The organism is Maritimibacter sp. HL-12 (assembly GCF_900177545.1).
Classification (GTDB): Bacteria; Pseudomonadota; Alphaproteobacteria; order Rhodobacterales; family Rhodobacteraceae; genus Sinisalibacter.
Map to the genome: position 1 here is coordinate 773,671 of NZ_FXBQ01000001.1, position 56,629 is coordinate 830,299.

Here is a 56,629-nt window from a genome sequence, read left to right on the forward strand (position 1 = left end):
GCAAGCACCTTAGCCCCATGCGCTCCCAAGTCGCAGACGGAAGCGCGCAACCGTTGCGACCGTGACCGGCACCAGAACCCGCGCTGCAAGCCGCCTGCTCGCGGCAGTTGCCCGGCACGGTCGTCACGGCACGTCCTGGATTGGCCCCGGGCGGCGCTCTTCGCTCAGAAGCACGTTGGCCTCCACCTCGCCCGCCCCCGGCAGCGTCATGATCCGGCGGCGCAGGATGCGTTCGAAATCGGCGAGGTCGCGCGCCACCACGCGCAGACGGTAATCATAGTGACCGAGCACGTGATGGACGAGTTGCACTTCGGGGATCGCCCGCACCGCGCGCTCGAAATCCTCAAGCGAAACACGTCCCTTCGCGGCCAGCTTGACGCCGAGAAACACCGTCACCCCAAAGCCCAGCGCCTCGCGGTCGAGGTCGAGGCGGCGTCGCCGGATAGCGCCCTCGTCGTGCAAACGCCTGACCCGGCGCCAGGCCGCCGGTTGACTCAGGCCAAAGCGCCGCCCGAGGGCACCGGCCGACAGCGTGGCGTCCTCGGCCAGCGCGCGCAGGATCGCGCGGTCGATCTCGTCAAGCCGGATCATAGTGGCAACGCCTCGCCCTCGGCGATCACCGCCACCTGCATCAATGCCTCGATATCGGCGATATGCGGCAGGGTGAGGATCTTTTCGCGGTAGATCTGCTGGTAATGGCCCATGTCGCGGGCGATCACGTGCAGACGCACATCGACGCGGCCGAGGAAGGTCTGGATTTCCGTCACCTCCGGCACCGCGCGGGCAGCGGCGAGAAACTCGTCGAAGGCGCGCGGGTTGGTCTTGTCGAGCGTGAAACGAAGCGACACTTCTACCTCGTAGCCGAGACTGCCCCAGTCGATCACCGCATGTTGGCCGCGGATCACGCCCGCCCGGGTGAGCTTTTCGATCCGGCGCGAACAGGTCGCGGGGGTGACGCCCGCCAGTTCGGCCAACTCGCCGGTGCTCAGCCCGGGATTGGCCTGCAGGCGGCGCAGGAGGCGGCGGTCTGTATCGTCGATCTGCATGATTTTCTCGTACTACGGCTCAGGTGCGAATTGATTACACCGAAAATCACGGAAAGTACGCCATTTTGCAAACCGTATTCCGCACCAATCGCTAGGATGCCCGGCGAAACATCCACCAAGGGAGCCACACCATGCGCGTCTATTATGATCGTGACTGCGATATCAACCTCATCAAGGACAAGAAGGTGGCCATTCTCGGCTACGGCAGCCAGGGCCACGCGCACGCGCTGAACCTGCGCGATTCGGGCGCGAAGAACGTTGTGGTCGCCCTGCGCGAAGGGTCGGCGTCGGCGAAGAAGGCCGAAGCCGAAGGCCTCAAGGTGATGGGCATCGCCGAGGCCGCCGCCTGGTGCGACCTGATCATGTTCACCATGCCCGACGAACTTCAGGCCGAGACCTACAAGAAATACGTCCACGACAACCTGAAGGAAGGCGCCGCGATTGCCTTCGCCCACGGCCTCAACGTGCATTTCGGCCTGATCGAGCCCAAGCCCGGCGTTGACGTGATCATGATGGCGCCGAAGGGCCCCGGCCACACCGTGCGCGGCGAATACGTCAAGGGCGGCGGCGTGCCCTGCCTCGTCGCGGTGCACAACGACGCCTCCGGCAAGGCGCTCGACATCGGCCTGTCCTATTGCTCGGCCATCGGCGGCGGGCGCTCGGGGATCATCGAAACCAACTTCCGCGAGGAATGCGAGACCGACCTGTTCGGCGAGCAGGCCGTGCTGTGCGGCGGCCTCGTCGAGCTGATCCGCGCCGGGTTCGAGACCCTCGTGGAAGGCGGCTACGCCCCCGAGATGGCCTATTTCGAGACCCTGCACGAGGTCAAGCTGATCGTCGACCTGATCTACGAAGGCGGCATCGCCAACATGAACTACTCGATCTCCAACACCGCGGAGTATGGCGAGTATGTCTCGGGGCCGCGCATCCTGCCCAAGGAGCAGACCAAGAAAGCGATGAAGGAGATCCTGACCGACATCCAGACCGGCAAATTCGTGCGCGATTTCATGCAGGAAAACGCCGTCGGCCAGCCCTACTTCAAGGCCACCCGTCGGATCAACGACGAGCACCAGATCGAAGCGACCGGCGAGAAGCTGCGCGCGATGATGCCCTGGATCTCGGCCGGCAAGATGGTCGACAAGGAAAAGAACTGAGCCCGGCACGTCCCGCGGCAGGAAAGGGCTCCCGGATGGGGGCCCTTTTTCATTGCAGATCAGATATTTAAGTGGCACAGGATCGGCATGACCACACTCGAGATCACGCCCCGAAGCTGGGCCATGCTGATTGTCCTTGGCCTTGTCTGGGGCGCCACCTTCCTGGTGATCGAAATCGCGCTGAGGGGGATCACGCCGTTCTGGCTGGCCGCTGCGCGGATCGGCTTTGCCGCCGTGCTGCTCGCGGCGATCTGGCTGGTCCGGGGGTCGCGGCTGTTCCATGCAAGCCCCAGCTTAGCCGACTGGGCCTGGCTCGGTTTCATCGGCGTGTTCTCCACCGCGGTGCCGTTCATGCTGCTGTCGTGGGGGCAGCAGACGGTAACCTCCGGCTTTGCCGGGATCTCGATGGCCACCGTAGCGATCATGATCCTGCCGCTGGCGCACCTGCTGGTGCCCGGCGAGCGGATGACCCTGCGCAAGCTTGCAGGTTTCGCGATCGGCTTCGGCGGGGTTGTGGCGCTGATCGGGCCGGGTGCCTTCGTCTCGACCGGTCTTGAAGGCGAGGTCGCCGGGCGGCTGGCCTGCCTCGCCGCCGCGGCCTGCTACGCGGTGAGCGCGGTGCAGATGCAGCGCCTGCCGCCGGTAGACCCGATCGGACTGGCCGCCGTGCAACTGCTGTTCGGCACCGCCCTCGTGGTCCCCACCGCCTTCGTGGTGGAAGGGCCGCCGCCCCTGCCCGATCCGGCCACGCTGACGGCACTCGCGGTGCTCGGGCTGTTGCCCACGGCCGCGGCCACGCTCCTGCGGGTGGCGATCATCCGCAGCGCGGGCTCCACCTTCATGAGCCTTGTGAACTACATCGTGCCGGTGGTTTCGGTCGCGCTCGGGGCGGTATTTCTCGGCGAGGCGGTGCCGCCCACCTTCCTTGTCGCGCTCATGCTCGTTCTTGCAGGTATGGCGCTGAGCCAATGGGCCGCGCTGCGTCGGCTGGTGCGGCGCTAGCCGGCTACCCGGGCAACCTCGGCCACGATGCGTTCGACGACGTCTTCCATCAGAACCTCGTCCTCGCATTCCGCCATCACCCGGATCAGCGGCTCGGTGCCGCTGGCCCGGATCAGGAGCCGACCCTTGCCTTGCAGGGCAATCTCGCTGGACTCGATCACTTTTCGAACCTCGCTGCTCTCCAGTGGCCGGTTGCCGTTCACATAGCGCACGTTTTTCAACATCTGCGGCACGGTCTCGAACACCTGCGTCAACTCCGACGCACGCTTTCCGGTAGACACCATCTCGGCAAGGAAGTGCAGCGCGGCAAGCAATCCGTCGCCGGTGGTGGCGAAATCGGTCATCACGATGTGGCCCGATTGCTCGCCGCCGAGGTTGTAGCCGCCGGCCCGCATCGCCTCGACAACGTAGCGATCGCCCACCCCGGTGCGCAGAAGCTTGAGCCCGCCGTCTTCAAGGTAGCGCTCCAGCCCGAGGTTCGACATCACCGTGGCGACGAGCGTGCCGTGCCTGAGCCGCCCCTCGTCGGCCCAGGTCCGGGCAAAGAGCCCCATGAGCTGATCGCCATCGGCCACCCGCCCGTTTTCGTCGATCAGCATCACGCGGTCGGCATCGCCATCGAGGCAGATCCCGAGATCCGCTCCCGATTGCAGCACCGTCTCCTGCGCGAGCGCCGTCGCCGTCGAGCCGACACCGTCGTTGATGTTGCGCCCGTTGGGCGAAACCCCGATCGGCACCACCTCGGCCCCAAGCTCCCACAAGGCCTCCGGCGCGGCGCGGTAGGCAGCGCCGTTGGCGCAGTCGATCACCACCTTGAGCCCGTCGAGCCGGTGCCCGGACGGGAACGTCGTCTTGATGAACTCGACGTAGCGCTGGCGGCCCTCGTCGATCCGCTTGGCGCGGCCGATATTCTCCGGTTTCGAAGGTTCGATCTCGCCTTCGAGGATCGCCTCGATCGCCAGTTCGTCCTCGTCGGAGAGCTTGAACCCGTCGGGGCCGAACAGCTTGATGCCGTTGTCGTGGTAGGGGTTGTGCGAGGCCGAGATCATGATCCCGAGATCGGCGCGCATCGAATGGGTAAGGTGGCCCACGGCGGGCGTCGGCACCGGGCCGAGCAGCAGAACGTTCATGCCTGTCGAGGTCAGCCCCGCGGTGAGCGCACTTTCCAGCATGTAGCCTGAAAGCCGGGTGTCCTTGCCGATCACCACGCGGTGCTTGTTGTCACCGTTGCGGCGGAAGAAACGGCCCGCCGCCGCGCCAAGGCGCAGCGCGGTTTCCGCCGTCATCGGGTGGCTGTTGGCAAGGCCCCGCACACCATCGGTGCCAAAGAATTTCCGGCTCATCGCGTCACTCTGCCTCGTTGATCGCCGCGAAGAGCCGCAGCGCCTGTGTTGTCTCGTATGTATCATGCACACGCAGGATGTGCACCCCTTCCGCAGCCCCGTGTAGCGCAACGGCCAGCGACCCCGCCATGCGGTCTTTCGCCTCCTTCGCGCCACCGATCTCGCCGATGAACCGCTTGCGCGAGACCCCGAGCAGAACCGGCAGGCCAAGATCGTGGAACGCGGCGAGGTTGCGCAAGAGGGTCATGTTGTGGGTGGTGGTCTTGCCAAAGCCGATCCCCGGGTCGGTGACGATGTTCTCGCGCGCGATGCCCTGCCCTACCGCGTAGTCGATCCGCTCTTCGAGGAAGTCGAGCACCTCGGCCAGCACGTCGTCATAGGCCGGGGCCTTCTGCATGTCGGCCGGCGTGCCCTTGGCGTGCATCAGGCAGACCGGCACGCCGCGTTCGGCGCAGAGTGCAGCCAGTTCGGGATCGTAGCCGAAGGCGGCCACGTCGTTGACCATGTCGGCACCCGCATCGAGCGCGGCATCGGCGACAGCGGCCTTGCGGGTGTCAATCGAGATCGGGGTGGTCACCCCCGCCTCGCGAATCCCGGTGATCACCGGCACGATGCGGGCGATCTCCTGCGTTGTGCTCACGTCGGCCGCGCCCGGCCGGGTGCTCTCGCCGCCGATATCGATGATGTCGGCCTCTTCGGCCATGCGGATCGCGCGGGCCACGGCGGTGCTGATCTCGGCGTGATCGCCGCCATCGGAGAAGCTGTCGGGGGTGACGTTGAGCACGCCCATCACCCGCGGCCGGTCGAGGCTGAGGCCACAGATCGCGGGGCGCTCGGCGCTGAGCCGGGCACGGCTTTCGGCGTTCAGCCCGCCGGGCGAGATCGTCTTGAGGCTGCCGTCCTCGGCGCGCCGTTCCACGGCGTTGAACCAGGCGCTGCGGCTGCCCGCGAGCGGCAGACTGCCGCCATGACCGCCGGAGCGCGGGCCGAGGCGGGGGATCGGGCGGTAACGGGACGTCATGGTTTTTCTCCGCGGTCAAGACTGCGCACCGGCACGGCGGACTCGGGGGCCTCGACGCCGAAGCAAACCAGCTCGGTGGCGTGCATCAGCCCCGCGAACCAGGCGCTGAGCGCGGCCGCATCGCGGGGGCTGGCGGAAGGGCCGTCAACCGCATCGAGCACGATCTTCGACGGCGCCCAGACACTGATCTGGCCATGTTTCATCGCCCAATCCAATTCGGTGCGGGTGGCGACGACGACGCAGCGATCATCGCGCGCGGCGAGCACCCAGGCATTCTGCTCGATCGCGAGCAGGTCGATCCGGCGCTGGGTCATCGCGTGGCCGGTTTGCGGCGCGGGCAGATCGCTCGGGCCGACACACAGGATCGCCGGGCGCGGATCGGCGGCAAGCGCGTCGAGCAGGGCGGGCAGGCTTTCATCGGCAATCGCCGCGTTGGCAAGGTGCACCACAACCGGATGCGGCACCTCGTCGTCATCCGGTGCGGTGGGCGGGGTCTGGCCGCGTGCGCGCACGATTTCGACCCCCAGCGCGCCGGGCCCCCGGTCGAGCTTCTCGATCCGCACGAAAACCCGCATCGCTTGCGGCGCATGGAGGATCCGGTCGGCGATCTTTTCGGCCAGTGTTTCGAGCAGGTTGAGCCGCTCCGCGGCCAGTTCATGGCCTATCGCCTCGGTGATCGTGTCGTAGGACAGGATCCTGTCGACATCGTCGTCGAGCGGTGCCTTTGGCGGCGCCACCTCGACCACGACGCTGAAATTGAGGCGCTGACGCTTGCCACGCTCAAGCTGGAAGGCGCCGATATCGGCCTCGACAACGTGATCGCGCAGCGAAATGCGGTCATGCGGGCGGCTTGGCTGGCCGGTGGCCTCGGCCCGGGCCAGCGGCGGCTCGAAGGCGAGGCGGGTATCGGATGTCATGGTGGCGGTCTCCTTCCGGGCGGCACCATGGGGCAAGTCAGCAGATCTTTCCAGCCCGGCCGCGACACGCGGCTGACCTTCGCCGACGCACCGGGCGCGCTCAGCGGTAGAAGTGATGCACCCCGATCGAGGCCGTCCGGTCAAACTTGCGCGACCAACTCGGCGCAACCGCGTCGGTGTGGTAGAACAGCGCCCCATTGGTCAGGTTGCGCGGCGCGCCATCGAGCATCACCCGGGCCACCTTGCCCACCCGCGCAAAGGCGTCGGGGTTGGAGACATGTTCGGGCCGACCGTCACAGGTATAGGTGAACTGGCAGGCATAGCGCTTGCCGGTGCCCTGTTGGATCACGCCGCAGACGCTGTCGGGATATTGGGCGGAATCGACCCGGTTCAGGATCACCTCCGCCACCGCAAAGAGCCCCTTCGCATTTTCCCCCCGGGCCTCGAAATAGAGCGCCTCGGCAAGGCAGCGCCATTGATCGCCGCCATTGGCCACCGGCTGGCCGGAGATCCAGGTCTCCGATTGCAGGGCTGCCGCCTTCGACGTGGGATTGACCGATGCGAGCCGGGCGATCCGGGTTGCCCCGACCCCGGCGCGCGCCACGCGTTCGCTGTCGAGAAGCTGCGCAACCAGAGCCTCGGGCGCTCCGCGACCCTCCGCAAGCGCTGATGACGTGAAAATACCCAGCGCAGCAAACGCGCCCAGAACGATCCGTCTCATCTTTCCCCCCCAGTCGGTCCGGAGCGTTTCCCTTGGGCAAGTTTCTACCGCACGGCTGGAAATTAGTCCATAATTTCAGCAACTTATCGCGCTGAAATAGCATGCCCACACTACATGTAGTGGCACCCTGCAAGATCTAGTGGCCTGTTACCGCTATCGCCCGGGGCCTCAATACATCCGCGGCGGGCGCACTGCGCCGCGTTCGGCGATGCTGAGATGCGCCGCAGCGAGCCGCGCCACCGGCACCCGGAACGGCGAGCAGGAGACGTAATCAAACCCCGCCGCGCGGCAGAAGGCGATCGACTCGGGGTTGCCGCCGTGCTCACCGCAGATCGAGAGCGTGATCGCCGGGTTGCCCGCGCGCCCACGCTCGGCACCGATGGTCAGAAGCTCGCCGACGCCCTCCGCATCGAGGACGTGAAACGGGTCTTCCGCGTAGACGCCCTGGCTCACGTACTGGCTCATGAACCGCCCGGCATCGTCACGCGAGAGACCATAGGTCATCTGGGTCAGGTCATTGGTGCCGAAGCTGAGAAAGGCGGTATGCGGCGCGATTTCGCCCGCCCTCAGCGCGGCACGCGGGGTTTCCACCATCACGCCGAGAAGGTAGTCGAACTCCGCTCCGCGCTCGATGCGGACCGCCGCCGCCACGGCGTCGATCCGAGCCTTCACGATTTCCACTTCGCGCCGGGCCGAAACCAGCGGGATCATGATTTCCGGCACCACCACCGCCCCTTCCCGCGCGACCTCGACCACGGCCTCGAAGATTGCCCGCGCCTGCATGTCGTAGATTTCGGGCACCGTCAGGCCGAGCCGTACGCCGCGCATCCCGAGCATCGGGTTGAACTCGGAGAGCGCCTCGGCGCGGCGGGTCACGTCCGAGACCGGCAGATCGAGCGCCTCGGCCAGCTCGCGCAAGCCTTCACGCCCTTGCGGCAGGAATTCGTGCAGCGGCAGATCGAAAAGCCTGATCGTCACCGGCATGTCGGCCATGATCGAGAACAACTCGATGAAGTCGGCGCGCTGCATCGGCAGGATTCGGTCGAGGATCGAACGGCGATCCTCGGCGTCGTCGGCAAAGATCATCTCGCGCATGGCGAGCAGCCGGTCCTCGGCGAAAAACATGTGCTCGGTGCGGGCAAGACCGATCCCCTCGGCCTGGAACATATGTGCCTTGCGGGCGTCTTCCGGCGTATCGGCATTGGCGCGCACACCGATGTCGCGCGCCGCATCAGCCCAGGCCAGCAGGGTGGCGAAGTTTTCGCCCAGCGCGGGGGCCAGCATCGGCGCGGCGCCGGCGAGGGCATGGCCGCGGGTTCCGTCGATGGTGATCACGTCGCCCTCGCGCAGCACCCGGCCGTCGGGCAGCGTCAAGGTGCCCGCCTTGAGATCGAGCGTGATGTCGGAGGCCCCGACGACGCAGGGCAGTCCGAGGCCGCGCGCGATCACCGCGGCGTGGCTCGTCACCCCGCCGCGCTCGGTGAGCACGGCGCGCGCGGCATGCATCCCCCGGATGTCTTCCGGCGTCGTTTCGCGGCGCACAAGGATCGTGTCCTCGTCCTGCGCCGCCATCGCCTGCGCCGCGCGGGAGGAAAACACCACCCGCCCCGTCGCGCCCCCCGGCGAGGCGGGAATGCCCCGCAAGATCACGTCGCGCGCGCCTTCCGGATCGACCTGGCTGTGCAGGAGTTCCGGCAAGGAACGCGGCGGCACGCGCAGCACCGCCTCATCCTCGGAGATGATCCCGTCCTTCGCCAGCGCCACCGCGATCCTCAGGTTGGCGCGCGGATTGCGCGCCACGCGCACGGCGTCGAGGATGAACAGCCGCTCGTTCTCGACGGTGAACTCGATCTGCATTTCCTCGCGCAGCCGGGTGCGGGCGAGATCGCCGTAGCGCAGGAGATCGGCCCAGACCTCGGGCAGAACTTCCTCGATCGAGCCGCCGCGCGGATCGGCGGCGAGATAGAGGATCGCGCCGCCGCCCTCCTTGGCGTTGAGCGCGTCGCGCCCCTGCGCCTGGCACATGTAGCGGCCGCGTATTTCGCGCTGGCCGGTGGTGCCGTTGACGAACTGGATCACGCCCGATCCCGACACCCCGTTGCCGACGCCGAGCGCCATCTTCTGGACAACGAGCCCGAGGCCGGCGTCCGCCGGCGCGCCCTTGGCTTCGCGCAGAAGCCGGGCGGTGGTGCCCTCCCATGCCCGCGCCATCGAGCGCAGAACCTCGCCAAGCTGGCGCTTCGGGTCTTGCGGAAACCGCTCATCGGTTTCGGCCTCGTAGGCCGCGAGCGCGCGCGCCAGCGCCTGCGCCGTGGGGGTGGCGACGGTTTCGAACTCGTCGGCATCCAGCCGGGCGACGTGCACGGCGAAGGACTGGATGAAGCGCAGATAGAGCGCATTGGCCGCCGCCTCGCCGTGGCTCTCGGCCAGCCGGGCGTGCAGCGCATCGTTCATGCCGATGTTGAGAATAGCGCCGGGCCCGCCCCAGTCGGGCACCTGCGACGACGGGCGCACGGAGACCAGAGGATCCGGTCCGAGCCGCGCCAGCATGGCGTCGAGATCGGGCATCTCGCCGGTTGAAAGCGCGTGCACCGCGTCGAAATCGAGCGCCAGCGTGCGCGGCACCGGCATGTCGAGCCGAATCAACCGCTGCAGGCATTTTGCCCGCCCGCCATGCCGCTCGGCACTGATCGCCGCCGTTGGGGTGATCTCGTCGAACCCGGTGGACCCCGATGGACCTTTGTCTTTCTGCACCGCAGCAACTCCTTTGAGCCGAAGATAGCGTTCAACGCCGGTCTGACAAGCCACCAATCCCGGCAAGGATGCGACGGCCTGCGACAAAATTACCCCGGGGCGGACCTGGGGGTGGCGCGGTCAGCCGAGGACCGCGAGCAGGATGTTGAGCGTCACGAAGGCCGCCATGGTCGCGCCAAGCTGGGCGATGGAAGCAAGGCCCTCGTGGCCGACTTCCTGCGCAAAGACCGCGTAGATCGTGAACATCGGCACCGCCGCCGAGACGATCACCGCAAGGCGCAGATCGCCGGTGAGGCCGACGCCGAGCGCGCCGAGCGCGAGCACGGCGAGGAAGGTGAAGGCGGGCTGGACCAGCAGCTTTCCGGCCATGATCTGCCCGGCGAGCGCGCGGTTGCCGCGTATCTCGATCCCTGCGAGCGACCCGCCGATGACAATGAGCGCAAGCGCCGCGGCGGAGGCGGCGAGCAGGCCGACGAGGCGATCGACCGGGCCGGGCAAACTGATGCCCGTGAGCGATACTGCAAGGCCAAGCAGCATCCCGATCACCATCGGGCGGCGGATCACGCCTGTGAGCACACGCCAGACCTTGACCATGGGATGGCCCTGCCCCGCCGGTTTGCCCAGTTCGAGGATCACCAGCGCCAGCGGCACGATCACCACGTTCTCCACCAGCATGTTCATCGCGAGGATCAACCCGGCCTGATCGGGCAGCAGGATCAACATGAGCGGATAGCCGACGAAGCCGGAATTCGGGCAGGACGCACCCATCACCGCCACGCCGCGCCGGGCCGGATCGGTGCTGGCGGAAAACCACAGGAAAGCAACCAGCATCGTCGCCAGTGCCCCGGCGAGATAGACGCTCATGTAGGCGAGGTTGAACACCTCGCGCGCGGGCCGCGAAGCCACCGCGGAGAAGATCAGCGCAGGCAACGCGATGTTCATCACGTAAGCGCCGAAAACGCGCATGTCTGCGGGTTTGAAAACGCCTTTCCAAACCAGCCCGTAACCGAGCACGACCATGGCGAAGATCGGGAAGGTGATCGAGAAAACGGTGAGCATCAGCACCCTTCTTGCGAAACCGCCGCGACGGCGGCCCCCGCAGCCGTCGCCTGCGGGCCGGTGCCCACGCTCTGCGGCGGATAATCAGCCGATCCGGCCACGCGGCCCCTCGCCCACCTGCGCGCGGTGCAGGAGCAGGTGATCGAGCACCACGCAGGCCGCCATAGCCTCGCCCACGGGAACGGCGCGGATGCCGACGCAGGGGTCATGCCGGCCCTTGGTGACGATCTCGGCGGGCTCCCCGGCGCGGGTGATCGTCTTGCGCGGGGTGAGGATCGAGCTTGTTGGCTTCACCGCGAAACGCACCACGATATCCTGCCCGGTGGAGATCCCACCAAGGATGCCGCCTGCGTGGTTCGAGCTGAACACCGGCCCATCCGGACCCATGGCGATCTCGTCGGCGTTCTCCTCGCCGGTCAGCATCGCGGCCTGCATCCCCTCGCCGATCTCCACGCCCTTCACCGCGTTGATACTCATCATCGCGGCGGCAAGGTCGGTATCGAGCTTGGCATAGACCGGTGCGCCGAGCCCGGCGGGCGCACCGCGCACCACCACCTCGATCACCGCGCCGACGGAACTGCCGGCCTTGCGCAGCGCATCGAGGTAGCCCGCCCAGGATTCCGCCGCCTTTTGGTCGGGCGTCCAGAACGGGTTGCGCTCGATCTCGTCCCAGTCAAAGCGCGCCCGGTCGATCTCGTGAATGCCCATACGGGTCATGTAGCCCCGGATCTCGACCTCCGGTGCCAAGGCCTTCAGCACCTCCCGCGCCACGCCGCCCGCGGCCACCCGCGCGGCGGTTTCGCGCGCCGAGGAGCGCCCGCCGCCGCGTGGATCGCGGATGCCGTACTTGAGCCAATAGGTGATGTCGGCATGACCCGGGCGGAACTTCTCGGCGATGTCACCGTAATCCTTCGAGCGCTGATCGGTGTTCTCGATCATGAGCTGGACAGGCGTGCCGGTGGTTTCGCCCTCGTAGACGCCCGACAGGATGCGTACTTCGTCGGCTTCGCGCCGCTGGGTGGTAAACTTGTTCTGACCGGGCTTGCGTCGGTCGAGCCAGTGCTGGAGCATCACAGCATCCAGCTTCACCCCGGGCGGCACGCCATCGACCGTGGCCCCGAGCGCGGGTCCGTGGCTTTCGCCCCATGTGGTCACACGGAAGACATGTCCGAAGCTGTTCATCATGGCCGGGCTCCCTTCGCAAAACCGTGTAGGGGTTTGGCCTTGCAGGGGCAAGCGTTGAGGCATAGGTTTGGTACCACCTCGGGGTGCCGCGAGTTTTCTCGCGGCTGAGATGCGCAAGTGAACCCGTTGAACCTGAACCGGTTAGGACCGGCGGAGGGAAGGTCAGGATCATCCTACCGGAACGCCGCCCGCCCGTATGGAGGATGACATGAAAGCACTCACCATCGCAGCGGGACTATCCACCTTGGCCAGCGTGGCCATGGCGGAAACCCCCGTGCTCACGATCTACACCTACGACAGTTTCGTTGCCGAATGGGGCCCCGGCCCGGCGGTGGAGGCCGCCTTCGAGGAAACCTGCGACTGCGATCTGCAATTCGTCTCGGTCGGCGACGGTGCCGAGATTCTCGCGCGGTTGCGGCTGGAAGGCGCGCGCAGCCCGGCCGATATCGCCCTCGGCCTCGATACCAACCTGACGGCCGCAGCGAGCGAAACCGGGCTGTTTGCGCCCGCCCAGATCGACACGCCCGCGCTCGACCTGCCGATCGCGTGGAACGACGATACCTTCATCCCCTTCGATTGGGGCTGGTTCGCCTTCGTCTACGACAAGGAAAACGTGCCCGAGCCGCCAAGCTCCTTCGAGGATCTCATCGCCTCGGACCACTCGCTGCTGATCCAGGACCCGCGCTCCTCGACCCCCGGCCTCGGGTTGCTGCTCTGGATGAAATCGGTCTACGGCGACGAGGCCGCCGATGCTTGGGCGCGGCTGAACCCGCAGATCGTGACGGTCACCAAGGGCTGGACGGAGGCCTACGGCATGTTCCTCGAAGGCGAGGCCGACATGGTGCTGTCCTACACAACGTCGCCGGCCTATCACCTGATCGCCGAGGACGATGACAGCAAGTCGGCGGCGGCCTTCGACGAAGGCAATTACCTGCAAATCGAGGTGGCGGCGAAGCTCGCCAGCAGCGATCAGCCGGACCTCGCCGACGACTTCCTCGAATTCATGCTGTCGGACGCCTTCCAGGCGCTGATCCCGGAAACCAACTGGATGTATCCGGCGGTGACCCCGGAGGGCGGCTTGCCCGAGGGATTCGAGACGCTGGCAAAGCCCGACACCTCGTTGCTCTACCTCGGCGATGAGGCCCGCGAAATGCGCGACGAAGCCCTGGCGGAATGGCTCGCAGCCTCGGCCCGCTGAGCCGCGCCGACGTCACGGGGGCGGCTGCGCTCGCCCTCGTGCTCGCGCTGGTGCTGGGCACGCTCGTGGCGGTGACGCTGCGGGCAGAAGCGGCCGCCGGCCTCGGCCCCGCCGACTGGGCCGCGATCCGCTTCACGCTGGTGCAGGCCACGCTGTCGGCGGCGCTCTCGGTGGCGCTCGCCGTGCCGGTGGCGCGGGCCTTGGCGCGCCGCCGCTTTCCCGGCCGGAGCGTGTTGATCACGCTGCTCGGCGCGCCCTTCATCCTGCCGGTCATCGTGGCGGTGCTCGGGCTCATCGCGGTGTTCGGCCGCGCCGGGATTTTCAGCACCGCGCTGGGCTGGCTCGGGCTGGAGCCGATCTCGATCTACGGCTTTCACGGCGTGGTCATCGCGCATGTGTTCTTCAACCTGCCGCTCGCCACGCGGCTGATCCTGCAAGGCTGGCTGGCGATGCCCGCCGAACGCTTCCGGCTCGCGGCCTCGCTCGGCTTTGCCCCCGCCGACATCGCCCGCACGCTGGAGCGTCCGATGCTGCGGCAGGTTCTGCCCGGGGCCTTCCTCGTGATCTTCCTGCTGTGTCTCACCAGTTTTGCCGTGGCCCTCACGCTGGGGGGCGGGCCTGGTGCGACAACGATCGAGCTGGCGATCTACCAGGCCTTTCGCTTCGATTTCGATCTCGGCAAGGCGGCGCTTCTGGCGCTGGTGCAGGTCGGCGTGGCGGGTGCCGCCGCGATTATCGCGCTGCGCGTGAGCCTGCCTGAAGGTTCCGGCGCTGGGCTTGACCGGGCGGTAACACGGTGGGACGCCGCCACCCCGCTCCTGCGGATCCAGGACGCCGCGCTGATCGGTCTTGCCGCGCTCTTTCTGATCCTGCCGCTCGCGATGATCGCGCGCGACGGGCTCCCCACGCTTTTGCACCTGCCTGCCTCGGTCGGCTGGGCGGCGCTGCGCTCGCTGGCCGTGGCGCTGGCCTCGGCTGCATTGACGCTCGCGCTCGCCCTGCCGATTGCCGCCCTCGCCCAGCACCGCCGCTCGAAGCTCGCCGAGGGGATCGGCACGCTCACCATCGCCGCTTCGCCGCTGGTGATCGGCACCGGGCTGTTCATCCTGCTGTTTCCCTTCGTCGATCCCTCTCGCCTTGCGCTGCCGGTGACGGCGCTTGTCAACGCGGTGATGGCACTGCCCTTCGCGTTGCGTGCATTGATGCCGGCGCTGAGCCAGGTCGAGGCCGATTTCGGGCAACTCGCGGACGGGCTCGGGATGACCGGGTGGGCGCGGCTGCGCCACCTCTGGCTGCCACGCCTGCGCCGTCCGCTCGGCTTTGCCACTGGCCTTGCGGCCGCGCTCAGCATGGGCGATCTCGGGGTCGTGGCAATGTTTGCCGCGCCCGACGAGGGCACCTTGCCGCTCACGCTCTACCGGCTGATGGCGGCCTACCGGATGGACCTTGCAGCCGGGGCGGCGCTGGTTCTGCTGGCGCTCTCGCTCGCGCTGTTCTGGATCTTCGACCGGGGAGGCCGTCTCGATGCTGACGCTTGACCATGTGCTTGTGCAATGGGGCGACTGGAAACTGCGGGCCGACTTCCGCATCGAGCGCGGCGCGCGGGTTGCCGTGCTCGGCCCTTCCGGGGCAGGGAAATCGACCCTGCTGGCCGCGATTGCCGGGTTTCAACCACTGGCTGCGGGCCGCGTCCTGTGGGACGGCGCCGACATCACGCCGCTGCCCCCGGCGTCGCGGCCGGTTTCGATCCTGTTCCAGGACAACAACCTGTTTCCGCACCTGACCGCCGCCCAGAATGTCGGTCTGGGTTTGCGGCCCGACCTGAGGCTCGACAAGGCGCAGCACATAGCGGTGGAGGAGGCGCTGGACCGGGTTGGGCTGGAGGGCCTCGCGGCGCGCAAGCCCGGTCAGCTTTCCGGCGGACAGGCCGCGCGGGTCGCGCTTGCGCGCGCTCTGTTGCGCCGCAAACCGCTGATGCTGCTCGATGAACCTTTCGGCGCACTGGGCCCGGCCCTGCGGGTCGAAATGCTGGCGCTCGTGGCGGAGATCGTACGCGAAACCGGCGCGACGCTGCTCACCGTCAGCCACGAACCCGCAGACGCAAAGGCGCTGGCCGACGGGGTGATCCTTGTCGCGGATGGCGCGGCGCATCCGCCGGTGCCGACGTCGGAAATATTCGCCGATCCGCCGGAGGCGCTGCGCGACTATCTTGGCCAACCGGGCTGAAACGAAAAGGGCGCTCCGAAGAGCGCCCTTTCCCGATTCTCAAAGCCCGATCAGAGCCGTGCCTGCTTGCCGCCGTGCTTGACCGGATACCACAGCTTCTTGTTGGCGAGATAGAGCAGCGTGGTGAGCAGCACGAGCAGCGTCACCGCCACGATACCGGCCTGCTTGCGCGCCATCATCTTCGGCTCCGCCGTCCACATCAGGAAGGCGGCGACGTCTTTCGCCATCTGTTCTTCGGTCGCCGGGGTGCCGTCGTCGTACTCGACGAGACCTTCGAACAATTGCGGTGCCATCTGCACCCAGCCCGAGGAATAGGCGGTGTTCTCATAGAGGAACTGGCCCGCCACCTCGTCTTCCTCACCGGTGTAGCCGAGGAGGTAGCTGGTGATGTATTCCGCGCCACCAATACCCTTGATGAGCTGGTTGATGCCCAACCCGTAGGGGCCATGGAAGCCCGCGCGGGCCTTCGCCATCAGCGAAAGGTCCGGCCCCATGCCCTCGCCCGACACGGTCGGGAAGTGGTCGGCGGGGGTTGCCGGCCGGTAATCGTCGAGTTCCTCGTCGAACACTTCGAAATACTCGGCCGCAAAGGCGCGCACCTCTGCTTCCGTGTAGGCCGGCCCGCCCGGATCGGCGAGCGTGCGGAGCGGCACGTAGCGCAGACCGTGACAGGCGGAGCAGGCATCGGTGTAGACCTTGAGACCACGCTGAAGCTGCTGCTGGTCATAGGTGCCGAACGGCCCCTCGAAGGAGAAGGCGTAATCGTCGATGTGTCCGCCTTCGCCCGCAGCCAGAGCCGCGCCACCGCCGAAGGCCAGTGACATGGCGGTGATCGCGGTGAGGGTGAGTTTCCTGATCATTTCGTTGATCCTTTCTCTACGCTCACTCAGCCGCCGAGCCGGAGGCTTCGGGGTAGTGGTGGTTGAAGTCTTCCTCGATGGTTGCCGGCGGCGTCTTCGACTTCTCGGTCCAGCCAAGCAGCGGCAGGATCACGAGGAAGTAGGCGAACCAGTAGGCCGAAGCGATCAGCGAGATCGTGGCATAGGGCTCGTCGGTCGATTGCGCGCCAACCCACATCAGAACCATGAAGTCGATTGCCAGCAGCCAGAACCAGAACTTGAACATCGGCCGGTAGGCACCCGAACGGGTTTTCGAGGTGTCGAGCCACGGGGCCAGCGCCATCACCAGGATGGCACCGAACATCGCGAGCACGCCGAAGAACTTCGCATCGACGATACCGCCGGTGACAAAGCTCACCAGTTGCACCGCCCAGACATCCGCGGTGAAGGCCCGCAGGATCGCGTAGAACGGCAGGAAATACCATTCCGGCACGATGTGCGCGGGCGTCGAAAGCGGGTTGGCCTCGATGTAGTTGTCGGGGTGGCCGAGGTAGTTCGGCATGAAGCCGACGATGGCGAAGAACACCAAGAGCACGAGCGCCAGCGCGAACAGGTCCTTGATCACGAAGTAGGGCCAGAACGGCAGGGTGTCCTTCTCGGCTTCCTGCTTCGAGGCCCGCCGCACTTCCACGCCGGTCGGGTTGTTGTTGCCGGTGGTGTGGAAGGCCCAGATGTGCACCGCGACGAGCGCGACGATCACGAAAGGCAGCAGGTAGTGCAGTGAGAAGAAGCGGTTCAGCGAAGCGTTGTCGACCGCCGGGCCGCCGAGCAGCCAGGTCTGGATCGCTTCGCCCACGAAGGGGATCGCGCCGAACAGGCCGGTGATCACCGTGGCACCCCAGAACGACATCTGCCCCCAGGGCAGAACGTAGCCTAGGAAACCGGTTGCCATCATCGCGAGGTAGATAAGCATGCCGATGATCCAGGTCACTTCGCGCGGCGACTTGTAGGAGCCGTAGTAGAGGCCGCGGAAGATGTGGATGTAGACAGCCACGAAGAACAGCGACGCGCCGTTCTGGTGAATGTAGCGCAGCATGTGGCCACCGTTCACATCGCGCATGATGTGTTCGACCGAGGCAAAGGCCAGGTCGACATGCGGGGTGTAGTGCATCACCAGAATGATGCCGGTGACGATCTGCAACACCAGGGTGAAGGCCAGGACGATACCCCAGATCCACCACCAGTTGAGGTTTTTCGGGGTGGGGATCATCAAGGTGTCATAGGCGAGCCCCACAATCGGGAGGCGGTTGTGAAGCCACGTCGCGAACCGTCCCTTCGGCTCGTAGTGGTCGTGCGGAATACCGGACATGTGTTTCCTCCCTTAGCCCAGCTTGATCGTCGTTTCGTCAACGAATTCGGCGACCGGAATGGGCAGGTTTTCAGGCGCGGGGCCTTTGCGAATGCGGCCAGACGCGTCGTAGTGCGAGCCGTGGCAGGGGCAATACCAGCCGTTGTATTCACCGGCACCGTTGCCGAGCGGCACGCAGCCGAGATGGGTGCAGACCCCCATCATCACCAGCCAGCGGCCCTCTTCATCGAGGGTGCGGTTCTCATCGGAGGCATCGAGGCTCGGGTCGGCATTGTCGTTACGCGCGAACTGATCGGGCATGCCCTCGATGTCTTCGCTGCGCGCACGCTCGATTTCATCATCGGTGCGGTGGCGGATGAACACCGGCTTGCCGAGCCATTTCACCGTCAATTGGCTGCCTTCGACCACATCGGCGATATCGACCCGGATCGAGGCCAGGGCGCGCACGTCTGCGGAGGGGTTCATCTGGTTCACCAGCGGCCAGACCGCGGCGCCCGTGGCCACGACACCGGCCCCGGCCGTTGCGTAATAGAGGAAATCCCTGCGGGTTCCTTCGTGATCGTCTGCGTGTGACACGAGATCTTCTCCCTTCTTGAGCCGCAGGCGCGGCCAAAAGACCACGGGCCACAGTTACCCGCAGCCCATTGCGCGGGTGTTTAGCGCGCGAAAATCCGCCAGTCCAGCGGACAATCGCGCGCAGGCCAGCGAATCATGGGCCGGATCGTCGCAGGTTCACTTCGGCTGGACGGGCACCAGATGGCCGAATAGAGTTCCCCACCGGGAGGGACGCAGATGTCTGACTGGCTGAGAAAGTGGCGCAACCTTCTGATTCTGGTGATTTTTGCGGCGGCTTTGGCAACCGTTCCGCCGGTGCCGGAACGTTGGGGCGATCGCATCGCCTGGACCTTGCCCGCCCTGGCCGGCATCTGCTCCATCGCAAATGGCACATGGCCCGAAACCCTGCTGCGCTTCGCGGCGATGGAGGCCACGGTACAGGGCACCAAGTCCGCATTGGCAGATGCCGAGATCAACGCCCGACCCCGCGGAGGCGAACGCGGCTTCCCCTCGGCACACAGCGCCCATGCCGCTTTCGGGGCAAGCGCATTGGTGCATGATTGCATTGCCGCGAACCCGGCGATGCGGGTGGGGCTGATCGTTGCAGCAGGATTCACCGGGGCCAGCCGGGTGGACGCGGGCGCGCACAACGCCTGGCAGGTGCTCGCAGGCTGGATCGTGGGTTTCGGGTTTGAGCGGCTCTGGCGCAATCGCAAGAGACGGGGCTTAGCCTGAGGTCGCGGATTCGTCAGGCCGGGAATGTCGCCTTCATGCTCGCGCGTTCGGAGAAAACCGCAAACCAGTCATCCAGACCGTCGCGATCCTTGCGCCATGGGCGGCCGGGGTGGCGAAAGTCGAGGTAGCCGAGCGCGCAGCCGACCGAGATCACCCCGGCGTCGAGCGGCCCGGCAAGGTGGCTCATCCAGCGCGCGTTGAGCGCATCGAGCGCGTTTTCGATCTTGGCCCATTGCGCATCGAGCCAGCCCTTGTCCTGCTTGTCTTCCGGGCGGCAGCGGCCCTCGTAGACCATCAGCACCGCCGCATCCATGATGCCGTCGCCAGTGGCTTCCAGCGTCAGGGTTTCCCAGACGTGGCTGTCGGGGTAGAGCCGCCCCTCCGCCCGCGCGTCAAGATAGCGGGTGATCACCCGGCTGTCGTAGAGCGTGCAGCCATCCGGGCGGATCAGCGCGGGGATCTTCTTCAGCGCGTGGGCCGCCGAAACCTCGGGCGCGGGCCTGGTCGGCGAGGTGGCAACCTCGACCAGTTCCACCCCCTCGCTCATGTCCAGTTCATGCAGAGCCACCCGGACCTTGCGCACGTAGGGCGAAGCCGATGCGTAGAGCAGTTGCATCATCCTAGACTCTCCGGAACCGGACCCGACCGAGCGCGCTGGCGTCGATCTCGATGCCGGGGCCGCTCGGGCCAAACCGGATCACCCGCCGCAACCGGCCGGTGGCGTTGAGCTGTTCATCCTCGCGCCGCGCGGTCAGCCCCTCGGGGGTTTCATCAAAGGCATCTTCGGCGCGCTGGTCGCGGCGGCCACGCTCGATGCTGCGGGCCACGGCATAGGTGGCCAGGGCGACGGTGCCGTAGCGCAACGCGATGGCGGTGATCGGGGCGAGAGGCAGAGGCATGGCGTTCTCCCAGTGGGCAAACTCGAATCTAGGCAGCGGCACCGGTTCTGTCCACGCCTTTGCGCGTGGCTTCAACCGGTTGGCGCATCGGCGCCGATCAGGCGGGCGCTGTCATGCCCCTCGATCATTGCCGCAACAATCCGCCCTTCGGGCCGGTCGCTGGCAAAGACCACCTCCGCGAAGTGTTCGGTTCGCCCCATGCGCGGGTTTTCCATAAGCACGCTGTGCCGCTGTCCCACCTGCCCCGCCAGGTGCGCGGCAACCCGCGCCTGCCCCGCCTCGCGCAGACGCGCGGCACGGCCGCGGATCGCGCCACCCGCCACCTGCGGCATCCGCGCCGCGGGCGTGCCCGAGCGCGGCGAATAGGGGAAGACGTGCAGCCACGTCAGCCCGCATTCCTCGACCAGCTTGAGAGAATTGGCGAAATGCGCCTCGGTTTCGGTCGGGAACCCGGCGATGATGTCGGCCCCGAAGGTGATGCCGGGGCGCAGGCGGCGGGCCTCCTCGGTGAAGGCGATGGCATCGTCGCGCGAGTGCCGCCGCTTCATCCGCTTCAGGATCAGGTTGTCGCCATGCTGGAGCGAAAGGTGCAGATGCGGCATCAGGCGCGGTTCGGTGGCGATGGCCTGCATCAGGTTGTCATCCGCTTCGATGCTGTCGATCGATGAGATCCGCAATCGAGGCAGATCGGGCACCAGCTTCAGAATGCGCATCACGAGATCGCCAAGCCGTGGCTCGCCAGGCAGATCGGAGCCCCAACTTGTCAAGTCGACCCCGGTGAGCACGACCTCGTTGAAACCGGCACCGGCCAGCCGCTTGATCTGCTCGACCACCACGCCGGCCGGCACCGAGCGCGAATTGCCGCGGCCGAACGGGATGATGCAGAAGGTGCAGCGGTGATCGCAGCCGTTCTGAACCTGCACGTAGGCCCGGCTGCGGGTGCCGAAGCCGTCGATCAGGTGCCCGGCAGTCTCGGTGACCGACATGATATCGTCGACCCGCACCTTCTCGGTGGACGCCATCAGCCCGGCCCAGGTTTCGGGCTGCATCTTCTCGGCATTGCCGATCACCGCGTCGACTTCGCCCATCGCGGCGAAAGTCTCAGGCTCGGTCTGGGCGGCGCAGCCGGTGACGATCAGCCTAGCATCGGGGTTCTCGCGCCTGAGCCGGCGGATCTCCTTGCGCGCCTTGCGCACCGCCTCGGCGGTGACCGCGCAGGTGTTGACCACCACCGCGCCCTCGACGCCCGCCCGCTCCGCGAGCGCCTTCATCGCCTCGGTCTCGTAGGCGTTCAGGCGACAGCCAAGGGTGGCGAAAACCGGGGGTTTGGCAGCCATCAGATGCCCTCCAGGAAATCCCGGGTGAGCACCGCGTCGAACACATGCGCGGTGGGGCCGGTCATCCAGACGCCATCCTCGCGCCAGTCGAGCGCCAGCCAGCCGCCATCGACCTCCATGCGCACCTCGCGCCCGGTCAGCCCGCGCCGCACGGCGGCCACCGCGGTGGCGCAGGCCCCCGAGCCGCAGGCGAGGGTGATCCCGGTGCCCCGCTCCCAAACCCGCATGCGGATCTCGTCCGGGCCGCGTACTTCGGCAAACTCCACGTTGGTGCGCTCGGGAAACAGCGGGTCACGCTCGATGCGTGGCCCGATCCCGGCGACGTCGACCGCCTCGGCGTCATCGACGAAGAACACCGCGTGCGGATTGCCCATGCCCACCGCCACCGGATCGCCGTCGAGCGGCAGATGCGCGGTATCGGCCGCGTGCGCCAGCGGCACCTCGCGCCAGTCGGTCTGGGGGTGGCCCATGTTCACATGCACCGCGCCCTCGATCAGGCGTGCTTCCAGCACGCCGCGTTCGGTGCGCAGCGAGAGGGTCTCGCGGCCCGTCTTGTCGAGCAGGTAGCGTGCAACGCAGCGCGTGGCATTGCCACAGGCCCCGGCGCGGCTGCCATCGGCATTCCAGAAATCGAGGTCGATATCTGCCACGTCGCTGTCGCGCATCTCGGCAAGCTGGTCGAACCCGACACCCCGGTTCCTGTCGCCCAGCGCGCGCGCCAAGGCCTCGGTGACAACAGGCTCCCGCCCGCGTGAATCGATGATCACGAAGTCATTTCCGGCCCCATGCCATTTCATGAAGGCAAGGCCCTGATCCGGGTACGCGCTGTCCATTCCCGCCATATACGCCCGGCAAACCGGATTCGCCAGATCAGAAGGATTTTTCGCTTGACCCCATGGGACCTGCGTTCTAGTCACCGCTCCGCAGTGGGCCGTTAGCTCAGTTGGTAGAGCAACTGACTTTTAATCAGTGGGTCGCAGGTTCGAATCCTGCACGGCTCACCACTGAAGCACCTCGTTTCAAACGAAAACCCCTTCCTGGGCATCGTCCGGGGATTGGTGCATTCAAGGGGTTTGCTGATATTGCCGACCAGCACCCAGGATCGGGCGCGCCCGAGCCACCCTACCCGTTTCGCAACACGTCTTCAGGGTGCTACGGGGATTTCAGGCCGGGGCGGGATGCCGCCCGACCCGCGGTTCTCGCGCATCAGGCGCGGTCCGGTTTCCAAGCGCAGCGGGTGCTTGATTTCGACCGTCAACTCCAATTAGACTTGGAGTCTGGGCAAATGGCAACGATTTTCAATCAGTTCGAGGCTCGCCCGATGTCGACGCAAATCAGTCTGTCAACGCTCTCGCCCGTCATTGTCATCGATGACGACGAGTTCTTTCGTGTCGCCATTGAAACGGTGCTGCGCGACAGGTTCGGGGTTGAGTCAGTCGTCACCTGCGCGACGGCCGGGGATGCGATTGCACAGCTCTCCAACGACTCCCAATTCGGTCTGGGACTCGTCGATCTGAACATGCCCGGGATCGACAATCGAAAATTGCTCGAAACCGTGAAGGCCACACAACCCGATATCCGGCTCGTGGTGCTGTCGGCCTCCAGGGCTCGGGAAGATATCCTGATGGCGCTCTCGGCAAACGCCCATGGCTTCATCAACAAGGGTCTCGGCATCGGCGAAACGGAGACGGCGCTCCAGAAGATTGCCGACGGGGCGGTTTACATCCCGCCGTTCACGCCGGAACTGGAGCCCGAGCAGACCGCGAGGGACCCCGAGACCGATCGTTCCTCCGTCTCGCTCGCCGCGTTGACTCCCCGGCAGTTGGAGGTGCTTCGCCTTCTGGTGGCGGGCCAGTCCAACAAGGGGATCGCGCGGGCGCTTGGCATCAACCCGAGCACTGTCAAGTTTCACATGTCTTTCATCTTCCGCGTCCTCGGAGCATCAAACCGGGTCGAGGCCGCGATGATCGGCGCTCACCTTCTCAGAGACAGCGATTGAACCGGCATCCGGTCCGGCTATTTCAACCCGGCCCCGATGGTCGCTGCATCCGGGTCGATGAAGCGCGACATCCGGGCGGCAAGATCGTGCCGGCGGTAGGGTTTTGGCAACAGCTCGACATCCTGCGGCATATCCCGACCGGCGAACTGCAGCGCAGCGGGATCGCCCGAGGTGAGCAGCACGCGGATATCGGGCCGGATCGCAAGAGCCTGGCGCGCGATCTGCGCGCCCTCCGATCCCACCTTCAGACGCAGATCTATGACCAGAACCCGGATCTGCAGGTTCTCTTCGAGCAAGCGCAGTGCGATCGCGGCATCTGTTTCGGTGGCAGATTCATAGCCGAGCGAAAGCAGCGCGCGCGCTGTGAAATCCAGCATCATCTGATCGTCATCGACGATGAGCACCTGTGAAGCTGCGTTCATCTGACGGCTTCCATTGCGAAAAAAATCGGACCAACCAACGAGCCCGAATGGCCCTGGCACCGTCATCATGCAGGCGGAAACAGCTTCGCGCAAGGGTCTGCCCCGAAGAACCCGCGCCCGGCCACGTCCCCGTCGTTCGGCAAGGACCCTCATCCACGGTCGCCACGGTCACTCCGACGGCATGACGGGAAAACAGGCTTCCACGTCGATCCAGGTTTCAGGCAGGATCGCCAGAACGTCGGTGAAGCGGTGACGGATCTCGATCTTGGCGAAATCGGCCACGCCATGACAGGCCGTGGCCGCCTCGGGTGTGACCGACCCTTCCGGGATCTCGATTGCCCAGGCACCGGCCTGCGCCTGCACAAAGCCGACCGTCCCGCTCGCATCCATGTTTTCCGCCGCAAAGCAGGGCGCGAGGCGCAGGCCGACACAGCGGGCCCCGGTCGACGCCGCATCCTGCAACGCAAGCCGTGTCCAGACATACCGGCTGACTTCGATCGACCCGCCCAACAGAAGCATCAGCGGCAGCGCGATGGCGGCGAACTCGATCGCAACGGCACCACGTGTATTGAACAGAAATGCCCTGATGGCGCGCCTCAAGGTCACGGCATCCTCAGCACGGAACGTGTCTCGACCCGATCGCCGTCGATGAAGGCATAGCCCGGAAAGATCGTGGAATGGCGGGTCGTTGCGGAAACCTGAACGAAGTGCCCGGCGCTGTCGCCAGAGGCGCATGGTGTGCCGCAGTCGGTCGCCTGTCCCCAGGCGATATCGTTCTCCATGAGGGTTGGACAGTAGCACATCGACGCGTCGCCCGGTCGGGAAGCCGTGGTGACCTCGGAACCGTTCCACGCCGCGCTGGCGGCATTGTTGACAACCACTTCGGCGGTTTCGTCTGCACCGCCCCTCAGCAAGTTGACAAGCCTCACGGCCAGATCTTCCGCCGCCGCTTGATCGCCGGGTGTGGTCTGGAGCAACGCGAACTCCGCCGTTGTGGTGACCCTTGCATCGAGCGAGAGCTTGGCATGGGTCGCGCTGCCAATGTCGATCACCCCGGCGAGAATGAACATCAAGACGGGCGCGACGAGGGCAAACTCGACCGCGATACTGCCGCTGTCGTTCTGGCGCAGCCACCGGACCATGCGAACCCCGTTCCGCGTCATCGCAGGAGTGCCACCTGACCGGCGCCTCCGGATTGCGGCAGGTCACATTCCGATGCAACGGATGTGCCGCCTGACATGGTGATTTCGGCCGCGATCAACTGAAGGCACCCCGCGGACCCGGCATTGGCGCTGGCCCCCCCGGTCAAGGTGATCGGATCGTTGGGAAAGTAGAGCGCACCAGACATCTGGCTTCCGCTGGCCCCGGCGGCAAACAAGGCACCGGCGTTGCGCGACGGATCAAGCGGCCCGATCACGGCAAGATCGGTGAAGGGGCCGGATTGCGGCGCGGTGAAACGCACGTTGCTGTATCCGGCAGTGACGCAAAAGGCCTGATCGCGGCAACTCCAGCCGCCGGGCTCAACGCCCGCCGCCGAGATCACGAAAGTGGTGTTTTCGGCCTCGACGCTGATCGTTTCGCCGCCGCACATGGCGCTGCCGCCGCCGTTGCCGCCGAGATGCATGTATCCGTTCACGACATAAAGTCCGGCACCGAAGCGAATCGCACCCGAGGCTACGATCGACCCGTTGATCTCGTGGAGTTCCGCCTCGGGGATCACCAGGCAACTGCCGCCACCACCGCCGTCGATCCACCCGGCGACTTCAAAGACGCCGTCATCGACATCGCCCATGAAGGTCTGCGACCCACCGCCGAGCGCAATGGCATCGCCATCGGAGGATGGGCCGAAACGGAAGCTGTTGCCGGTGCCCGTGCCGAGGGTCAGGACCGAGCCACCACTGTTCCAGACGCCGCTTGGCAGGACAAAATCGCTGGGGCCGTCAAAGACCAATTCACTGGTGTTGCAGATGCTGTAATATGCCCCGCTGCAGTTCTGGGTCGACCGGCCGATGCGATAGGTGCCGGCGCCGAACTCGGTGATCGACCCGCCGCCGGTGTTGATGCCCTCGGCCACGTTGTAGGTGCCGCCGGCAAAGGTCATCCGCGCACCGTTGTTGCGGATGCCGCCCGACAGGTTGTAGATCGTCTCTTGCGACGCGCCCGGGTTGAAGTCCAGCGTCAGACCGCCGCCAAGCGTGATGCGACCGATATTGACGGTGGACAGGCCAGGGCAGGAAAAGGTCCAGATGTTGCCCGAATACGTGAACGACGCGGTGCAGCCAATCGCCTCGGCCTGGGCGATGGTGGCCCCCTGGTTCCAACCGAAGTCGATATCGGGGCCTGTCGCCACGACCGCGAGATCGGGGGCCGAGAGTTCCTCCGTCATCGCGATCTGCTCACTGGCGCGCGTGATCGCATCGGAGCCGGCCAGCGGATCGGAGGTGGGTTGACGCACGATCTGCGTCTCGCCGCCGTCGGGTGTCCTGATGGTCTGGCAGTATTCCGGAAGCGGGTGCGGCCCGGTATTGTAGCTGAGGTCTTCGGTGATGATGCTGGTGCCGCAGGGAGCCTCGACCCCGGCGTTCGATGCAACCGCACAGTCTTGCGACTGAACCGAGGCACCGCCGGAGAGACTGATCCCGCTGCCATCGGGATCGAGGGCCTGAATACAGGCCGGTGCGCCCCCCAGTGCGCCCGCCACCGCCGAGGCCACAACATCGACCGAGGTGTCGCCGCCCACGAGGCGCGGCAACAGGAGCAGCTTCGGCGCGGTGACCGTCGCACGGACGGCCGTCCCGGAGGCCGTCGGGATCGAGGCGTCGAGTTCGACGACGATTTCACCGTCGCTGAAGCCGTTCAGGCGCGCGACCCGGTTGGCAGCATCGACCATCGGGCCGGTGCCGCCGGTGCGAGAATAGGCAACGGCGCCCGCGTGCGCGGCGAGATCGGCGGTGCGCTGCGCCTCGGCGCGCACCACGAGGTGTTGGCCGTATTCCAGCGCCAGCCCGGCAAAGCCGAGCAGCACCGGGATCGCCAGCCCCGCAATGACGGCAACCGCACCGCTTTCGCACTTGGTAAACGCCCCGACGAAGCTGCCTGGCGTTGCGCTTCGCAGCCCCGACGCGCCGGGCGCGAGGCCCTTTGCGACCGACGACAGGGCCGCGTACCTTCCCTTGCATTCCGGCGTCATGATCCTGATCCTGCACTGCTCGAGCCGATCTGGTTGGAATCCTGCATCGAACGGTAAAACGGGACCTTACCGGACCCCGTTGCCGGGCTGTAGCTGTCCACATGGCCCGGACCTATGGACAGTCAGATCTTGCAGCGATTCGTGCTAGCGGAGGAACACCGCCTCGCGCATCCCGTGGTCGAAGTGGTGGAAATCGCACCCTGACGGGGAGTTGCCGGCTTGCCCGAACCGCGTGGGCGAGATTGCCCGGACCGATGCGGGCAAAACCGCCCGCCAGATTGATTTCCCGAAGCTCGAAGGCAGGATCACGGGGGGCCGGATGGCGGTCGGAGGACGGCGGCGGATGGTGTTTTGGAGCCCTGGATGCGGGATGAAATTCAACAGTTTGAGCCCTTTACCGAGGGGGTTGGAAATCTGTCCGGGCAAGAATTCTGCCCTCGGAAACCCCGTGAACAGAAACCATTGGCCGGATCGCACCGCAATGACTAGACTCCTCCACACCTCGAAATGCGCTTGGGAAGCATCCCGGGCGTCACCGCGGGCACGTGATCGCCGAAGCACGACAGATCGCACACGCGCATTCGCAGGTTCAAGCTCGTCGCCACCGAGATTGAACGTCGGCTCTTTGGCCCAATCACCTGGAATTGCCTTCGCGCCGGAGAGAAGGTTGATGCGAAAACCATGAAAGTTGAAAAAATATTGCCGCGCTTCGTCGTGTTGCTATCCGCGTCGCTGGTGCTGGCTATCGCCGTCGCCGCGTATATCAGCGAGCGCCAGATCGCCGGGGAACGGTCGGCACAGCTCCGCAGCCGCGCCGAGGCCGCCTCGGAGGCATTCGCCCGCAGGCTTGATCACATGGCATCGACGGCGTCGATCCTCGCGTCGGCACCTTCCGGGGGCGCGGGCTGCGAAGATGCCCTTGCCTCGGCTCAAGCGGCCTTGGGCGGGGCCGTTTCGTTCATTGGCTTGGCAGGACCGGACGGGCGCGTTGATTGTGTCGCCCCTGCCGAGGCGCTGGCCCGGGATCTTTCAGGCCGGTCATGGTTTGGCGAAATGCGCGAGACCGGCACCACGGCCTACGACGGCCACCAGGTGAACCCGGCGACGGGCGATGCGGTCCTGCTCGTCGCGCGCCCGGTCGATGCGGCCAACGCCGACAGCGGCAATGTCGTCGTCTTGGGGGTCCGGCTGGACGGGATGGCGGACCCCATGCTGGCCGGGGTTGGCGATGGCGCGGCGGGGCTGGTTGTCACCGACCCGTCCGACACCGTCGTTGCCTCCAGCCTCGACGACGTGTCGATCGGCGCGCGGCTCGACGCGCCAGCGGCCAACGAGATCGGCCGGGCCGACCTTGCGGGAACGATCCGCGACGTGGCGGTGCGCAACCTTGCCCTCGGCAACCGAACCTTCCACGTCATCGCGGTGTCGCCGGAGCGCGGCCTGCTGGCGGGGCCGCTCTGGATCTTCGCGGCGCTGGCGCTGCTAACGGTGCTGGTCGGGCTTGCGGCATCGCTCATCGCCGTGCGGCTCGCGCGCCGCGACAAGGATGCCCCGACCGATGACGCAGCCCTTGATGAGGTGAAAGCCCTGCTCAGGGCAAAAACCGTGGCCCTGGATCAGGCCTGTGAACTTGCCGGGCTTGGCACCTGGACGCTCCTTCCCGATAGGGAATCGGTTCGCTCCACTCCGCACATGCGGGCGATCATGGGTTTTCCAGAAGAGCAGGAAATCGTCCGGATCGATGAATTCAGGGAGCGGGTGTTGCCAGAAGATCGGGGTGACTTCGATGCCGCGGTGATGCGCAGCCTGGAGGAACGCCGGACGACCGACGCCGAGTTCCGCGCCATTGGCGCGGACGGAGAGGTGCGCGTTCTGCGTTCCCGGACCGGGCCGAGCGGGGCGGTGCTGGACGACTCGCAAGACGGGATCTCGGGTATCGTGCAAGACGTAACCGACCTCAAGCGCAACGAGATGGCGCTGGCGCGATCCCTGCGGCTCGAACGGCTGGCCGGTGACACCGCGCGCGTCGGCGGTTGGCGCTACGAAATTGCAACGCGCAAACTCAGCGGCACCCGAGACACCGCGAAGCTGATCGGGCCCGAAACCGGCAATACCCTCCTGATCGAAGATGTTGTCGCCCGATTCACCGATGAGGATGAGCGCCTGCGGGTGGAGCGCGGCTTCTGGACCTGCGTCGGGGCGGGCAGCCGCTTTGACGAGATCGGAAGTTTCCGCAGGCTGGACGGCCAGGAAACCTGGCTGCGGGTGATCGGCGAGGCGGAGCGTGACGCATCTGGCAAGATCATCGCGGTCTACGGGGCAACGCAGGATGTGGGGGAGTTGGTCAGGGCCCGGTTTGCTGCCGAAGATATCCGGGCACTGCTGCAAACGATCGTGGACTCTCTGGGCGATGGTTTCATCGTTCTCAAGCAGGACGGCGCGATCCAGTACATGAACAACAGGGCACACAGCATCCTCGGCGTGCACGACCAAAACCTTGTCGGTCAAAACATATGGGAGGATCTGCCGGCAAAGGTCGCCCCGAGGCTGAAATGGTTGGTCACCGATGCGTTGGAAACCGGCGAGAGCCAGAATTTCGAGGGTGAGATCGGCGTCAACGGGTCCTGGATTGCCGTTGCGGTGCACGTGACACCTGCCGGCGTTGCGGTCTATCTCAACGACAGGACCGAAGAACGTGCGGCGCGCGAACGCCTGCGCCTGCTCGACGCGGCGGTTTCGCGGCTGAACGATGTGGTGATGATCACCGAGGCGCGCGAAATCAACCTGCCCGGCCCGCGGATCGTTTTCGTGAACGAGGCTTTCGAGAAAACGACCGGATTCTCCCGCGCCGAAGCCCTGGGGGCAACGCCGCGCATTCTTCAAGGACCCGACACCGAAAAGGAGCGTCTGAAGGAAATCCGCGACGCCCTCGAGTACCGCCGGCACGTGCGCGCGGAGCTGACGAATTACCGCAAGGATGGCACCCGTTTCACCTCCGAGATCGATATCAATCCGCTGTTCGATGCAACCGGAAACTGCACGCATTTCGTCGCCGTTCAGCGAGACAGGTCAAGGCGGCGGGATATCGAAGACCGCCTGCACGCGCGCGAGGAGCAGTTTCGCCTCGCGAGCATGGCGAGCAGCGACATCATCTGGGACTGGGACATGAAAACGGGCTTGATCTGGAACAGCGGCGATTCCGATGAGGTCTTCAGCCCCTTGCTCGTGCATTGGCACGACGACAGCATTCCGGAACGGCGCATCGAAAACGCTCTTGAGCGTATCCATCCCGATGATCGCCTCAAGATCACCGAGAGCCTCAATGCATCACTGGCCAGCGACGCGGAATCGTGGCGCATGGAATACCGGGTTTGGGGGGAAGATGGCGCGTGGCGCTATCTGAGCGACAGGGCGTTCATCGTGCGGGATGACGACGGCACGCCCCGGCGCATGGTCGGGGCCATGTCGGACGTCACCGACATGCGGGCGCTTGACGCCCAGTTGCACCAGGCGCAGAAGCTCGAAACCATCGGGCAGCTCACCGGCGGCATCGCGCATGATTTCAACAACCTGCTCACGATCGTTCTCGGCAACTGCGATATCCTTCTGGACGATCTCGGCGACGACTCCCGGCTTCGCCCGCTGATCCAGGCGATCGAGGACGCGGCCGAACGTGGTGCCCGCGTGTCGAGCGACCTGCTGGCCTTTTCGCGGCGCCAGCCGCTCGAACTGCGCCCGACCGATATCAACAGGCTTATCCGGCGATCCGCCAGCCTGTTCAAACGCGCGATCGACGCCAGCGTGGAGATCGAATACGACCTGACCGACTCGCCGACCGTGGCCTATGTCGACCCCGACAAGATGCAGTCGGCGCTGCTCAATCTGATGCTCAACGCCATGGCCGCGATCGAGGAGGATGGCTGCATCATCGTCAAAACGCGGTCGGTAACGGTCACCGATGGTGAGTTGCCCGACGATTGCGTGCCCGGCGAATACATCGAAGTCGATGTTGTCGACGATGGTAGCGGGATGTCGCCGGAGGTCGCGGATCGCGCGTTCGAACCCTTCTTCACGACCAAGGATCCCAGCGTCGGAACGGGACTGGGGCTCAGCTCGGTCTATGGCCTCATGAAGCAGTCCGGCGGCCATGCCAGAATCGAATCGGAACCCGGTGAAGGCACGACCGTCACGCTCTGCCTTCGGGCGTCCGACGAGGCGGAAACCGTCGCGCCAAGCGAAGCCCACAAAGCCCACGAAATTAGTGGCGGCCAACGGATCCTCGTTGTCGAGGACGACACCGAACTGCGGACATTCGTGCGCACGGTGCTGAGCCGGATGGGGTATCGAATCGTCGAGGCCAAAAACGGAGCCGACGCCCTCGATCTTCTGAAAAAGCGCAGCGACATCGACTTGTTGTTCACCGACATTGTCATGCCGTCCGGCGTCAACGGCGTCGAACTCGCCCGGGATGCGAAGAAGATGCATCCCGGCCTCAAGGTGCTGTTCACATCGGGCTACGCCCGCGAGGCCCTGCCAAAAGAGCGCCAGGCCCCGAGTGACACACCGATGCTTCACAAACCCTTCCGCACCAAAGACTTGATCCAGATGGTGCAGCAAGTGCTGGCGGACAAGCGCACGCCAAGGGTCTGAATGTGCGCGCCGCAGCGGGCTGACATGATGGCCTGACCATATGGCTAGGCCAGGAAGCCAGCTAGTTTCCAGCCCTCATGGACCGCATCTTCCATCACAGACGACAGACACGTCCAGGGCGGTCGGGGCTTCGGTGTTCGAAGGCCGCTGTCCCTGCCGGCAAGGCCGGATCACACACGGAAGAAGGAAGCCACCCATGCTGCAACTCATCCTCAAACTCAAACGAAGTGAATCGGGCGCGACCGCCATCGAGTACGGCCTGATTGCTGCCCTTGTCGCCGTGGCGCTGATCACCGCGCTTACGACGCTCGGCACCGATCTTGCCGGCATCTTCGGTGATGTTTCCACCGAACTGACCACCGCCGGCGAATAACGGCTCTGGCGCGGCACCGCACCTGCACCAGCTTTCCCCCCCAGGTCGGGCGCAGGGCGGTGCCGCGTCGGTAGGACTAATCAACATGCAGGAGGGCATCGCGAGCTTCGCTCCAGTCTGGTTCATCGGCGGACAGATCTTCGCAGGTGCCAGCGATGCAATCTGGATGCGCATACCCAATGCGCTCATTCTTTTTCTCCTGCTGGGCTACCTGATCAGCGTCGCGCAGACGCCACAGGAACTGGCAGGCCCCGCCGGAAGCGCCGCGCTGGCGGTCGGGCTCTCGATCCTCGCGGGCGGATTATTCCTGTTCGCACGCGGATGGATGGGCGGCGGCGACGTGAAGCTGCTTGCGGTCAACGGGCTTTGGCTCGGACCCGCGGCAACACCGGCGATGCTCTTGTTGACCGCGTTGGCAGGTGGGCTCCTCACCCTGGTGATGCTCGCATGTCGCACGCTCGGCCCGTCGCGCCTCGAAGCCCCCCGGACCCGTGCCATGCACGATCCGAAGGCACCCGTGCCCTATGGGATTGCCATTGCGACGGCGGCCATCGCCGTCGTGTTGCTACAGCCGAGGGCCCTTTTGGCGGGCTGAACGACCTCGGTCCCGCTGCTCGGAGGAACCGACATGCTTAGACCTCTCATTCTGATCATAGCCCTCGGGTCTGGTGGTGCCGCAGCGTGGATCGCGGCGCAGGAAACCGCACCGCAACCCGCGGTCGTCGAGTCGGCCCCGACAGCGACCGTGACCACCGCGGTTCTCGTCGCCGCGCGCGGCGTCCCGCGTGGGCAGAGAATGAACCCCGAGGATTTCCGCTGGCAGACATGGCCGGCGGGGGACGTGCCGTCCGAGTTCATCGAACGCGGGGCGCAGCCGGACGCCCTCGATAAGTTCACCGGCTATTTTGCCAACCGCGCGATCTCGGCTGGCGAGCCGATCGCGAGCTGGTCGCTCGCAGCGCAGCAAAGCGGCTTTCTGGCCGGCTCCCTCATGCCCGGCATGCGCGCGGTCGCGATCAACGTGAACGCCCAAAGCACGGCTGGCGGGTTCATCCTGCCGCACGACCGCGTCGATGTGCTTCACACAATGAAAGCGGCGCGCGAGCCCGGCAGCTCGGAGGTTCGCAGCCGCACCATCCTGCGCGGCGTTCGGGTGCTGGCCATCGACCAGACCACCGAAGACACCGAGTCCGGCACGGTTCTTGGCAAGACGGCGACGCTCGAACTGACGGATCCGCAGGTGGAAGCCGTCACCGCCGCTGAAGCAACCGGCACGCTTTCGCTGTCGCTGAGACCGTTCAACGAAAATCCCGACCAGGCGTCGATGATGGACATGGAGCCAACCAAGACGATCCGGGTCCGTCGCGGAACCAGCGTCGAGGACGCCGTCATCAACTGACCTCGATCCATCGTCGCATTGCCAGCACAGCGCCCCGTTTGGGCAAAGGAACAAGAAATGAAACATGCCGCAATCCCGGTCAACGAAGACGCCGCCGCGACTCCCTCGCAGGCTGCGTCGAGCGTCCGTGTGCCGCATCTGACGGCGGCCGCGTTCTGCCTGACGGCCGCAACCCGTGGCGCGATCGAGCGTGCGAGCTCGGATCGTCGGCTGACCCGGGTCAAGACCGAGGTGAACGATGGCGGGATCGACCGGCTGCGCCGGTCCTTTGCGACACGACAGACACCGTCGCTCCTCGTCGTCGAGGTTTCCACCACCGGCGAGGAATTGTTGAAGGAACTCGACGCGCTTGCGGAGATTTGCGATCCCGAGACCAAGGTTGTCGTGATCGGTGCCGAGAATGACATCGGCCTCTACCGCACATTGATGAAACGCGGGGTCGCCGAATACCTTGTCGGCGCGATCACACCGCTGGCCTATGTCGCGACGATCCAGAAGCTCTTCGGGCAGGAGTCCGCGACCCAGCTCGGGAAAGTCTACGTTTTCGTGGGCGCCAAGGGCGGCGTGGGAGCCTCGACCCTGGCGCAGAACGTCGCCTGGACCCTCGCCGAGGAGCGGTCCAGCCCGACCTTGCTGCTCGATCTGGACTTCCGGTTCGGATCGGCGGCCGTGAACCTTGATCTGAAACCGGTAACCGGGCTGGAAAAATACCTCGCCGCGCCCGACAAGCTCGATGCGGCGCTGCTCGATCGACTGGTGGTTCAGCGCGGGGAATTCCTGAGTGTTCTGCCCGGGTTCGACGACGCCCTCGGCGATATCGAACCCGCCCCGGAAGCTGTCGAACGCCTGATCGAGATCGCGCGGGCATCTTTTCCCCATGTCGTGGTTGATCTGCCGCACGACTGGTCTCCCGGCAGCCGTGATGCCCTGACGTCGGCCGACGAGGTGATCGTCGTGGCCGCGCCCGATCTGCCCAATCTGCGCAATGTGCGGGCGCTCCTGGAGCGGTTGCGAGCGCTGCGTCCGAACGATGCGCCGCCCCGGGTCATCCTGAACGGTTGCCGGGTGCCGCGGCGCAAGGAGATCGCGCCCGACAAGTTCGCCAAGAGCATCGGCCTCGAAACCTGCCCGACGATCACGTTCGATCCGGTGACCTTCGGAGCCGCCGCGGCCGAAGGGCGCGCGCTCCGCGAGCACGCGCCCCGCAGTAAGGCGCAAGGATCTGTCCGGCACCTCGCCCAGTCCCTGAGCGGGCAGAGCAAGGCGCGGCCGCGCGGCCCGCTGCGCCTTCTGCTCGGGCTTCGTTGAATGCGAAACCGGATCGCCCCCCTCCGCACTCTGAAAAACGAATGATGTCAAAACCCTTTGGAAAACGGACGGCTCCCACTGATGCACGGGCGCCAGCAGCTTCGGCCACCGACAACACGCGGGCGGTGGCGGTGCCGGATCGTGGTCCGAGCAGCCCGCCACTCCGGTTGACGCGGACGCAGGAGGCACCGCCGCCGCCGCGGCCCGTTGCCATCAAGGCCGCCGCGCCGGAAACGGCTGCCGAATACGCGGACCTGAAGAAAGAGATCTTCGGGGCCCTGATCGAGTCGATCAACATCACCGAACTCGGCCGGCTCGACCTTCAGGCCGCGCGGCGTGAGGTGGGCAGCGTTGTGGCCGAGATCCTCGCGGCCAAACGCGCCGTGCTGTCGGCAAGCGAGCAAGCCGAGCTGACGGAAGAAATCTGCAACGATGTGCTTGGCTATGGCCCCTTGGAGCCGCTGCTGGAGCGCGACGACATCGCCGATATCATGGTGAACGGAACCGACCGTATCTACATCGAGGTCGGCGGCAAGGTTCTGCAGACGAACATCCGCTTTCGCGACAACGAACAGCTTCTCAACATCTGCCAGCGCATCGTCAGCCGGGTCGGTCGTCGGCTGGACGAGTCGAGCCCGATCTGCGACGCGCGGTTGCCGGACGGAAGCCGTGTCAACGCGATCATCCCGCCGCTGGCGATCGACGGCCCGAGCCTGACGATCCGGCGCTTCAAGAAGGACAAGCTGAGGCTCGACCAACTCGTCGAGTTCGGGTCGATCACGCCCGAGGGGGCCGAGATCCTCAAGATCATCGGCAAGGTCCGCTGCAACGTGCTGATCTCCGGCGGCACCGGGTCCGGCAAGACCACCCTCCTGAACTGCCTCACGAAATACGTCGGCGCGGACGAGCGCATCGTCACCTGCGAGGATTCCGCGGAACTTCAGCTTCAGCAGCCCCATGTTGTCCGGCTCGAAACCCGACCGGCGAACGTAGAGGGCACCGGCGAGGTGACGATGCGCGATCTGGTGAAGAACTGCCTGCGCATGCGTCCCGAGCGGATCATCGTCGGCGAGGTCCGTGGCCCCGAGGCCTTCGATCTCTTGCAGGCGATGAACACGGGCCACGACGGCTCGATGGGCACCCTGCACGCCAACAACCCGCGCGAGGCGCTTACGCGGCTGGGCGCGATGATCACCATGGGCGGCTTCGACCTGCCGTCGCAGACGATCCTGCAGATGGCGGTCTCGTCGATCGACGTCATCATCCAGGCCGCGCGCCTGCGCGACGGCTCGCGGCGGATCACCCATATCACCGAGGTTCTGGGTCTGGAGGGCGAGGTTCCGATCCTGCAGGACATCTTTGTCTACAAGATGCTCGGCGAAGGCGACAACGGCCAGATCCTCGGTCGGCATCAGTCGACCGGGATCGGACGCCCGGCGTTCTGGGACCGCGCCAGAAATTTCGGTGAAGACGAACGACTTGCCCGCGCCCTTGAGGCGTCGGCCGTCGCGAACTGATGCAATCCATGGCTGAGCAGATGGCACAATTCGACTTCTCCCTCCTGATGCTGCCGCTCGTTGCACTGGCTGTGGCGGGGTTGATTCTCGGCCTCATGCTGCCCTGGATCCAGGCGCGCGAATTGCGCCAGCGCCGGATCGCGCTCGCGCTTGGCGGGGGCCTCGGCGAGAGCGGCCCGACCGCCTCGGGCGGCAAGGCCTCAACCCGTCGCAAGGCGATCGAGAAGACGTTGAAAGAGATCGAGGAGCGGCACCGGGCGCGCAGGAACCAACGCCGGCGGCCGGGTCTCGAGCGGCGTCTGCGCGAGGCGGGTCTGGCGTGGAAACCGCTTTTCTACTGGCTCATGAGCGTGGTCGTCGGCGTCGGCGCCTTCGCCCTATCGTTGGGATCGGGGCCGCTGATCGCCGCCGCCATCGCACTGGCAGCGGGCCTCGCATTGCCGCACCTCTACGTCGAGATCCTGCGCCGGCGGCGGCTGGCCAAATTCGCGGCGGGGTTCCCCGATGTGATCGACGTGATCGTTCGAGGGGTGCGCGCGGGGCGTCCGCTGGCCGATTGCCTGGCCATCGTCGCCGCCGACACCGAAGACCCGATCCGCAGCGAGTTTCGGCAGGTTGTCGAGGACCAATCGGTAGGTGTTCCCGTCCAGGAGGCGGTGGAGCGTCTGGCACAGCGCGTCCCGCTTCAGGAGGTCGGGTTTCTCGCGATCGTGGTTTCGATCCAGAACCGCGCGGGCGGCAGTCTGACCGAGGCTCTGGGCAACCTGTCCACGGTTCTGCGCGGACGCCGGCAACTGCACGCCAAGGTCAAGGCGATGAGTGCGGAGGCAAAGACCTCGGCAGGGATCATCGGTGCGCTTCCGGTGGTCGTGGCGGGCCTCGTTCACCTGACCAGCCCCGACTACCTCGCGGTTCTCTACCAGACCAACCTCGGCCTCGCCGTGATGGCCGCCTGCGCCCTCTGGATGGTGATCGGCGTGCTGGTGATGCGCCAGATGATCAACTTCGACATGTGAGGGAGACAGGACATGCCCATTGAACTGACATCCCCGCAGATTCAGCAAGCGATCATCTTGCTGGCTGCGCTCGCAACTTTCGCCACCATTCTTGCGGTCGCCTGGCCATGGATCGCCCGCGACCGGCTGGCGGAGCGGATCAGGCTGATCGAGCAAGGCCAGCGCCAGTCACCCCGCAGCAAGCGGTCACGCAGCGGCGCGCAGGTTGCCGGGCGCTCACACCTCTTCGCCAAGAAGCCGAACCGTCTTTTCGTCGGGATCGTGGAACGGCTGAGCCTGGAGCGGCTGGCCGACGAAAGCGGGGCCGCGCAGCTTCTGGGAATGGCGGGCCTGCGCGGACGCGCCCCGCTGGTAACCTTTCTCGCCTCGCGGCTGATCGCGGCGGTGGCAATGCCGGGCATTGCCTTTGGCTATATCGCGCTCGTGGTGCAACCCGACCTGCCGTTGCCGATCATCGCCGCCATGGCCTCCGTGGGCGCGGTCATCGGGTACTGGTTGCCCACGCTCTACGTGCGCAACCTGATTTCCAAGCGGCAAGGCAGCCTGCGCCGAAGCTGGCCCGACGCGCTCGACCTCCTGCTGATCTGCGTTGAATCGGGGATGAGCAGCGAGGCCGCCTTTCGCAAGGTGGCCGAGGAGATCGGCGCACAATCGCGGGAACTGGCGGAGGAAATGTCGCTGACAACCGCCGAACTCGCCTTTCTCTCGGATCGTCGGCAAGCCTACGAGAACCTCGGCACGAGAACCGGCCTGGACAGCATCAAGGCCACGATCATCGGCCTGATCCAATCGGAAAAATACGGCACGTCATTGGGACAGACGCTTCGGGTTCTGGCCAAGGAGAGCCGCGATTTCCGCATGGCTGCCGCCGAGAAGAAGGCCGCGTCGCTGCCGCCGAAGCTGACTGTCCCGATGATCCTGTTCTTCCTGCCGGTCCTGTTCGCGGTGATCGCGACCCCGGCGATCATTCAAGCGATCGGAGCGCCGTGACAATGGCCTGTGCAAGCCCACTTCCCGGCATCAACGCCTTGGCCTTCGCGCCCGGTTTTCGCGGCGGCATTGCGCCGACTGGCGACGCCGGCGCCCGCCGGTCACTCCGGCACGGCCTTCGCAACGCGTTGCGCCTGCTGCATCCAGCGCTCAAGCGCGAGGGCCACGCCGCGGTCGTGACGCGCCGCCTCGTCAAGGTCGGCGGAAGCGCTCGCAAGCGCCAAGAAACCGAACATCCCGGCGCGGCCGGCGGCCCGGTGGGCCATATCGCGGAGCGCCGCGTTGCCTGGCCGGGCGTTCTCGATCCGGTCGAGATGGTCCGCCAGCTCTTTGCAGAAAATGCGCAGACGGCTCAACGCGCCGTCTTCGCCGAACACCTCGCAGGCCTCCATCCATGCGTCCGGATCCTGAAATTCTCCAACCGGCTGCGGCCTCTGATCGCGTTCCAACATGCGTTTCCCTGTTCGGTTTTCTCGAACGACTCTCTCAATGAATGCGGGGCACCTCAATGAAATACCCGAAATACTGCGTGCCGGTCAAAGCCACCCTGGAAAATGGAAGCCAGCACTTCGGCGGCGTCCATGTCCGGCAGAACCAGCGCGTGCTCGACGTGCTTTGCGATGAACGGGCGTTCATCCCGTTCAAGCTGCGCGACAGGACCGTGCTTCTGAACAAATCCAAGCTGGTCCAGCTCGACCTGCTGGAACTGGACGAGATCGGGGCGATGCAGGACGTGCTGCCCGAGTTCGATCTCAACTACCTGAACGCGAACGACTGGTGAACCTCGCTGGGCACCCGTCTGCTTCACCGTCTCATCAAAGGGAGTGTTGGCTGACCATGACGACAGAACTTCACAAGCTCTCGGATGAAGCAGGCCGGATGAAGGCTTTCCTCGCTCTCGATGCGTCAACCTACGGGTCCGAGGCCGGCTTTCGCAATATCACCCGGCTGCTTCAGCTCATGCTCGGGATGGAGATGGTCACCATCAGTCTGATCAGCGCGGACAAGCAGATTCTAAGGGCGAAACAGGGTTTTGACGTGGGCGAGGGCGCGCGAGAAGCGGCAATCTGCAACACCGCGATCCAAAGCTACGAGCCCCTTGTCATCGAGGATACCCTTGAGGACGCCCGTGTGCGCGACAACCCTTTCGTCACCGGGCCGCCCTTCCTGCGCTGCTACATTGGTGCACCGCTGACAACGGTGGACGGATACAACCTGGGCACGATCTGCGCTTTCGAAAGCACGCCGCGGCAATTCAACAGGCGCGAGATCGAATTCGTCACTATCTGCGCAAAACTCGTCATGAACGAGTTGGACCTGCGTCGCCAAGCCAATCGGGATCCGCTGACCAAGGTCTTCAACCGGCGCAGCTTCGAGGCCGGGCTGAACCGGGAAATGGAACGGTTGCGCCGCCGCCCGGGCAACGCCGTCGTCGCCTTCCTCGACATCGATTTTTTCAAGTCGGTGAACGACACCCATGGCCACCCGGTCGGCGACCGCGTCTTGCGCGAGTTCGCCGCCGTCATCTCGGACCAATGCCGCGAGAACGACCTGGTCGCCCGCCTTGGCGGCGAGGAGTTCGCCGTATTGCTGCCGGACACCGACCTCGCCTCCGCCCGGATCTGGGCCGAACGGACGCGCTGGACCGTGGCCAACGCCTGGTTTGGCGGGGCCGACGCGGTCTCGTTGACGGTCAGCGTGGGGCTGACCGAACTCGACGCAACGCACAACACCTCCGATGCAATAGAACTCGCGGCCGACCATGCGCTCATGGAAGCGAAGCGCCTTGGGCGCAATCGCGTGGTGTCGCCATGATGATGGGACGCGCACTCAACTTGTCCAATTTCGTAATACCGAACACAACCTCGGTTGAAGCCCCAACTCAAACCGCGCCCGTGTTCAACGCGGTGCGATCAATGATGGCAGACTCGGCGGAGCTGACCAGAGCCTTCGAGAACGGCGACCTTCTGCTGCACTATCAGCCACAGGTCGATGCGTCGTACTGCTGGCCGAAGGTCATCGGTTACGAAGCGCTGTTGCGATGGCCGCTTCCTGACGGAAGCTTCGTTCCTCCAGACCGTTTCATTCCGATTGCGGAGAACAACGGACTGGTGGCCGCGCTCGACCTCTGGGTAATCGCCTCGGTTTGCGACGAGCTGGCCCGGGTCAAGGCGGACGGCGCACCCCGCAGCGTTGGCATTTCGGCCAATGTCAGCACGGCGCAGTTCGGACAGCGGAGCTTTGCAAAATCCGTCGCCGACAGCCTGACCCGGACAGGGGTCGATCCGGCACACCTCACACTCGAGATCACCGAACGGACCGCCCTCGACCGCAACGAGGTGACGCTCAGAAACATCCAGGCTTTTCGCGAGATGGGTGTCTCGCTGTCGCTCGACGACTTTGGCACCGGCTATTCGTCGCTCCTGCACCTCAAGACGCTGCCGATCCAGGAAATCAAGCTGGACCGAAGCCTGGTCAGCGATCTGCCACAGCAACAACGCGATGCGGTGATCGTGAGCGCCACCATCGGCCTAGCGTCCGCGCTCGGGCTGCGGGTGATCGCCGAGGGCGTGGAAGTGGCGTCGCAGGCCAATTGGCTGCGCGAGAACGGCTGCCACCTGATCCAGGGGTTTCTCTACGGACGCCCGGCTGCCCGAAAGCGCGACGCGATCACCCCGTTGCCGGCCCCCGCAAACCGGTAATGCGCGCCGGTTGAAGCGCCCCGAACCCAATCCACAGCGCGCCCGCGTTCGGCCGAACGCATGCGCGGCGGCGCTGACCGAGGCCTTCGTTCAAGAAGGCCCACCCCGTTCTCAAGCGAAGAAAAGAGCTCTGAGCAAATCAATGGACCACGTTTTCGACACTCATGCCACTGGCATCAAGGCCCGGATCAAACCGAGGCCCCGCCGCACGCGACCCGCGTGTGAGGCCAACCCGCCCTACCCCGCCAACCACAAGCCGAGGGGCCTGCCGCCGCTCCCCATGACGCAAGCCATGCGCGGCCTCGCGAAGATCCACCCTGAAGGCGATCTTCCCATGCCCCGGCCGCAACCCGCCGCTGTCTCGCGCGCCCGAATGGGCAACGTCAGCGGCCCAGGTGGAGAAAGCTGATGGCTCGCACCCGACCGATTGCAGACAACGTTATCCGCGATGATTTCACGACGGAAATGATCCAGGGCGGACGTTACAACGACCACCTGATCCACCATCGCGATCCCAGCGTCGAGGGACATGATGGCACCGGCCTTTCATCGTTCAACGGCGACGACATCCTTGAAGGGTCGGTGCCCGACGGCGGCCAGATCCATATGTTCGCGGGCAAAGGCGACGACTGGTTCGTGCTCGATGTCACCAAGGACCCCGACGCCATCGGGATGCAGGGCCACCACGTCTATGGCGGGCATGGCCAGGACACGTTCCAGTTCACGAATATCGAGGAGAATCTCTCTCCCATCGTCGGCCGTCTCGATGATTTCGACCCGACCTCGGACCAGATCCTGATCGAGGATACCGAGATTGACCTGACCGATCTGCCGCGCAACGTCACGCTGCCCGGCGGCGGGTCGGTTGAGGTTCGGGTGATCGAGATCGAACATCCCGAGTTCATCGACGAGGATCTTGGCAGCCAGTATTTTCTCGCCATCGGCGAGGATATCTTTTACGCCCTCGACGGCGCGCGCGACCTTCAGAACGGAACCTCCGGGATGACCGGCGAGGAGCGCCACTTCCTGCGCCCCCCTGCCCTTGAAACGCTCAGGTCGGCGGAGACGGTTCAATATGAAAACCCGAAGAACTTCGTTCCGCGCGAGTTCTACGAGGACCGCGAAGATGAACTGAACCTGGACTGGTATCCCGACGGCCACGAGGTCTTTGCCGACACCGGCGACAAGACCGCGGCGCATATGTTCGGCGGCAAGGGCAACATGCATGCCCACAGTGCAACCGGGGGCCAGGTGATGCATGGCAGCGACGGCGACGACGTGATTGATGCCAACACCGGCAATGACACGGTGAATGGTGGTCAGGGCGATGACCTGATCGCCGGCGGCATTGATTTCGACGACCTCCGCGGTGGATCCGGTGACGACATGATCTGGGGCGGCGACGGCGATGACAGTGTCGAGGGCGACAGCGGCAACGACCACCTGGAAGGTGGCCGGGGTGATGACGTCGTGTCGGGGGGAGAGGGCAACGATACCATCGTCGGCGGTCGCGGAGACGACACGCTCGAAGGCGGCGGCGGCGAAGATGCGATCAACCGCTTCCACTTCTACGAGGAAGGCGGCCACGACACGATCCTCGACTTCAAGGTCGATCTCGATCTGATCACCTTGCAGGACGACATTGATCCGCTGACGGTCGAGCTGTTCGAGAACAAGGACGGCAACACGGTCATGAACTACGGCGAGACCGGCTCGGTCGAGTTGAGCGGCGTGTCCCTGGAGGCATTCCAGGAAGCCGCAGAGATCCGGGCGGAGGAAGAAGACCCGATCATCACGATCACGCCCGATCCGGAAGAGGAAATGCTCCAGGGCGTCAGGGCGGAAAGCGGATTCTACGACGACGAAGAGCCGCCGAGCCTCATGGTCGAGGGGCTCCAGTATGGTGCCACGCCGTTCCAGGAACCCAGCCCCGGCGGCTATACCTACGTGACCGAAGACGAGATCGACGAGGGGTCCGAAGCGCCCGACCACGACGATGACCCTGACGACAAGGACGAGGATGAGCACCAGCACAATCACGAGGAGGACGACGAGGCTTACCACATGCTCCCGATGGTTCCCGTGAATGATGAGGAACAGGAGACCGAGGAAGAAGACCCCGAGGCCGAGCTTGCCACGTGTTTCGTAGCCACCGCGGCCTATGGTGACCACGGGCATCCCGACGTGGTGTTCCTGCGCGCCTTTCGCGATCATTGGCTGGTGCATCGCGCCTGGGGGCGCGCCTTCATCGCGTTCTACTGGCGTGTCGGTCCGAAGATGGCGCGGCCGGTACGGCGCAGCCCGAGGCTCGCGGGCGCGTCAAAGGCCTTGATCTCGGGCATCGTCCGGATTCTGCGCAAGGTATGGGTCTGACATCTTCCGGGGCCGGAGCAGCCTCGCAAGTGCAAAGACCGTTTTTTCGGGCTCCCCACCGTGGCACGCGCCGCGGTGGAGGTGCGGCCTGTGCCGAGGCGAAGGGGCGCGGAACGGGATCGGTCGCCAGCCGAGGCGGTTCGGCCGCTCGGCTCGCTGTCCAGCCAGCTTTCGGGGTCAGCTCAAACGACCGCGCTGCTGCATCGGGGCGATGCCAAAGGCAGCGCGATAGACACGTGAGAAATGGCCAGAACTTTCAAACCCGCACGCAAGCGCGATCTCAAGCACCGAGGCCTCGGTTTGCACCAGCAGGTGCCGGGCGCGCTCCAGTCGCAGCTCCATGAAATACTTCTTGGGCGAGGTGTTCAGGAACTTGCCGAACAGCCGCTCGAGTTGTCGCGTTGAAATGCCGATCTCGGCGGCGATCTTGGCAGGGCTGAGCGGCTCCTCGATGGTCTCGCGCATGAGCTGGATCGCGCGGGTGAGATGGGCATTGCGGATACCGTTGCGCGATTGCAGCGAAACGCGTTGCGCCGCCGTGGCCTCGCGCACGGCGCTGTAGACCATCTGATCGGCCACCGCCACCGACAGGTCGTAGCCGTGATCGCGTTCGATCAGGTGCAGCATCAGATCCGCCGTCGCCGTGCCGCCCGAGGCGGTGAGATGCCGCTCGTCCGCGACGAAGACGTTGCGCACAAGGTTCACCTCGGGAAACCGCTCCATGAAGCTGTCGTGGAACTCCCAGTGGATCGCCGCTTTCATGCCGTTCAGAAACCCGTCTTCGGCGAGTATCCATGCACCGGAACACAGCGCGCCGATCGGGGTGCCGTGCCGCTCTTCGCGGCGCAGCATGGTTTGGAGCGTCGGGGAGAGATGCGCGCGCATGTTGATCCCCGACAGCACGAACAACCGGTCGCATTTCGGCACCGTGTCGAAGCCATGATGGACCAGCGTCACCGACCCGTTCGAGCAGGTGGCGGTCTGGCCATCCTCCGACGCGAAGCGCCAGCCGTAGAGCGTCTCGCCGCTCAGGAGGTTGGCAATGCGGAGCGGCTCGACCGCGCAGGAAAACGCGAGATGCGAGAAATCCTCGACCAGGGCGAAGATGAAATGCTGCGGTTCTTTCATCGCGGATCCATCGGCGGGCGGCATCCTTACTTGGGTGTTCACACATCCCAGTCTTGAATTATCCATTGCGTATACAAAGTGTATTCTTTAGAAAGCAAGACATATCTGATCCCGAAGGAAGCCCGGAAATGGCCGCAAGAGACCGAAAGACCGCGCTTTCGACGCATCTCAAACACGCGATTCTCACCACCGCGATCCGCCCCGGGGCCGATCTCGACGAGGCGGCGATCTGCGGCGCGTTCGAATTGTCGCGCACACCCGTGCGCGAGGTGTTTCGAGAACTGGCCGGGCTGGGCTATGTCGATCTGCGCGACAATCGCGGGCCGCGCGTGTCGGACCTTTCCCACACCACGCTGCGGGATTTCTTTCTGGCCGCCCCGATGATCTATGGCGCGATCCTGCGGCTGGCCGCGCACAACGCCACCGACGTGCAGATCCAGGCCCTGCGCGGCGCACAGGAGACGTTCCGCGCCGCGCTCCGGGTTGGCTCCACGCCCGACCGAACGCTGGCCAACAACCGCTTTCACGAGATCACCGGCGAGATGGCAGGCAATATCTACCTGCTGCCGTCATTCCACAGGCTCCTGATCGACCACGCGCGGATCTCGATGACCTTCTACCGCCCGGAAAACAGCACCATGGCCGAGAATGTCTCGGAAGCCAGCCGCCAGCATGACGCCATCATAGATGCCATCGCCGCCCGCGACGAGGCAGCGGCGGCGCACCTGGCCGAAGATCACTGGAACCTCTCGCGCCACCAGATCGAACGTTTCGTGATGCCCTCGGCGCTCGACCTGCCGATGGGCAGCCATGCCCGCCCCTAGACCCGGATGAGGACCGCGATGACACCAATCTTTCGCTTCGACGGGATCTATACCCCCGTCATCACCCCCTATGATGCCGACGGGTCGGTGAACCCGGGTGCGCTCGGGCAGGTGATCGAGCAATTGATCGCAGGTGGCGTGCACGGCATCATCACCGGCGGCTCCACCGGCGAGAACTATGCCCAGACATTGGCCGAGCGGGTAGAGCTGGCGCGGCTCACCCACGAGATGGTCAAGGGCCGCGTGCCGCTGGTGATGGGCACCGGCGCGATGTTGACGGCCGATTCCATCGCGCTGGCCAAGGCTGCGCGCGAAATCGGGGCCGATGCGATCCTGCTGGCCTCGCCGCCTTACGCGGTGCCGACCGACCAGGAAAACGCGGCCAACGCACTGGCCATCGACCGGGCGGCGAACCTTCCGGTCATGCTCTACAACTACCCCGGCCGCACCGGCACGATGATGGGCGAGGCGTTTCTCGATCGCGTCGGCCGCTCGCGAAATTTCTGCGGCATCAAGGAAAGCTCGGGCGATATCAACCGGGTGCACCTCCTGGCGCGCGATTACCCGCATATCCAGATGGGCTGTGGCATGGATGATCAGGCGCTGGAGTTCTTTGCCTGGGGCGCGCCGTTCTGGGTTTGCGGCGGCTCCAACTTCCTGCCCAAAGAGCATGTCGCGCTCTACAACGCCTGCGTTGTCGAGGGCGATTTCGCCAAGGGGCGGCGGATCATGTCGGCCATGCTGCCTTTGATGCGGGTGCTGGAACAGGGCGGCAAGTTCGTCCAGACGATCAAGCACGGCGTGACCCTGACCGGGATCGACGCCGGCCCGCCCCGCCCGCCGCTCAAGGGACTGAACAAGGACGACAAACGCACATTGGAACAGGTGGTGCGCGTTCTGAAAACCACCATTGCAAGCATCACGACGGAGGGCTGAGACATGGGCCTGCTGACACGCGACGAATACGCGGCCATCGCCGCCGGCCTGACCCTGCCCACGGGGGCTTTCATAGACGGCAGCTATCGCCCGGCGATCTCGGGCAAGACCTTTGCCACGCGCAACCCCGCCACCGGCGAGACCTTGGCCGAAATCGCCGCCTGCGGTGCCGAGGACGTCGAGCTTGCCGTAACCAAGGCCCGCGCCGCGTTCGACGATGGTCGCTGGTCGCGCCTGCATCCATCAGAGCGCAAGGACGTGCTCATCCGGTTTGCCCGGCTGGTGTCGCGCAATGCGCGCGAACTCGCGGTGATGGAAAGCCTCGAGTCCGGCAAGACGATCTTTGATTGCGAGACCGTCGATCTGCCCGAAACGATCCATTGCCTGAAATGGCACGCCGAGGCGATCGACAAGATCTACGACCAGGTTGCCCCCGCGTCGGACGATCACATCGCGATGGTGCTGCGCGAACCGATCGGGGTCGTGGGCCTCGTTCTGCCGTGGAACTTCCCGCTCCTGATGCTGGCTTGGAAGATCGGTCCGGCGCTCGCGGCGGGGTGTTCGGTCATCGTGAAACCGGCCGAGGAGACCAGCCTCACCGCGCTGCGGGTGGCCGAACTTGCGCAGGAGGCGGGGCTGCCGCGCGGGGTGCTGAACGTGCTCCCCGGCGGTGGGCCGGAGGTGGGCGAGCCGCTTGGCCGCCACATGGATGTCGACATGGTCAGCTTCACCGGGTCGACAGTCACCGGCAAGCGGTTCCTCTCCTACTCTGCCGAGAGCAACGCCAAGGAGGTGGTGCTGGAAATGGGCGGCAAGAACCCCGCCATCGTGATGGACGACGCCGAGAACCTCGACCGGGTCGCGGCGCATGTGGTGCAGGGTGCGTTCTGGAACATGGGCGAAAACTGCTCGGCCACCTCGCGGCTGATCGTGCACCGCGACGTCAGGGAGGCGCTCCTGTCGCGAATCGAGGCCCATGCCCGCGAATGGGTGGTGGGCGACCCGCTGGACCCGCAAACCCGTATCGGCGCATTGGTCAGCGAAGGGCATTTCGCCAAGGTCTGCGGCTATCTCGACCAGGCGGAGACTATCTTGCTGGGTGGCACGGCGGACAAGGGCTTTGTCGAGCCGACGGTGGTTGCCCTGCCCGGCAACGACCACCCGCTGGCCCGCGAGGAGATCTTCGGCCCGGTGCTGAGCGTCATCGAGGTTGCCACCTTCGACGAGGCCATCGCGGTGGCCAACGACACCGACTACGGCCTCTGCGCCGCGCTCTTCACCGCCAACGCCAAGCGCGCCATTCGCGGCGCGCGGATGCTGCGGGCGGGCACCGTGACGGTCAACAGCTTCGGCGAGGGCGATATCTCGACCCCCTTCGGCGGCTACAAGCAATCGGGCTTTGGCGGGCGTGACAACGGGCTGCACGCACATGACCAGTATACCCAGCTCAAGACCATCTGGCTCGATCTGGCCGACGACGCGGACGAGGCGGTGGATTGACGCGCTACACCGCAAGCCGGACCCCGCACCACCTTGGCCCCGCCGCGTGGAACGCGATCCTGCCGGCGCAGGACGCGGCCGAGCGTCTGGAGGGGAACGCCACCGCCGATTTCGCGGTGATCGGCGCGGGATTCGCCGGGCTTTCGGCGGCGCGAAGGCTGACGCAGCTTGCCCCCGGCGCGCGCATCGCGGTGCTCGACGCGGGGCGCATTGCCGAGGGCGCGGCGGGCCGCAACTCGGGCTTCATGATCGACCTGCCGCACGAGTTGACCAGCGAGGACTACGCCGGCACCGGCGACGACCGCGCGATGATCGCGCTCAACCGCATGGCGCAGGCGTTCGGCCGCGAGGCGGTGGCGCAGTACGGTATCGACCCCGCCTTTTTCGACCCCGCCGGCAAGGTGAACGGCGCGGCCAGCGCAGCGGCACACGCTCACATCGAAAGCTATGCCCGTCACCTCGCGAGCCTCGATGAACCCTCCGAGATGCTCGACGCGCAGGCGATGCGGGAGTTGACCGGCAGCGCGCATTACCGCTCCGGCCTCTACACCCCCGGCACGGTGATGCTGCAGCCCGCAGGTTACGTGCGCGGTCTGGCGGCCGGATTGCGGCGCGACGACGTGGCGATCTTCGAGGAAAGCCCGGTCACCGGGTTTGCCCGCGAAGGTGCGGCGTGGCGGATCGAGACACCCCAGGGGGATCTGAGCGCGGGCAAGGTGATCCTGACGGTGAACGGGCACCTGGAAAGCTTCGGCATCGCGCGCGATCGGCTGATGCAGATCTTCCTCTTTGCCACGATGACGCCGGACCTCGACGCCGACACGCTCAAACGTCTCGGCGGGCAGAGCCGCTGGGGTGTTACCCCCTCAGATCCGATGGGCACCACCATGCGCCGGATCGACCGGGGCCAGGGCGGCAACCGGATCGTCACCCGCACCTGCGCGGTGCTGCGGCCCGGCATGGTGCCCCGGCAATCCGACCTCGCCCGCGCCGCCCGCGTCATGCGGCGCAAGTTCGACCAGCGCTTTGCGCAGCTTGCGGGGATGGAGATGGCGCATTTCTGGGCCGGGCACCTGTGTCTGAGCCTGAACGGTGTTTCGGTGATGCGCGAGATCGAGCCCGGGCTCTACGCCGGTTGCGTGCAGAACGGGCTGGGCACCGCGCGCGGCACGTTGACGGGGATCGGCGCGGCAGAGCTGGCCTGCGGGCAGGCAAGCGCCATCACCCGCCATTTCACCGCCGAACCGGCCCCGAAACGCCTGCCGCCGCAACCGTTTCGCGAGATCGGGGCCAACGCGGTGCTGCGCTGGAAGGAATGGCGCGCGGGCGCGGAGTGAAGTGCGGCGCTGCCCTGCTTCCCCGGCGTGCCATTGCTGGCGCAAGCAGGCCAGGAAACGAGCCGTTGTATCGAGCTGGGGCGAATGTCTCAATACTCCTGGTTGAGCGCGTCGGCGGCGGGGATTTCGCGCTCGCGGCGCGCGATATAGTCAAGCAGCGCCTCGTTCACGCCCTCGTCGAGCCTGGGTTCCTCGTAGGCCTCGAGCAGGCGGCGCGCATGAACAAGGGCGCGCTCGGTGATCTCCTTCGATCCGTCCGCCACCCATTGCTCGATCGAGTTGTTGTCAAAACGGTCGGGCATGAAGAACGCGGTCTGGAAATTCTCCTGGGTATGCGGATGACCGAGATAATGCCCGCCCGGCCCGACATCGCGGATCGCGGCCAGGGCCTGATCGAAATCCCCCCATTGCGGACCTTCCGCCATGCGGTAGGCCATCGCGCATTGTTCGGCATCCACCACGAACTTGGCCACCGAGCAATGCATTCCCGCCTCGTTCCACCCCGCCGAATGCCAGATGTAATTGGCCCCGGCATGGATCACCGCCGAGAGCGTCGCGGCGCTTTCGTACCCGGCCTGTGCGTCGAAGGTCTTGGCCCCGCCGAGCGCGCCCGAGGTGCGCCACGGCACGCCGTAGAACCGCGCCATCTGGCCGATCATGAAGTTCATCAGGCTGATTTCCGGGGTTCCGGCCATTGGCGCGCCGGATCGCATCGACACCGTCGAGAGGTAGTGCCCGTAGATCGCCGGGCAGCCGCGGCGGATCACCTGCGTATAGGCCAGCGCCGAAAGCGCCTCGGCGTTGAGCTGCGCGACGGAGGCGGCAACGCTTGCGGGCGTATTGGCCCCGCCAAGCACGAAGGGAGAGCAGAGCACCGGCTGATTGCGCCGACAGAAGGCGCGCATCGCGCCGAGCATCGTCTCGTCCCAGACCAGCGGCGAATTGCCGTTGCAATTGCCGGTGGTGACAGGGTGTGACTCGATGAAATCCGCACCGAAGAGGAGGGCGCACATCTCCATCACGTCCTCGGCGTTTTTCGGGCTTGTCGTCATCCCCATGAAGGTCTTGTCGGAGTATTTCATCGAGGAATAGGTGATCCGCAGGTGGCGCTGGCTGATCGGGTGATCGTAGGGCTCGACGATGTGATGCGCCGAGGAATGCAGGGCGGGCATCATGTGCGCCAGCTTGTGGAACATCGAGAGGTCGGCCAGCATCGGATTGCGGCGAACATCGTCGAGGTCGCGCAGGTAGGGCGCGCCGGTCATCGGCACGAAGATCGAATGCGGCCCGCCGAGACGAACGTTCTTTCGCGGATCGCGGGCGTGATAGGTGAAATCCGAGGGGATCGTGGCAACCAGTTCGCGCACCAGGCCGCGGTCGAGGTGAACACGTTCGCCGCGCACGTCAGCCCCGACCCGACGCCAGTCGCGCAGAGCAACAGGGTCGCGGAAGATCACGCCGACCTCTTCGAGAATATCCATCGAGGCCCCGTCGATCTGTGCGATCTGGTCCGCGTTCATCGGCTCGCAAGTCGGCAGGGTCCGGGTGAGACCGGGCAACATGTCGAACGTCACCGCGCCGCGGCTGCTGCGCCGGGCGGCGCGCCCGCCGGCGCGGCTACGGGGCTTGGTCAGGGTTGTCATGTCGGGTCTCCTTCCCGACACAGTCTGGAGGAGAGCCACGCCTTTGACGTGCTGGTTTGCGAAACCATTTTGCAGAATGCGACATGGCTCAGAGGCGACGTGCCGCGTGCGGAGCTATCGGTGCGACCGACCCGCGTTCAGGACGATGGCGCCCGACCGGGAGGAGTGCGGAGGATCTCGGCGATCATCACGACCGCCAGAATCCCGGCCCCGCCTGCGGCAAGCCAGGTGACGCTCGGGATCGCCGCACCGTTCTTCACCGCGATCGCGATCAGCGCCCAGATCACCGACAGGAAATAGACCGGCTCGTCCCGCCGCATCCAGTGGATGAGCAGCGCGGCCACGAAGGCCAGAACAATGCAGATCTGGGCCCAGACCACCTCGCCGAACGCGATCTCGAAGCCGGCACCGGTGAGGCCAAGCGAGGCGAAGCTCGCCGCGGTGAGCCACCCCGCGTAAAACGCGATCGGGGCCTTGCCGAGCCAGCGGTCGGCCAAGGGCGCGCGGGCAAGCGCGATGACCGCCGAGACCAGCATCGCGAAGATCAGGATCGTCGCCCAGATCGGAGACACCATCGCCACGGGAAGCCAGATCGCGCCGATCACGAGGGAGACCAGAAGCGCCGCACGGTGCCGGTCCCAATCCCGGTTGTCGGGACGACGGATGAGCCCGAACCCGGTCGCCGCCACGATCCACAGGTAGATCGGCCCCCAGATCGCGAAGGCATACCCCGCCGGCTGCACCGGGGGATCGACCTGCGGATCGGGGTAAAGCATCGGGTCGAATCCCCCGAAGCCCGGCACCAGGAATGGCCCGAGCGCAAAGACGACAGCGGCGACGAACAGAAGAATGGCCTTGGCGCGCATCATGTTGTCCTTTCATCCGGCATACTGGAAGGGCGGACCGTCGGGGACGAAAGTCGGCCAATCCGGCGCACGGGTCAACCCCGGCACCCCGAAGCTGCGGCCCCGCGCGCCGTCCGGGCCGCGGCGCACATCCCGCCTCACCGATCCGCGGGCAGGGGCGGGGCGGTCAACGGCTCCGGGGAACGGGGAAACTGCGCGACGACGCGGGCGGCCACCCGGTTGCCCGAAGACAGCGCCGCGGCGAGCGGCTCGCCCCGCGCGACCGCGAACAAATAACCTGCGTTGAACGCATCGCCCGCGCCGACCGTGTCGAACACCGCGATCCGGTCAGCATCGGCATGGGCGGCAAGCTGGCCCTGCCGGCCATAACACCCAGCCGCCCCGGCTTTCGCGACAAGGCAGGTGCCGGGCGCGGCTTGTTCGGCCAGCCGGGCAAGGCCCTCCTGCGTATCGTCGCACCCGGTCAGACCGGCGAGTTCCTTGTCGTTCAGAAGAACGTGGTCGGCACGGGCAATCCAGCCCAACACCCGCTTGCGCGTCGCCGCGCTCCAGCCTGCGTCGGGCCAGCCGGGATCTATCGCCAGTTCGGCACCCGCTGCCCGCAGATCGTCGAGCAGCGCCTCGTGGTCGGCCAGCAACCCCGGCAAGGCGAAGGCCCCGCTGACCATCACCAGCGCGCCGTCAAGTGGCCAGTCGTCGAGCCCAGCCCGGAAGGTCGCCCGGGTCAATTCGGCAAGGTGGCCCGGCGTCGACAGGAAACTGCGCTCGGCATCGCTGAACAATACGCCCACCGAAACCCCGGTTGCCGTCTCGAAGCGCGTCATCCGGTCGAGGCCAGACCGGAAGCGCGCGGCGATCATGTCGCCCGCCGGGTCGGTGCCGCAGCCCGAAACCAGCCCGGCCCGGGCACTGAGCCGGCGCAGCACGAGCGCGGTGTTCGCCGCCGACCCGCCGATCCGAAAATCGGATTTCGGCAGAAAGACCTCGGTGCCCGGCTCGGGCCAGCCGTCGAGCGGCCCCATGACGACATCGAGGTTGGCATTGCCGATCACGCAGATCGCGCGTTCCATCAGGCCGCCTCACCGCTGGTCACCTTCGTGGAGCGGATCGGCATGCCGACATCGGGCACCATCCGCGCGGCGGCGTCGATCACGGCGCGTTGCAACGCCGGCAGGGCGGCGGCGGCGGCAGCCATCCCCCGGCGCGGGGGCAGCGACAAGGTCACCGCACCGGGCACCGCGGCCTCGCCCGAGAGATCGACGATGCCGGGGCGCAGACCATGGCCGATCAACTCACCCGCGAGCCCCGCGATATTGTCGCCCTCGTCACCCTTGCCGCGCAGAAACACGATCGCCGTCTCCGGACCGACCATCTCGAACGGACCATGGCGGAACTGGCCGGCTTCGAGGCCCAGAACCGGGATGCGCGCCAGCTCCATCAGGCTCAGGCCCGCCGCATCCGCCACGCCCTGCAACGCCCCCCGCCCGACGAAAACGGCATTGCGAGCCTCGGCGATCAGATCGCGCAGCTCCGGGCTGTAGGGCGGCGATGCCTCTTCAAGCACGGCACGTAACGGGGCCATGTCGGCACCGAGTGCTGCGAGCACCGCCGCGTGCATCGTCAACGTCACCAGCAGCGACCGGGTGGCCGCATAGGCCAGTTCCACCCCGCCGCATCCGATCAGGGGCCGGGTCCGCCGCGCGAGCGGGCTGTCGGGGTCGAGGGTGAGGCCAAAGACGGTGCCTTGCGGCTGGTCATCGAGAAACCGCACGACCTCGCCCGAAGCGCCCGATTGCGACGTCAGGAACAGGGTGGCCGGGCGATCCAGCGGTGCGCGCATGTATTCCGAGAGCACATGCGCCGAGGCATCGACGCCAGCCTGGCGATAGAAGGGTTCGGCCATCCGGTTGACCCAGTGCGAGCCCCCCATGCCGAGAAGCAGCAGCCGGCCCGTGGCCTTCATGCTGCGGGCCGCCTCGGCGGCGGGCGCGGCCACCGCATTCCAGGTGGCTTGGGCATCGGAGAATTGGCGCTCCATTTCGGCTTCGAGCTGCCGAAGGCCGTTCGGGCTGGTCATCGTGTCTTCCTTGTTTTCTTGCTCAGGCGAGGGGGGCGCCATCGGCCCCGAAGCGGTGCAGCCGGGCCGCATCCGGCGCGAGGTGCAGCGCGGTGCCGGGCGTCGGGGTTTCGCCGGGCGGAATGCGCACCACGACACGGCCCGCCTCGGCGGTTTCGACATGCAGGAAAGTGTCGCTGCCCAGCGCCTCGGCCATCACGACCTTGCCCGCCCAGGGGCCATCCTGTGCGACGTGCAGGTGCTCGGGGCGGATGCCGACGCAGGCCGCGCCCATCGCCTCGGCCGTGGCCCCTTCGATCAGGTTCATCCGCGGACTGCCGATGAAGCTTGCCACGAAACGGCTCGCGGGGCGTTCATACAGGTCCATCGGCGTTCCGACCTGTTCGACCTTGCCTGCGTTCAGAACCACGATCCGGTCGGCCAGCGTCATCGCCTCGACCTGGTCGTGGGTGACGTAGATCATCGTGGTGTCATGCAGCCGATGGTGCAGGGCCGCGATCTCGATCCGCGTATCGACGCGCAGCGCGGCATCGAGGTTCGACAGCGGCTCGTCGAACAAAAACACCCTCGGCTGGCGCGAGATCGCCCGCCCGATGGCAACCCGCTGGCGCTGCCCGCCGGAAAGCGCTTTTGGCTTGCGGTCCATCAGGTGGTCGATCTGCAGCATCCGGGCCGATTGCGTGACCCGCTCCTCGATCTCCCGCTTCGACAACCGCGCCTGTTCGAGACCGAAGGCCATGTTTTCGCGCACCGTCATATGCGGGTAGAGCGCATAGGACTGGAACACCATGGCGCAGCCGCGTTTTGCCGGCAGCACATCGTTCATCTTCTCGCCGCCGATGCGCAGCTCGCCGCCCGATATGTCTTCGAGCCCGGCGATCATCCGCAGGAGCGTGGATTTCCCGCAACCCGAGGGGCCGACGAAAACCACGAACTCGCCGCTGGCGAGGTCGAGGTCGATCCCGTGGATCACGTCAACCGTTCCGAAGGATTTGCGCACCGCTTGCAACTCAACCCGTGCCATCTGTCATCCTTTCACTGCGCCCGCCGTCAGGCCGGACACGATCTTGCGTTGGAAGATGAGGACCAGCACCACCAAAGGCAGCGTGACCACGACCGAGGCGGCCATGATATTGCCCCAGGGAATCTCGAATTCCGACCGGCCCGAGATCATCGCGATCGCCACCGGAACCGTGCGCTGGGTGTCGGTCGACAGGAAGGTCAACGCGAACAGGAATTCGTTCCAGGCGTGGATGAAGGCGAGCAGGCCCGTCGTCACCATCGCCGGCCACATCAGCGGCAGGAACACCCGCCAGATGATCGTCAGCGCCGATGCGCCGTCCATGATCGCGGCTTCCTCGATCTCCACCGGCAGCTTGCGCATGAAGGTGGTCAACACCCAGACGGTGAACGGCAGGGTGAAGATCATGTAGGAAAACACCAGCGCCCAGAGCGAGTTGAACAGCCCGAAGGCGCGGATCAGCTCGAACAGGCCCGCGAGCACCGCGATCTGCGGGAACATGCTGACCGAGAGGATGGTCAGAAGCAAAAGCCCCCTGCCCCGGAACCGGATCCGCGCGAGCGCATAGGCCGCCGTGGTCGCGAGGACCAGCGACAGAACCACGACAGCCGACGCGGTCACCGCGGAATTCAGAAACTGCCGCCCGAAGACGCCGGACGACAGCATCGAGCGGTAGTTCGACCAATCCAGCGCGGCGGGCAGGTAGTTGATGTCGAAGATCGCCTGCCCGGTCTCGAGCGAGGTCAGGATCGCGTAGTAGAACGGAAACACCGCCTGAAGCACGATGACCGCGACGAGAAGATAGAACCCGTAAGTCTTGAGGCGTGCCATCGTGTCAGTCCTCGCGTTCGAGGTTCATCCGGGTAACGCGGATGAAGGTGATGGTGATCAGGGCGATCACGAAGAACAGCAGCGTCGAGGCGGCCGAGCCATAGGCGAACTTGTCGTAATCGAACAGGTTTTCGCGGGCATAGATCGACATCGAGCGCGTCGCGTCGGTGTTGGGGGTGAGGACATAGATCAGGTCGAACACCCGCAGCGCGTCGAGCGTGCGGAACACCACCGCCACCAGCAGCCCCGGCAGGATCAACGGCAAGGTCACCTTGCGAAACAGCCTGAACGCGGGCACACCATCCATCCGCGCTGCCTCGTAAATATCATCGGGCACCATCTGCAACGCGGCGAGGATCAGCAGCGCCATGAACGGCGTGGTCTTCCATACGTCCACCGCGACAATGGCGAACATCGCCGTGCCCGGCGTCGCCGTCCAGGCGATGGCACTGTCGATCAGCCCGACACGCATCAGCATGTCGTTCACGATGCCGAACTGGTCATGCAGCATCCAGGCCCACATCTTGGCCGAAACGATGGTGGGAATCGCCCAGGGGATGAGGATCGCCGCCCGCACGAGGCCCCGGCCGGGAAAACTGCGGTGCAGCACCAGTGCGATGACGAGGCCAAACACGGTTTCGATGCTCACCGAAAGGCCCGCGAACCAGATCGTGTTCCAGACCGAGCGCCACCAGCGCGGATCGGCCAGAACGCCCTCCCATTCGCCCTGCCCGTTGCCATAATCGAACCAGTGGAGGTAATTCTGGAACCCGACCCACTGCGCATTTCCCAGTTGGTCGAGCGAGGCGTCGGTGAAGCCGAACCAGATGGTGCGCGCGAGCGGCCAGGCCGCGACCGCCGCCAGAACGATCAGCATCGGCGCGAGGAAGGCCCATGCCGCCCGCTTGCGCTGCCGCGCCAACCTGGAAAGATCAGGGGCTGTCATCGTTTCCGCATCCATATGGCCTCGAGAGAGGCGCGGCAGCTTTCGCCGCCGCGCCGGAGTGGCAGATTACCACGCGTCGCCCTTGAGCCGGGTCAGGCGCGCTTCGAGCGCCGCAAGGTTGCTCTCGGCGGTGCCGTTGCCGGACATCGTGTTGTGCACAGCAGTCCAGAACTCGGCCGACACCTCGTTGTACTTGCGCTTGGTCGAGAACGCCGGACGCG

Annotated in this window: 53 protein-coding genes, 1 tRNA gene and 1 riboswitch (1 of these 55 cut by a window edge); of the genes, 24 read left to right on the forward strand and 30 right to left on the reverse strand. The window is 65.8% G+C overall.

From position 1 onward, the window contains the following. Positions 1-123: 123 nt before the first annotated feature. Positions 124-591: an Lrp/AsnC family transcriptional regulator gene (locus tag B9Y97_RS03960; RefSeq protein WP_085525531.1), complete on the reverse strand. Its 468-nt coding sequence runs from the start codon at positions 589-591 to the stop codon at positions 124-126. Continuing rightward, positions 588-1,046: an Lrp/AsnC family transcriptional regulator gene (locus tag B9Y97_RS03965; protein ID WP_085525532.1), complete on the reverse strand. Its 459-nt coding sequence runs from the start codon at positions 1,044-1,046 to the stop codon at positions 588-590. Before B9Y97_RS03965 ends, B9Y97_RS03960 begins: the two co-directional genes overlap by 4 nt. A gap of 110 nt (positions 1,047-1,156) precedes the next feature. On the opposite strand from B9Y97_RS03965, the gene ilvC reads away from it, so the two are divergent. Together ilvC and B9Y97_RS03975 are read left to right on the forward strand one after the other, a co-directional pair. Continuing rightward, positions 1,157-2,200, forward strand: a complete 1,044-nt coding sequence (gene ilvC / locus B9Y97_RS03970) for a ketol-acid reductoisomerase (protein ID WP_254900963.1) — start codon at positions 1,157-1,159, stop codon at positions 2,198-2,200. A gap of 87 nt (positions 2,201-2,287) precedes the next feature. After that, on the forward strand, positions 2,288-3,202 hold the full coding sequence (locus B9Y97_RS03975) for a DMT family transporter (protein WP_085525534.1): 915 nt from the start codon (positions 2,288-2,290) through the stop codon (positions 3,200-3,202). Here the strand turns inward: B9Y97_RS03975 and glmM are convergent. The 7 genes from glmM to aroC form a co-directional block, all read right to left on the reverse strand. Then, the gene (gene glmM / locus B9Y97_RS03980) at positions 3,199-4,545 is read right to left on the reverse strand and encodes a phosphoglucosamine mutase (protein WP_085525535.1); all 1,347 of its coding nucleotides are present in this window, start codon (positions 4,543-4,545) and stop codon (positions 3,199-3,201) included. The two genes, B9Y97_RS03975 and glmM, sit on opposite strands and share 4 nt — an antisense overlap. A 4-nt stretch (positions 4,546-4,549) precedes the next feature. Next, a complete protein-coding gene (folP, locus tag B9Y97_RS03985; protein WP_085525536.1) occupies positions 4,550-5,566 on the reverse strand; it encodes a dihydropteroate synthase in 1,017 nt (338 codons plus the stop codon). Beyond that, positions 5,563-6,483 (reverse strand): dihydroneopterin aldolase, encoded by a 921-nt coding sequence (locus B9Y97_RS03990; protein WP_085525537.1) that lies wholly within the window; start codon positions 6,481-6,483, stop codon positions 5,563-5,565. Before B9Y97_RS03990 ends, folP begins: the two co-directional genes overlap by 4 nt. A 100-nt stretch (positions 6,484-6,583) precedes the next feature. Next, on the reverse strand, positions 6,584-7,204 hold the full coding sequence (locus B9Y97_RS03995) for a cell wall hydrolase (protein WP_085525538.1): 621 nt from the start codon (positions 7,202-7,204) through the stop codon (positions 6,584-6,586). A 168-nt stretch (positions 7,205-7,372) separates the two neighbouring features. Beyond that, positions 7,373-9,958: a putative PEP-binding protein gene (locus tag B9Y97_RS04000; RefSeq protein WP_085525539.1), complete on the reverse strand. Its 2,586-nt coding sequence runs from the start codon at positions 9,956-9,958 to the stop codon at positions 7,373-7,375. A gap of 120 nt (positions 9,959-10,078) precedes the next feature. Beyond that, on the reverse strand, positions 10,079-11,017 hold the full coding sequence (locus B9Y97_RS04005) for an AEC family transporter (RefSeq protein ID WP_085525540.1): 939 nt from the start codon (positions 11,015-11,017) through the stop codon (positions 10,079-10,081). An 84-nt stretch (positions 11,018-11,101) separates the two neighbouring features. Further along, positions 11,102-12,202, reverse strand: a complete 1,101-nt coding sequence (aroC, locus tag B9Y97_RS04010; RefSeq protein ID WP_085525541.1) for a chorismate synthase — start codon at positions 12,200-12,202, stop codon at positions 11,102-11,104. A 69-nt stretch (positions 12,203-12,271) separates the two neighbouring features. Beyond that, positions 12,272-12,378, forward strand: a riboswitch (TPP riboswitch). 32 nt (positions 12,379-12,410) lie between these two features. On the opposite strand from aroC, the gene thiB reads away from it, so the two are divergent. Genes thiB through B9Y97_RS04025 form a run of 3 tightly spaced genes read left to right on the forward strand, consistent with a single transcriptional unit; the run spans position 12,411 to position 15,626 of the window. After that, positions 12,411-13,400, forward strand: a complete 990-nt coding sequence (gene thiB / locus B9Y97_RS04015) for a thiamine ABC transporter substrate binding subunit (RefSeq protein ID WP_085528093.1) — start codon at positions 12,411-12,413, stop codon at positions 13,398-13,400. After that, positions 13,376-14,938 carry a thiamine/thiamine pyrophosphate ABC transporter permease ThiP gene (locus tag B9Y97_RS04020; protein WP_085525542.1) on the forward strand — a complete coding sequence of 521 codons (1,563 nt, stop codon included), beginning with the start codon at positions 13,376-13,378 and terminating at the stop codon, positions 14,936-14,938. The genes thiB and B9Y97_RS04020 overlap by 25 nt, the downstream gene beginning before the upstream one ends. Further along, positions 14,925-15,626, forward strand: a complete 702-nt coding sequence (locus tag B9Y97_RS04025; RefSeq protein WP_085528094.1) for a thiamine ABC transporter ATP-binding protein — start codon at positions 14,925-14,927, stop codon at positions 15,624-15,626. Before B9Y97_RS04020 ends, B9Y97_RS04025 begins: the two co-directional genes overlap by 14 nt. Positions 15,627-15,676: 50 nt before the next feature. Here the strand turns inward: B9Y97_RS04025 and B9Y97_RS04030 are convergent, their stop codons facing one another. From B9Y97_RS04030 to petA, 3 genes are read right to left on the reverse strand one after another with little or no spacing between them, the layout of a single operon-like run. Beyond that, positions 15,677-16,486, reverse strand: a complete 810-nt coding sequence (locus B9Y97_RS04030; RefSeq protein ID WP_085525543.1) for a cytochrome c1 — start codon at positions 16,484-16,486, stop codon at positions 15,677-15,679. Between the two features lie 22 nt (positions 16,487-16,508). Continuing rightward, complete coding sequence (petB, locus tag B9Y97_RS04035; protein WP_085525544.1) at positions 16,509-17,834, reverse strand: cytochrome b; 1,326 nt, start codon at positions 17,832-17,834, stop codon at positions 16,509-16,511. A 12-nt stretch (positions 17,835-17,846) separates the two neighbouring features. Beyond that, on the reverse strand, positions 17,847-18,410 hold the full coding sequence (gene petA / locus B9Y97_RS04040) for a ubiquinol-cytochrome c reductase iron-sulfur subunit (RefSeq protein ID WP_085528095.1): 564 nt from the start codon (positions 18,408-18,410) through the stop codon (positions 17,847-17,849). 216 nt (positions 18,411-18,626) lie between these two features. On the opposite strand from petA, the gene B9Y97_RS04045 reads away from it, so the two are divergent. Next, the gene (locus B9Y97_RS04045) at positions 18,627-19,124 is read left to right on the forward strand and encodes a phosphatase PAP2 family protein (protein ID WP_085525545.1); all 498 of its coding nucleotides are present in this window, start codon (positions 18,627-18,629) and stop codon (positions 19,122-19,124) included. A 13-nt stretch (positions 19,125-19,137) separates the two neighbouring features. On the opposite strand, the gene B9Y97_RS04050 is transcribed toward B9Y97_RS04045, so the two are convergent. The 4 genes from B9Y97_RS04050 to dapF all read right to left on the reverse strand — a co-directional run bounded on the left by B9Y97_RS04050 (position 19,138) and on the right by dapF (position 22,193). Continuing rightward, a complete protein-coding gene (locus B9Y97_RS04050) occupies positions 19,138-19,740 on the reverse strand; it encodes a glutathione S-transferase family protein (protein WP_085528096.1) in 603 nt (200 codons plus the stop codon). A 4-nt stretch (positions 19,741-19,744) separates the two neighbouring features. After that, on the reverse strand, positions 19,745-20,023 hold the full coding sequence (locus B9Y97_RS04055; protein WP_085525546.1) for a hypothetical protein: 279 nt from the start codon (positions 20,021-20,023) through the stop codon (positions 19,745-19,747). A gap of 71 nt (positions 20,024-20,094) precedes the next feature. Then, positions 20,095-21,360, reverse strand: coding sequence for a tRNA (N(6)-L-threonylcarbamoyladenosine(37)-C(2))-methylthiotransferase MtaB (gene mtaB, locus B9Y97_RS04060; protein WP_085525547.1), 1,266 nt, complete (start codon positions 21,358-21,360; stop codon positions 20,095-20,097). Continuing rightward, positions 21,360-22,193 carry a diaminopimelate epimerase gene (gene dapF, locus B9Y97_RS04065; RefSeq protein WP_085525548.1) on the reverse strand — a complete coding sequence of 278 codons (834 nt, stop codon included), beginning with the start codon at positions 22,191-22,193 and terminating at the stop codon, positions 21,360-21,362. Before dapF ends, mtaB begins: the two co-directional genes overlap by 1 nt. Before the next feature lie 95 nt (positions 22,194-22,288). Between dapF and B9Y97_RS04070 the strand changes: the two genes are divergently transcribed. Both B9Y97_RS04070 and B9Y97_RS04075 read left to right on the forward strand, forming a co-directional pair. Continuing rightward, positions 22,289-22,364 (forward strand) — tRNA-Lys (locus tag B9Y97_RS04070). A gap of 281 nt (positions 22,365-22,645) precedes the next feature. Beyond that, a complete protein-coding gene (locus B9Y97_RS04075) occupies positions 22,646-23,359 on the forward strand; it encodes a LuxR C-terminal-related transcriptional regulator (RefSeq protein ID WP_085525549.1) in 714 nt (237 codons plus the stop codon). Between the two features lie 17 nt (positions 23,360-23,376). Here the strand turns inward: B9Y97_RS04075 and B9Y97_RS04080 are convergent, their stop codons facing one another. The 4 genes from B9Y97_RS04080 to B9Y97_RS04095 form a co-directional block, all read right to left on the reverse strand. Continuing rightward, on the reverse strand, positions 23,377-23,781 hold the full coding sequence (locus tag B9Y97_RS04080) for a response regulator (RefSeq protein ID WP_176224291.1): 405 nt from the start codon (positions 23,779-23,781) through the stop codon (positions 23,377-23,379). A gap of 168 nt (positions 23,782-23,949) precedes the next feature. Next, a complete protein-coding gene (locus tag B9Y97_RS04085) occupies positions 23,950-24,381 on the reverse strand; it encodes a TadE/TadG family type IV pilus assembly protein (RefSeq protein ID WP_176224292.1) in 432 nt (143 codons plus the stop codon). Between the two features lie 2 nt (positions 24,382-24,383). Beyond that, on the reverse strand, positions 24,384-24,923 hold the full coding sequence (locus B9Y97_RS04090) for a TadE/TadG family type IV pilus assembly protein (RefSeq protein ID WP_176224293.1): 540 nt from the start codon (positions 24,921-24,923) through the stop codon (positions 24,384-24,386). Between the two features lie 17 nt (positions 24,924-24,940). Then, positions 24,941-26,971: a TadE/TadG family type IV pilus assembly protein gene (locus B9Y97_RS04095; RefSeq protein WP_085525553.1), complete on the reverse strand. Its 2,031-nt coding sequence runs from the start codon at positions 26,969-26,971 to the stop codon at positions 24,941-24,943. 681 nt (positions 26,972-27,652) lie between these two features. On the opposite strand from B9Y97_RS04095, the gene B9Y97_RS04100 reads away from it, so the two are divergent. The 8 genes from B9Y97_RS04100 (at position 27,653) to B9Y97_RS04135 (ending at position 38,224) form a co-directional block, all read left to right on the forward strand. Continuing rightward, the gene (locus tag B9Y97_RS04100; RefSeq protein ID WP_085525554.1) at positions 27,653-31,621 is read left to right on the forward strand and encodes a PAS domain S-box protein; all 3,969 of its coding nucleotides are present in this window, start codon (positions 27,653-27,655) and stop codon (positions 31,619-31,621) included. A 196-nt stretch (positions 31,622-31,817) separates the two neighbouring features. Continuing rightward, a complete protein-coding gene (locus B9Y97_RS04105; protein WP_085525555.1) occupies positions 31,818-31,994 on the forward strand; it encodes a Flp family type IVb pilin in 177 nt (58 codons plus the stop codon). A gap of 85 nt (positions 31,995-32,079) precedes the next feature. Next, complete coding sequence (locus B9Y97_RS04110) at positions 32,080-32,589, forward strand: A24 family peptidase (protein WP_085525556.1); 510 nt, start codon at positions 32,080-32,082, stop codon at positions 32,587-32,589. A 33-nt stretch (positions 32,590-32,622) separates the two neighbouring features. After that, positions 32,623-33,393, forward strand: a complete 771-nt coding sequence (gene cpaB / locus B9Y97_RS04115) for a Flp pilus assembly protein CpaB (RefSeq protein ID WP_085525557.1) — start codon at positions 32,623-32,625, stop codon at positions 33,391-33,393. A gap of 57 nt (positions 33,394-33,450) precedes the next feature. Beyond that, complete coding sequence (locus tag B9Y97_RS04120) at positions 33,451-34,701, forward strand: AAA family ATPase (protein WP_085525558.1); 1,251 nt, start codon at positions 33,451-33,453, stop codon at positions 34,699-34,701. A 167-nt stretch (positions 34,702-34,868) separates the two neighbouring features. Then, complete coding sequence (locus tag B9Y97_RS04125) at positions 34,869-36,218, forward strand: CpaF family protein (protein WP_254900844.1); 1,350 nt, start codon at positions 34,869-34,871, stop codon at positions 36,216-36,218. Positions 36,219-36,226: 8 nt separating this feature from the next. After that, positions 36,227-37,234: a type II secretion system F family protein gene (locus B9Y97_RS04130; protein WP_217809434.1), complete on the forward strand. Its 1,008-nt coding sequence runs from the start codon at positions 36,227-36,229 to the stop codon at positions 37,232-37,234. 12 nt (positions 37,235-37,246) lie between these two features. After that, positions 37,247-38,224 (forward strand): type II secretion system F family protein, encoded by a 978-nt coding sequence (locus B9Y97_RS04135; RefSeq protein WP_085525560.1) that lies wholly within the window; start codon positions 37,247-37,249, stop codon positions 38,222-38,224. A gap of 101 nt (positions 38,225-38,325) precedes the next feature. On the opposite strand, the gene B9Y97_RS04140 is transcribed toward B9Y97_RS04135, so the two are convergent. After that, positions 38,326-38,673, reverse strand: coding sequence for an Hpt domain-containing protein (locus tag B9Y97_RS04140; RefSeq protein ID WP_176224294.1), 348 nt, complete (start codon positions 38,671-38,673; stop codon positions 38,326-38,328). Between the two features lie 59 nt (positions 38,674-38,732). On the opposite strand from B9Y97_RS04140, the gene B9Y97_RS04145 reads away from it, so the two are divergent. The 4 genes from B9Y97_RS04145 (at position 38,733) to B9Y97_RS18245 (ending at position 43,299) form a co-directional block, all read left to right on the forward strand. Next, positions 38,733-39,005 (forward strand): hypothetical protein, encoded by a 273-nt coding sequence (locus B9Y97_RS04145; RefSeq protein WP_139828221.1) that lies wholly within the window; start codon positions 38,733-38,735, stop codon positions 39,003-39,005. 56 nt (positions 39,006-39,061) lie between these two features. Further along, entirely contained in the window at positions 39,062-40,039 is a 978-nt protein-coding gene (locus tag B9Y97_RS04150) for a GGDEF domain-containing protein (RefSeq protein WP_085525563.1), read from the forward strand. Positions 40,040-40,119: 80 nt separating this feature from the next. Continuing rightward, positions 40,120-40,926: a putative bifunctional diguanylate cyclase/phosphodiesterase gene (locus B9Y97_RS04155; protein WP_176224295.1), complete on the forward strand. Its 807-nt coding sequence runs from the start codon at positions 40,120-40,122 to the stop codon at positions 40,924-40,926. A gap of 408 nt (positions 40,927-41,334) precedes the next feature. Beyond that, complete coding sequence (locus B9Y97_RS18245) at positions 41,335-43,299, forward strand: calcium-binding protein (protein WP_217809435.1); 1,965 nt, start codon at positions 41,335-41,337, stop codon at positions 43,297-43,299. A 177-nt stretch (positions 43,300-43,476) separates the two neighbouring features. Here B9Y97_RS18245 and B9Y97_RS04165 read toward each other — a convergent pair whose 3' ends face one another. Next, positions 43,477-44,427, reverse strand: coding sequence for a GlxA family transcriptional regulator (locus tag B9Y97_RS04165; protein ID WP_085528099.1), 951 nt, complete (start codon positions 44,425-44,427; stop codon positions 43,477-43,479). A 128-nt stretch (positions 44,428-44,555) separates the two neighbouring features. Here B9Y97_RS04165 and B9Y97_RS04170 point away from each other — a divergent pair, with 128 nt between their 5' ends. The 4 genes from B9Y97_RS04170 to B9Y97_RS04185 are packed head-to-tail and all read left to right on the forward strand — an operon-like array spanning position 44,556 to position 49,024. Continuing rightward, positions 44,556-45,251 carry a GntR family transcriptional regulator gene (locus B9Y97_RS04170; RefSeq protein ID WP_085525565.1) on the forward strand — a complete coding sequence of 232 codons (696 nt, stop codon included), beginning with the start codon at positions 44,556-44,558 and terminating at the stop codon, positions 45,249-45,251. Between the two features lie 18 nt (positions 45,252-45,269). Further along, complete coding sequence (locus B9Y97_RS04175) at positions 45,270-46,187, forward strand: dihydrodipicolinate synthase family protein (RefSeq protein ID WP_085525566.1); 918 nt, start codon at positions 45,270-45,272, stop codon at positions 46,185-46,187. A gap of 3 nt (positions 46,188-46,190) precedes the next feature. Further along, positions 46,191-47,687, forward strand: coding sequence for an aldehyde dehydrogenase (locus B9Y97_RS04180; protein WP_085525567.1), 1,497 nt, complete (start codon positions 46,191-46,193; stop codon positions 47,685-47,687). Next, positions 47,684-49,024, forward strand: coding sequence for an NAD(P)/FAD-dependent oxidoreductase (locus tag B9Y97_RS04185; RefSeq protein WP_085525568.1), 1,341 nt, complete (start codon positions 47,684-47,686; stop codon positions 49,022-49,024). Before B9Y97_RS04180 ends, B9Y97_RS04185 begins: the two co-directional genes overlap by 4 nt. An 89-nt stretch (positions 49,025-49,113) precedes the next feature. Here the strand turns inward: B9Y97_RS04185 and B9Y97_RS04190 are convergent, their stop codons facing one another. The 8 genes from B9Y97_RS04190 to B9Y97_RS04225 all read right to left on the reverse strand — a co-directional run. Then, positions 49,114-50,667, reverse strand: a complete 1,554-nt coding sequence (locus B9Y97_RS04190) for a trimethylamine methyltransferase family protein (RefSeq protein WP_085525569.1) — start codon at positions 50,665-50,667, stop codon at positions 49,114-49,116. Between the two features lie 137 nt (positions 50,668-50,804). After that, on the reverse strand, positions 50,805-51,533 hold the full coding sequence (locus B9Y97_RS04195) for a hypothetical protein (protein ID WP_085528100.1): 729 nt from the start codon (positions 51,531-51,533) through the stop codon (positions 50,805-50,807). 137 nt (positions 51,534-51,670) lie between these two features. Beyond that, positions 51,671-52,603 (reverse strand): carbohydrate kinase family protein, encoded by a 933-nt coding sequence (locus B9Y97_RS04200; protein WP_085525570.1) that lies wholly within the window; start codon positions 52,601-52,603, stop codon positions 51,671-51,673. After that, positions 52,603-53,610, reverse strand: a complete 1,008-nt coding sequence (locus B9Y97_RS04205; RefSeq protein WP_176224296.1) for an SIS domain-containing protein — start codon at positions 53,608-53,610, stop codon at positions 52,603-52,605. The genes B9Y97_RS04200 and B9Y97_RS04205 overlap by 1 nt, the downstream gene beginning before the upstream one ends. A 22-nt stretch (positions 53,611-53,632) precedes the next feature. Next, the gene (locus B9Y97_RS04210; protein ID WP_085525572.1) at positions 53,633-54,634 is read right to left on the reverse strand and encodes an ABC transporter ATP-binding protein; all 1,002 of its coding nucleotides are present in this window, start codon (positions 54,632-54,634) and stop codon (positions 53,633-53,635) included. A gap of 3 nt (positions 54,635-54,637) precedes the next feature. After that, positions 54,638-55,462: a carbohydrate ABC transporter permease gene (locus tag B9Y97_RS04215; RefSeq protein WP_085525573.1), complete on the reverse strand. Its 825-nt coding sequence runs from the start codon at positions 55,460-55,462 to the stop codon at positions 54,638-54,640. Between the two features lie 4 nt (positions 55,463-55,466). Further along, positions 55,467-56,408 (reverse strand): carbohydrate ABC transporter permease, encoded by a 942-nt coding sequence (locus B9Y97_RS04220; protein ID WP_085528101.1) that lies wholly within the window; start codon positions 56,406-56,408, stop codon positions 55,467-55,469. A 66-nt stretch (positions 56,409-56,474) separates the two neighbouring features. Next, a protein-coding gene (locus B9Y97_RS04225) for an ABC transporter substrate-binding protein (RefSeq protein ID WP_085525574.1) crosses the window boundary here: on the reverse strand, positions 56,475-56,629 show its end. Its footprint extends 1,105 nt past the window's final position; 155 of the gene's 1,260 nt are visible here — the last part of the coding sequence; the start codon falls outside the window, past its right edge — the gene reads right to left on this strand; the stop codon is at positions 56,475-56,477.

Excerpts from the sequence above, each read along its gene's own strand:
- B9Y97_RS04120 (WP_085525558.1), top strand. The coding sequence starts at position 33,451 with ATGAAACATGCCGCAATCCCGGTCAACGAAGACGCCGCCGCGACTCCC.
- thiB (WP_085528093.1), top strand. The coding sequence starts at position 12,411 with ATGAAAGCACTCACCATCGCAGCGGGACTATCCACCTTGGCCAGCGTG.
- B9Y97_RS04045 (WP_085525545.1), top strand. The coding sequence starts at position 18,627 with ATGTCTGACTGGCTGAGAAAGTGGCGCAACCTTCTGATTCTGGTGATT.
- B9Y97_RS04210 (WP_085525572.1), bottom strand. The coding sequence starts at position 54,634 with ATGGCACGGGTTGAGTTGCAAGCGGTGCGCAAATCCTTCGGAACGGTT.
- B9Y97_RS04220 (WP_085528101.1), bottom strand. The coding sequence starts at position 56,408 with ATGACAGCCCCTGATCTTTCCAGGTTGGCGCGGCAGCGCAAGCGGGCG.
- B9Y97_RS04020 (WP_085525542.1), top strand. The coding sequence starts at position 13,376 with ATGGCTCGCAGCCTCGGCCCGCTGAGCCGCGCCGACGTCACGGGGGCG.
- B9Y97_RS04025 (WP_085528094.1), top strand. The coding sequence starts at position 14,925 with ATGCTGACGCTTGACCATGTGCTTGTGCAATGGGGCGACTGGAAACTG.
- B9Y97_RS03975 (WP_085525534.1), top strand. The coding sequence starts at position 2,288 with ATGACCACACTCGAGATCACGCCCCGAAGCTGGGCCATGCTGATTGTC.
- B9Y97_RS04205 (WP_176224296.1), bottom strand. The coding sequence starts at position 53,610 with ATGACCAGCCCGAACGGCCTTCGGCAGCTCGAAGCCGAAATGGAGCGC.
- B9Y97_RS03990 (WP_085525537.1), bottom strand. The coding sequence starts at position 6,483 with ATGACATCCGATACCCGCCTCGCCTTCGAGCCGCCGCTGGCCCGGGCC.
- B9Y97_RS04100 (WP_085525554.1), top strand. The coding sequence starts at position 27,653 with ATGAAAGTTGAAAAAATATTGCCGCGCTTCGTCGTGTTGCTATCCGCG.
- B9Y97_RS04170 (WP_085525565.1), top strand. The coding sequence starts at position 44,556 with ATGGCCGCAAGAGACCGAAAGACCGCGCTTTCGACGCATCTCAAACAC.
- B9Y97_RS04165 (WP_085528099.1), bottom strand. The coding sequence starts at position 44,427 with ATGAAAGAACCGCAGCATTTCATCTTCGCCCTGGTCGAGGATTTCTCG.
- B9Y97_RS04050 (WP_085528096.1), bottom strand. The coding sequence starts at position 19,740 with ATGCAACTGCTCTACGCATCGGCTTCGCCCTACGTGCGCAAGGTCCGG.
- B9Y97_RS04150 (WP_085525563.1), top strand. The coding sequence starts at position 39,062 with ATGACGACAGAACTTCACAAGCTCTCGGATGAAGCAGGCCGGATGAAG.
- B9Y97_RS03960 (WP_085525531.1), bottom strand. The coding sequence starts at position 591 with ATGATCCGGCTTGACGAGATCGACCGCGCGATCCTGCGCGCGCTGGCC.
- B9Y97_RS04215 (WP_085525573.1), bottom strand. The coding sequence starts at position 55,462 with ATGGCACGCCTCAAGACTTACGGGTTCTATCTTCTCGTCGCGGTCATC.
- B9Y97_RS04195 (WP_085528100.1), bottom strand. The coding sequence starts at position 51,533 with ATGCGCGCCAAGGCCATTCTTCTGTTCGTCGCCGCTGTCGTCTTTGCG.
- B9Y97_RS04200 (WP_085525570.1), bottom strand. The coding sequence starts at position 52,603 with ATGGAACGCGCGATCTGCGTGATCGGCAATGCCAACCTCGATGTCGTC.
- folP (WP_085525536.1), bottom strand. The coding sequence starts at position 5,566 with ATGACGTCCCGTTACCGCCCGATCCCCCGCCTCGGCCCGCGCTCCGGC.
- cpaB (WP_085525557.1), top strand. The coding sequence starts at position 32,623 with ATGCTTAGACCTCTCATTCTGATCATAGCCCTCGGGTCTGGTGGTGCC.
- B9Y97_RS18245 (WP_217809435.1), top strand. The coding sequence starts at position 41,335 with ATGGCTCGCACCCGACCGATTGCAGACAACGTTATCCGCGATGATTTC.
- mtaB (WP_085525547.1), bottom strand. The coding sequence starts at position 21,360 with ATGGCTGCCAAACCCCCGGTTTTCGCCACCCTTGGCTGTCGCCTGAAC.
- B9Y97_RS04080 (WP_176224291.1), bottom strand. The coding sequence starts at position 23,781 with ATGAACGCAGCTTCACAGGTGCTCATCGTCGATGACGATCAGATGATG.
- B9Y97_RS04005 (WP_085525540.1), bottom strand. The coding sequence starts at position 11,017 with ATGCTCACCGTTTTCTCGATCACCTTCCCGATCTTCGCCATGGTCGTG.
- B9Y97_RS04095 (WP_085525553.1), bottom strand. The coding sequence starts at position 26,971 with ATGACGCCGGAATGCAAGGGAAGGTACGCGGCCCTGTCGTCGGTCGCA.
- petB (WP_085525544.1), bottom strand. The coding sequence starts at position 17,834 with ATGTCCGGTATTCCGCACGACCACTACGAGCCGAAGGGACGGTTCGCG.
- glmM (WP_085525535.1), bottom strand. The coding sequence starts at position 4,545 with ATGAGCCGGAAATTCTTTGGCACCGATGGTGTGCGGGGCCTTGCCAAC.
- B9Y97_RS04030 (WP_085525543.1), bottom strand. The coding sequence starts at position 16,486 with ATGATCAGGAAACTCACCCTCACCGCGATCACCGCCATGTCACTGGCC.
- B9Y97_RS04180 (WP_085525567.1), top strand. The coding sequence starts at position 46,191 with ATGGGCCTGCTGACACGCGACGAATACGCGGCCATCGCCGCCGGCCTG.
- B9Y97_RS04130 (WP_217809434.1), top strand. The coding sequence starts at position 36,227 with ATGGCTGAGCAGATGGCACAATTCGACTTCTCCCTCCTGATGCTGCCG.
- B9Y97_RS03965 (WP_085525532.1), bottom strand. The coding sequence starts at position 1,046 with ATGCAGATCGACGATACAGACCGCCGCCTCCTGCGCCGCCTGCAGGCC.
- B9Y97_RS04075 (WP_085525549.1), top strand. The coding sequence starts at position 22,646 with ATGGCAACGATTTTCAATCAGTTCGAGGCTCGCCCGATGTCGACGCAA.
- B9Y97_RS04135 (WP_085525560.1), top strand. The coding sequence starts at position 37,247 with ATGCCCATTGAACTGACATCCCCGCAGATTCAGCAAGCGATCATCTTG.
- dapF (WP_085525548.1), bottom strand. The coding sequence starts at position 22,193 with ATGGACAGCGCGTACCCGGATCAGGGCCTTGCCTTCATGAAATGGCAT.
- B9Y97_RS03995 (WP_085525538.1), bottom strand. The coding sequence starts at position 7,204 with ATGAGACGGATCGTTCTGGGCGCGTTTGCTGCGCTGGGTATTTTCACG.
- B9Y97_RS04055 (WP_085525546.1), bottom strand. The coding sequence starts at position 20,023 with ATGCCTCTGCCTCTCGCCCCGATCACCGCCATCGCGTTGCGCTACGGC.
- B9Y97_RS04105 (WP_085525555.1), top strand. The coding sequence starts at position 31,818 with ATGCTGCAACTCATCCTCAAACTCAAACGAAGTGAATCGGGCGCGACC.
- aroC (WP_085525541.1), bottom strand. The coding sequence starts at position 12,202 with ATGATGAACAGCTTCGGACATGTCTTCCGTGTGACCACATGGGGCGAA.
- B9Y97_RS04145 (WP_139828221.1), top strand. The coding sequence starts at position 38,733 with ATGAAATACCCGAAATACTGCGTGCCGGTCAAAGCCACCCTGGAAAAT.
- B9Y97_RS04090 (WP_176224293.1), bottom strand. The coding sequence starts at position 24,923 with ATGGTCCGGTGGCTGCGCCAGAACGACAGCGGCAGTATCGCGGTCGAG.
- B9Y97_RS04175 (WP_085525566.1), top strand. The coding sequence starts at position 45,270 with ATGACACCAATCTTTCGCTTCGACGGGATCTATACCCCCGTCATCACC.
- B9Y97_RS04190 (WP_085525569.1), bottom strand. The coding sequence starts at position 50,667 with ATGACAACCCTGACCAAGCCCCGTAGCCGCGCCGGCGGGCGCGCCGCC.
- B9Y97_RS04110 (WP_085525556.1), top strand. The coding sequence starts at position 32,080 with ATGCAGGAGGGCATCGCGAGCTTCGCTCCAGTCTGGTTCATCGGCGGA.